Consider the following 55,927-nt stretch of genomic DNA (forward strand, 5'->3'; position numbering starts at 1 on the left):
GTGCAACTTAAGCGTAATGGCCAGGTTATTCGTAAACTTGATATGTACGACCTGTTACTTAAAGGTGATGCGCGTAACGACATTCGTTTATTACCAGGAGACGTGGTCTTCATCGGTGCATTGGGTAACACAATTTCGATTGATGGTGAAGTAAACCGCCCGGCAATCTATGAAATCAAACCAGGCGAAACCTATAAACAAGCCATTCGAATGGCGGGTGGCTTTACGGCTAACGCATATAGCGATCAAATCGAAGTGAAGCGTTACGCTGCAAAAGGTGCTCGAGATGCATTAACGCTGAACTTTAGCCAGTCACATGACCAACAAACTAAAGTCAAAGATGGTGATGCGGTTAATGTGCTTAAGAAAAATGAAGAACTGACTCGTTACGTACAAATTGAAGGCGATGTACGCCATCCGGGCTTTATTGAGTGGAAAAGCGGTCTACGTATTGCAGATTTATTCCAATCCGTTGATACCTCATTTAATTCTACTGCAGATGTAAGCTATGCCATTGTTGTGCGTGAGATTAATCCTCAACGCGATATCGAGGTTTACCAAGTTAACCTTGCTAATGCGATTCTTTCTCCAACGAGTAAAGATAACTTGAAGCTGAACTCTCGCGATCGAGTTTTGGTGTTTAACCGCTTCAATAATGAAGATTTAGATACATTAGCGGATCAAGAAACCGTTACCAAAGCGAAAACCTTAGAGCAAGCTCAACTTCAAGCACAGCAAGAGCAATTGAAAGAGCAAGAAGTCATGAGCTCATCAGTGGCGGTGTCTTCTGCGACGCCACTAGAAAAAGATTCAAAGCAACCAAAGATCGTGTTCCGTGGTAAAGAAATCACTAAAGACGATTTTGAAGCATTAAAGCAAAACACACGAAGAACCTTGCTAGCGCCTGTGTTGCTGCAACTTCAACAGCAGTCGCGTTTGGGTTTGGCTCCGCAAATTGCCGAAGTCTTCGGTGAGGTAAAACACCCTGGGCGTTACCCAATCACACCGCGTATGACGATTTCTACCTTAATCGAGGCTGCTGGTGGCTTAACTTATAACGCATTTACCATCAACGCCGAGTTAGCTCGTACGGTTATTAACAGTAAAGATGAGCGCGCTTCTATTGATGTTGAGCGTATTGATTTGCGCCAAGCCATCAAGGGCATTACCGCTGACGATGCCATTATTGTTGGCAGAGACCGCTTAAACATCCTCGAGAAGCCAAACGTCAAATTGCAAAGCACGGTAACGTTGCAAGGTGAAGTTCGCTTCCCTGGTACTTATACCGTTCGCCAAGGTGAGACCTTAGGTGAATTGTTAGAACGTGCTGGTGGTTTAACCGAATTCGCACATCCACAGGGGGCTATCTTCACTCGTGAGGCTTTGCGCCTTCAAGAGCAAAAGCTATTAAACGAATATGCTGCAGATATGCGAGCAGAAACGGCGAAGAAAACCTTCCGTGCTGATAGTAATATGGGCTCGGTGATCTCAGATCCAGATAAGACACTGAAGTTTGTTGAAGAGGCAAGTCGCAGCAAAGCCCTTGGTCGTATGGTGGTGCAGCTTAATCGCATTCTAAAAGACGAACGTTCGGCGGACTTTATGTTAGAAGATGGTGATTTCCTATTTGTACCGACCTTCCGCAATACGGTTTCGATCATGGGTGAAGTTCAAGTTCCAATTACATATCTGCTGGATAACAAACTAGATGTCGATGATTACTTGAACAAAGCCGGCGGTGCGAAAAAACAAGCAGATGAAGACCGTATCTTCGTTGTACGCGCAGATGGCTCAGTTTACAAACCAACGTCAGGTTACTGGTTTGGTAATAATCATGAAGAGCTAAAAGCGGGCGATACCATTGTTGTGCCAATCGATACTGACTACCGTGATGCATTAAGCACTTGGACAGCAGCAACGCAGATCCTCTATCAAACAGGTGTAGCAATTAATGCATTAAATTAAGAAAAACCCCAGGAATATTATCCTGGGGTTTAAAGTTTTAAGCACCTTAATTCAGCCTATTAGATGTATCTATTTCACGACAGAATATAAATCAACCAACTTCAGAGTTTAAGTGTTGAGCACTACCTCCTAGTTTAGGATCTAAAATCAATGGAACCAAAGAAAGAACTTTATCCAAATTACTTACCTATACCTCCTCAAACAGATTGCAATGAAAATGAAGTTGACATCAGAGAGTTGCTTAAAGCTATATGGAAGGGAAAGTGGGTAATTGTTGCAATTACTAGTGTATTCGCAATTTCTTCAGTGTTATATGCATTAAGTTTACCAAATATCTATAGAGCTGATGCTTTACTTGCTCCTGCCGAAAGTTCAAATGGAGGTGGGCTATCTAAAATGGCGGGTCAATTGGGAGGTTTAGCTGCATTAGCAGGCGTAAACATAGGAGGAGGTGAGTCATCTCAAACTGGTTTAGCTGTGCAAGTAATGAAGTCCCGCCAATTTTTAGAGGGATTTATAGACAAGCATGACTTATTAGTACCTTTAATGGCCGCAAAAGGTTGGGATCTTGCAAGCAATAAACTCATACTTAATGAAGAGCTTTATGATTCAGTTACTGGGAAGTGGTTAAGGGCTCCGCAAGGTCTACGTGGTTCAAAACCAAGTAATCTAGAAGCATTTGAAGTTTTTAATAATGAAGTCTTGGATATTCAACAAGATAAAGAAAGTGGTTTATATACGATTTCTATTAAACATTACTCTCCTTATGTGGCTCAGGAATGGGTTAACTGGATAATTGAAGACATCAATAAAGTTATGCGAGAACGAACGATCGCTGAAACGTCTCAAAACTTAAAGTACTTAAACGCGCAACTGCGTAATACTTCTGTGGCAGAGATGCAAAACACATTTTATAAGTTAATTGAAGAGCAAACTAAAAGTCTAATGCTAGCTGAAGTTCAAGAAGAGTTCGTGTTTAAAGTTATTGACCCTGCTGTTGTTCCAGAGATAAAAGATAGCCCGGCTAGAGCAATTCTTTGCGTATTTATTACCTTTTTGGGGTTTATGACTGCTATCGCTATTGTTTTAATAAGATTTGCCGTAAAAAGACAAAAATAAAAGTGCTGAGCAAAGCCTTCATATTGCTATTATTCTTATTGTGATTGAGTTAGAGAGCTCATTATGAAAAAAACAATAAAAGTATTACATGTTAATACATATGATTCTGGTGGTGGCGCTGCAAATGCGGCGGTTAGAATCGTTGAAAGTGTGAATTTAAGTAATATCCATGCAGAACTTTTAGTTCAAAGTGGTAAAAAAAACACAATTATTCTTTCAAAAAGTATTTTTCGAAAATTCCGCCCTTATTTAGATAAATTACCACTATTAATTTACCCAAATAGAAATGATGAGTTATTTTCCAGTGCAATTATTAAAAATAACAAATTAATCCAATACATAAATCATAGTGACTTTGATATCGTACATTTACATTGGATCAATGCTGGAATGATATCAATTGAAGAGATATGCAAAATTAAAAAGCCTATAGTTTGGACCTTGCATGATGCCTGGGCGTATACCGGAGGTTGCCATTTGGTTCCCGCAAGTTGTTCCTTATTTAAGGAGGAATTTGGTTGTCGTAACTGTGTGAAGCTAAGTTCATCGAACATTTTTAATTTCGATTTGGCAAAATTTAACTATAGAAGAAAACTGCACTCCTATCATACAAAAAATGATATTTATATTGTTGGGGTTAGTAATTGGATTACTAATGTTAGTAGAAAATCTAATTTGTTGTCTAAATATAAACACTTTACAGTTGGTAACCCCTTAGATACGAAAAAGTACCGAATTATCAAAGAAAAAGAAAAAGAAAAAGAAAAAAAAGTACTTCTCTTTATTGCGGTTGGTGGTAGCGATGACAGTAATAAAGGTTTTGATGACGTCTACTATATTGCCAATAACTATCCTCATTGTATTGAAATTAGAGTTCTTGGAGGAGCTCTTATGGAAGAAGAATTTATCGGCAATGTAAATATTAAACATGTAGGGTACGTTGACAGTCAAAATGAATTAATAAATGAATATAATAGCGCGGATTGTGTAATCGTTCCTTCTAGGCAGGAATCATTTGGTCAAGTTGCTTCAGAGTCTTTGAGTTGTGGAACTCCAGTAGTATGTTATGACTCCTCGGGTCTAAAAGATATTGTTATACATAAAGTAAACGGGTATCTTGCCAAAGCATTTGATCCCGACGATCTACTTTTAGGTGTTCTACAAGTTTTAAATGATAACATATATAGTAGAGAAGCTTGTCGAGCATCAATATGCAATAGGTTCTCTTACGAAAAAGTCTCTGAAATTTATCGAGAAATATACGAAAATGTCATCAGGTGCAATCAACCGAAGCTATATAAAAAATAACCACGCTATGAGTCATTTTTTTTTAGTTTTACTAATCATTCTATCATCAAAGTCTTTGTACTTTGAAATGTTTGGAACAAATATATTTACCATATTCACTTTTATAATTGTATTTTTTGTTTTCTTTAAAGAAAAAAAACCAATTAGAATAGATGTCTTGATTTTTGGATATTTATTTTTGTTAGTCTCGATAATTAGCTTAGATTTTGACATTAAAACATTTATTTTAATGTTAATAAAAACAATAACCGTAATAATGCTAATCTCCATAATTAAATTTGAAGTATTTTCATTACATTATAGTAAGATTATCAAGTTTATAGCTTTTGTTTCAATACTGACATATCCAATTATCTTTTTTAAGCTCTCTAGCCCTTTATTCAACTTCATCTCTATTGATGAAAGAATTCATGAAAACTTTATTTTATTTGGGGTGCTTGATAATCACATAGCTCATGGTGTATATCGAATTAATGGGTTGTGGTGGGAGCCAGGAGCATTTCACTTTTTCTTAACAATATCATTCCTTTTTGATTTCCTATACGAGAGACTAAATAAAAGAAGTACCATCTTTTATATAATAATGTCACTACTAATTGGCTCTACCACTGGGTTGCTTTCGATAATATTGATTCTTTTGTCAAAGAACGTAAGTAGACTTAATCTTATTAAATCAATATACTTAGTGATTATTTTATTTTTTATATTCTTATTATTCAAATATACAAACATCTCAAACAAGTTTGACTTAGATAGTTCTATGTCCTTGCTTTCGCGTTATTACGATTTTTTAATAAGCTATAATATGTTTTTAGAAAATCCATTAGTTGGTTATGGACTGGGTAATCAGATTGAAAAAGCTATTCCTTTTGGCATTGATTTACTCGGATACAACACTTACTTCTCATTGGCAAAACCTACAGGGTCAGATGGTATCACTATGTTTATATCACAAGTCGGCTTGTTGGGGTTTATATTTGCTTTCTTTCTTTTGTTTCCTAATTATGGTTCGGTTAAGATAAGTACTTTGGGTAGATGTTTCATTGCACTCGCTCTGCTTATTACGTTTAACACGCAGAATTTTATATTTTTGATTATATTTAATGTGCTAGTGTTATATTCTTTTTCTTCATGGCGAGGTTTAGTTTATCATGATAAATCGTGATTTTGAAAAATATTATATATTTATTGTTTGGAGTAAAGCAAGTCACATTAAAGATCTTGCAAAGAAAGAAATCATAAAAAAATTTGATTTGCTTAGTTGTGGTGAAACAAAATGGAGTAAAAAATTTATTCATCAGAACTTCTTACGCTTTTATAGTGAACTAGCTCTAGGGACATCAGACAAAGTCAAAGAGGTTGGTCAAGATTCATTTCATTTCTTTATAGTTAAAGACATCAATCCAAAGTTTGAATATCGGAGTGATGCGTCAGGGCGCGTTAAAAAGGTTAATAGCAGTATTATTGATTTGAAATCCAAACTGAGAAAAAAAACTGATGTGGCTTTTGGGGTGCATTGTTCTGATTCAAAGCATGAGTTTGTTCAAAACTGTGCAATGATATTTGGGAGTAAATATGAAGCAACTTTATCTTCTATTATCGATAATAAGCCTTTCTTTGTAGATGAAACATCTAAAGCCATTGCAGAGAGTGGTTGGGATTCTTTTGAGCAGCTTTTCAGTTATCTAAATAAAACAACTCAATATGTAGTGTTACGAAATCCTAGAGAGTTAATTGACGGGTTTGAGCATGGAAAAGGAGATGTCGATATATTATGTAACGATAGGAAAAAATTTATGTCGTTAGCTAATGGCATCCCTATTTGGGAAAGCAAAAACTTCTTCCATGTAAAGGTGGGAGGTGAAATGGTTTTATTTGATGTAAGGGAGAAAGGTGAAAGTTATTTAGATGAACGTTGGATAGAACATTTGCTAAATAATGGCTCTGTGAGTGAGTTTCAATATTTGAGAACTTTGAGTAAGGATGATTATTTCTTTTCTCATTTATATTATGCTTTGGTAAATAAAAGAAGCATACCTGATAAATATAACTCAAGATTATCTAATTTAGCTAAAGAAATTGGGAGTTATGATTTGGTCTTTAAGAACGGAATTATAGATAAAGATTTGGCTATATTTACATTGAAAGGTTATATGTTGAATAATAACTTTACCTTTTTGCTCCCTTCAGATCCTAGTGTCTATATAAATACTTATAGCGTAAATAAAATCTTTCCATCGGCACATGTATATTGGTATCAGATTTTAAGTCGTAAAATAGATACAAAAGTTTTGTATTATTTTAATAGATTAAAACGAAAATTAAAATCATCTTCTGTATTTTACAGCACATATAATTCAATTAGAGGAATGATTAGTTGAAGTTCATAAGATTTTTTTTTGATAAGTTAGGTCTATTAATTGAAAAGAAAAAGTATAGTGCTTCTTTAGAGAAAGGAATAATACACCCTAAAGAGCTCTTATACAGAAGTACGTTTAAGAGAAAGATTGTTTTAGAAGCGGACATGAATGATGGTTGGGCTTTAGAGAGATTCAGTTTATCCGAAGATACCTTACACCCATTTGTTCTGGCTCTACAGGCATATGAAAGAAATAAAAATAAACAAGATGCTTTGGACTTGATGAGAAAATATTATAGTCAGGTACAGCCTAGAAATTTGAGTGAATGGTTTGGGATTAAAGGTAATGTCAATACTAATAAAACACACCCTTCAATTGGTATATTTCCTTGGGATGATTTAGATGTAGAACAAAAAGCTGTTCATGTAAGAGAGTGTGCTATCCATGATAGTGTGACAAATTCAAAGAAAAAAATTGACTTAAATCATGGTTGGCGAAACTTTGGTCCTATTAGTGAAGAGCTACTGCAATTAGAAGTAGAAAGATTAATTAAGGTTTATGAGTCAATTAAATATTATGGATATGTCCGAAACTTTGATAATGATGGTGATATAGGGGCTTTCGTCTTAATAAATGGAGATGAGTGGAAGTGGTGTGTTGATTGGGGAGGTCAACATAGAATTGCTGCGTTGAGAGCTTTAGGTTACCAGAAAGTTAAAATTAAAGTTTGGAAAATTATATACAAAGATGATTATAAATTCTGGCCTAATGTACTTAATGGTTTCTATAGTTACACTGATGCAAATTCTATTTTTGAAAACTACTTCTCTAATGGTTCTAAATTTAAAGAATGGTCGGAAGTTATAGAGAATGAAAAATAGAGCTATCAATATTCTCTGGATGTTAAGTGATAAGTTTGCCAAAGTGGGCTTGTCATTTTTAGTATCAATTTATGTTATAAAGTACTTTACTCCTAAAGAGTATGGTGAAATAGCATATTATCAAAGTATTATTTTTATCTTGGTCGCCTTTGTTTCCTTTGGTCTGGAGAATATAATTCTAAGAGAGATTTCCAGAGGAAAAGAGGAAATAGATAAAATTATTGTCAATGCGATCTTCCTCAGGCTATCTGTGTCGGTTTTGGTTTTTTTGATTAGTTTAATATTGATGATGTCTGGTTTCATGAGCGAAAGTTTCATATTGTTTGTAATTTTGACTTGCTCTCTCTTTGCTAATGGATTCAGTGCTGTTGAGTTATATAATATAGCTATAGAAAAAGGAAAAAGAATTAGCTTAACGAGCACTGTAATCGCTATTTGTTTTTCTGTTATTAAATTAGTCCTCATATATTACGGGATTTTAGATCAAATCCTATTCTGTGTTGTCTTTGTATTTGAACTGATAATTTATTTTCTAATACTCTCAGTGATGTTTTTAGTCGATGGACGAAGGTTTGATTTATCACTGGTATCTTTAAAGTACATAAAATGGATGTTGAAAGAATCAATACCTCTTTTAGTGGCCAATGTTGTATTTGGTCTTTATGTGAAAATAGATTCTTTGATGATATCGCATATGAATGGGATGGAGTATGTTGGCTACTATAGCGCAGGGCTAAAGTTCTCTGAGGTATTGTTTATAATACCTATGGTTGTTTGTAATGCTCTCTTTCCTTACTTCGATTCTTTGTATAAGGAATCGAAGATAGAATATAATAAAATTCTATCTATAATTGGATCTGTAGGATTTTATTCCTTATTAATCGTTAGTGTTACTTTATATTTTTTAGGTGGATATATCATTGTAAGTATTATCGGAGAAAAGTATGCTATTTCTTCACAAGTTTTTAGTATTCATGTATTGTCTTTACCAATAGTGTTTATTGGTGTACTTAGTAGTAAGATGTTGGTTATTGAAGGGATGCAGTCCCTGTCTATGTACAGAAATTTTTTTGGTTTAATAATTAATGTTATCTTAAACTCAATATTGATAAGTACTCATGGTATTGTCGGAGCAGCACTTGCTTCATTAATTTCTTATTTTTGTGCTTATGTTTTTTTCGATTTTTTGTCGCCAAGCTTATCAACGCACTTCAAGCTAAAAATGTCCATGTTTCTTTTTCGATGGAGCTCATATGTCAAATGATAATGTGATTAATATAATTTGTGCTACTTATAACGCTGGCATAGATCTAAATAAAACTCTTAATTCAATTAGGGATATTAACTATAATAATATCAGAGTAATAATTATTGATGGCGGAAGTGTGGATGATACAAAACATATCGTTGAAAAAAATAAAGACTTAATCGATATATTTATATCAGAAAAGGATAATGGAATATCTGATGCTTTTAACAAAGGTTTAAGACAAACTATCCCTGGGTATGTGTATTTTATTGGAGCAGGAGATACTTTTGTAGACTGTGATGCATTTTCAGTGCTAACTGATTCTACATGTTATAAAAAAGATTTACTTTTGTGTGGAAAAGTTAATGTTGTATGTGTAGACACGAATAAAACGCTTTCTGTTGCTCCACTTAATTTAAAGTTTGAGAAAAAAAGTTTGTTGAAAATGATGTCTCTACCTCACCAAGGTCTACTGATGTCAACCTTATACTTTGAGAAGTATGGTAATTTCAAAGAAACTTGCAAATATGCCATGGACTATGAGCTATTGCTGAGGTCATATCACGATTTTCCAAATGTTATTACTAAAGATGTTGTTGTCGCAAATTGGATGTCAGGTGGTATTGGTGCTAATAATACTCCAGGGGTTTTATCCGAATATTGTCGCATAAAGATGGAAAATAAAGTTGCTACTAAAACCTATATCTGGCTCATTTATGTTAAAAATTTAATGGTTTACTATGCGAGGAAGTATGGAAAGATCATCATCGATAGACGTGCTTAAAGTAATTCTTTTTCTTTCAGTAGTATTAGGTCATATTAATACTCCATTTCATAACTATATTTATGCGTTCCATATACCAGCATTCTTTTTTTTGTCTGGTTTTCTTATGAAAAGAAAAACATTAAGCGATGTAAAACTTGACTTTGTAAAGTTAATCATTCCATTTGTAGCTTTTTCTATCTTTGGACTAATTGTTGAATTTTTAAAACGTTTGATGCTAAGGCGGGATTTTCCTGAATTATCATCAATGCTTTACGATATTTATATTAATTTTGACTCAACAGTTCCTTATTACGGTTTTGTGCTTTGGTTTTTACCTATATTATTCTTGTCAAAATTAATTTCTCGCTGCTTGCTGATTAGAATTGACAGTATTTTAATGTTGTCTTTAATTTCTTTTATAATGTTGTTCTTTTATGTAGATTATAAATATTATTTGCCTTCTTTATTTGGGATTGACAAGGTTTTAGTTGCAGTACCGTTCGTATTATTCGGCTTTGTATATAGAGAGCTACGTTTAAATAAATCTTGGCTCTCTTTCTCTATATCGATTTCTTTTGTTGGTCTGTGTGTTTTATACTCTTCTATCCCTTACTTTGATATAGGAAGTTCAACAGTGGTATATGCCGGAGTATCTATCTTATTCCCAATTTTTTTGGTTACTGCACTCTTGTCAATATTTGAAATTTTAGAGGGAAAGTTTTCACTTCCTAGTCAATTTTTAGCGCTTTGTGGTAGTTTTTCTATGTTGTTTTTTGTTTTTCATCCTTACACTAACAATATCGCATATTTAGTCGCAAACTTTTGGGGAGCCAATTATTGGTTATTTAAGTTTATTTTAAGTGTTTTGTTTCTTTCACTTTTTTGTGTGATTAAAGTAAGAAAAAGAAATTTGGTGGTTTTTAAATATGTATGATTACTTGTTCTTAACACATCTTCCTTCATTTTATAAAGTTAATCTTTATAATGAGTTGTCGAAAGAGGGATTTAAAGTTAAAGCTTTGTTCATTTCTGATGGTTCAGTGATTAGGCAAGGTGATTTTACAGGAGCATTAGATGATGTTCTTTTCGATTATGAGATTCTCAACAAGGAAAGCTCTTACGAAAGGAGAAACAAACTATTTTCGGCATTAAATCTACTACGTGCAATTCAACGCACCAAGGCTAGAGTAATTTTAGTCGGTGGTTGGGATTATGTTGAGTTTTGGCTTGCATTGTTAAATCGGAAATTCAAGAATAGAATGGTTGTTGTCGAGTCATCTATATATGAGTACGATGAAAGGTGTACATTTAAAAACAGTTTAAAAAAGCTTTTTCTTAGTCTTACTACCGGAGCTATCGTAAGTGGTTTACCTCACAAGAAGCTGATCACAAAATTAGGTTATCAGAAAAGAGTTATAATATCCGGAGGCGTAGGTGTTATTAATAAACCATCTACTTTCAAAGATATTACTGACGCTAAAGGTAGTCATTTTAAACTGGTTTATGTTGGTCGCTTATCGGAAGAAAAGAATATTAAATTTCTTTTAAAGGGGTTAAGGGGTATCAATGATATCGAAATTCATATTGTTGGTGATGGACCGCAAAGAGCTCATTTAGAAGAAATATCTTCGGAAAATGTTATATTTCATGGCTACTTATCGAACGAGAGAGCCCAAGGTATCATGGCATCTAGTGACGTACTCGTCTTACCTTCACTGTCTGAGCCTTGGGGGCTTGTCGTTGATGAATCTGTGGCAATTGGTACTCCTGTTCTTGTCTCTAATAAAGTAGGTTGTTCAGAGGATCTTGTCAGAAAGTTTGAAGTCGGTGAAGTGTTTTGTTGTGGAGATCTGAATGACTTTAGGAGTAAACTCGATATTTTACTTCTTAACTGCTCATCATATAAATCTGCATGTGAACGTCTACCTTATAATAAGTTGGTTCGCCAACAAGTAGAGTCCTATGAGAAAATATTCGATTGATTTTTTCGGCTTCTCTACAAGCAAAGGGGGAGCTGCAATCGCAGCAACAAGAATATTCAAAGCAATTAAAAAATTAACTTATGCTAGGTTTTTTTGTATGGACATAAGTTCTAATGCTTGTGAAGATATTTATAACCCACCTAAAGTTTCTTGGGTGATTAATTTTTCTTTTCGTCTGATTGAGTTCTTTTTATTAAAAATTATTTATCCTCGTAGCCCGGTTAAAGTGTCATTAAATATATTTGGTTCGCCATGGATAAAAAGAAAATTGATTGAATCTGATAGTGATTTTGTTTATATTCAATGGATTAATAATAATACAATTTCATTGGGTGGTCTAAAAAGAATCATTCAAGGTGATAAGCGAACAATTATCCATCTTCATGATGAATGGATGTTGAATGGCGTTTTCCATATTTCTCCTAACATATTAAATTATACGCCTTCGTTTATCGGTGAGTATATTGACGGCTTTTTTCTTGCTAAGAAAAGAAAGATGCTAAAAACGGCGATCAATACTTCATTTATAGTTCCGTCTAATTTCCTTAAAGAAAGGCTTATTGAAAAACTAGACATTAAAAGAGAAAATATTTATGTTGTTCCAAATCCATTGCCAATTGATTTTTTCTCGCAAAAAGACACAATAGAAGAAAGTATTTCTGATGGTAATCTTAAAGTATTGCTACCTTCATTTTGTCCAAAGAAAAACCCAAACAAATCCACAGATAAGGCAATTGCGTCAATTGAATTTTACGCTAAAGCTAACCTCCATCTAATGATTGAAGTAATTAGTTTTGGAGACTATGACCATGGCGAATTTTTAGCTCCAAATATAAGGCACACACACCTTGGGTATGTTGGACATCAGGAACTTATAGAAGCAATTGATGCAAGTCATATTACTCTCGTCTTGTCGAAGTTTGAAACTTTTGGTCAAGTAGCAGCAGAGTCAATGGCGAGAGGAACACCAGTTATTGCTCGTTCTGACACAGCAATCTCTGAACTAGTTACACATAAGAGCGATGGTTTTCTTATCGAAAAATCAGATGTCGAGGCTGTCGCAGCGGCCATTGATTGGTTCAAAACTAATAAGCACTATAAGGCTATTAGGTTCAAAAGTAGAGCTAATATGGAAGCGCGGTTAAATATGACAACCTTCGAAAGTCTTTATTGCAAATTACTAAATGAGTTTTATTATGAAAGATAAAAAAAATGCGTTAATTACTGGTATCACTGGTCAAGATGGCTCTTACTTAGCAGAGCTTCTAGTTGAAAAAGGTTATGAAGTTCATGGTCTTATTCGTCGAGCATCATCATACAATACAGAGCGTATTGATGCGCTGGTAAATGAAGGCGCCAATATTAAGTTACATTATGGCGACCTAACGGATTCTTCAAACTTGATTCGATTGGTTAAAGAAATTCAACCTGATGAAATCTATAATCTAGGGGCAATGTCGCACGTTGCGGTTTCTTTTGAGTCACCAGAGTATGTTGCTGATGTTGATGGCATGGGCACTCTGCGTCTTCTGGAAGCGATCCGTATTAACGGTCTTGAAAAGAAAACTCGCTTTTATCAAGCCTCAACTTCAGAATTGTATGGTGAAGTTCGTGAAATTCCTCAGCGCGAAACGACACCTTTTTATCCTCGCTCTCCATACGCTGTAGCTAAAATGTATGCATACTGGATTGTAGTCAACTATCGTGAGTCTTACGGTATGTACGCATGTAACGGTATTTTGTTTAACCACGAGTCGCCACGCCGTGGGGAAACCTTTGTAACTCGCAAGATCACTCGTGCTATTGCTAACATCTCGCAAGGTCTGGAATCTTGTCTCGAGCTTGGTAACATGGATGCGTTGCGTGACTGGGGACATGCTAAAGATTACGTTCGTATGCAATGGATGATGCTTCAACAAGAACTGGCCGAAGATTTTGTTATTGCTACTGGTAAGCAGATCTCTGTACGCGAGTTTGTTCGTTTGTCAGCTAAGGAAGCGGGTATCGAGCTTGAGTTTTCCGGCGAAGGTATTGATGAAATTGCTACTGTGGTTGCTATTGATAAAGAAAAGGCACCAAAAGTAAAAGTTGGTGATGTCATTGTAAAAGTAAACCCTCGATTCTTCCGTCCTGCAGAAGTAGAAACACTACTTGGTGACCCAAGTAAAGCGAAAGCCAAACTTGGCTGGACTCCAGAGATCACTGTAGAAGAAATGTGTGCAGAAATGGTTGCGTCTGATATCGATAAGGCAAAACAACACGCAGTTCTAAAAGAACACGGATTTGACGTTGCGATCTCACTAGAAAGCTAATTAATCAGTAATACTGATTCGTTTATATTGCAGAGTTCCTCATTTCGGGCTCTGCTTTTTCTATTTATATTATCGGAACTAGTATGAAAAGAGTATTTGTTGCTGGTCATAAAGGTATGGTTGGCTCAGCTATTGTTCGTCAACTATCTAAAGACAGCTCAGTAGAAGTTATAACTAAAGAGCGTAATGAGCTTAACCTATTAGATGCACTAGCCGTCGAGGCATTTTTTGCGACTCACCATATTGACCAAGTTTATCTTGCGGCTGCGAAAGTCGGCGGGATCGTTGCTAACAACACCTACCCTGCTGAGTTTATTTACCAAAATTTGACGATTCAAAACAATATTATCCACTCTGCGCATCTACATGGTGTTCAAGATTTACTATTCTTGGGGTCGTCTTGTATTTATCCAAAGTTTGCACAACAACCGATGCGTGAAGATTCTTTATTGACTGGGACTTTGGAAGAAACCAATGAGCCTTACGCAATTGCTAAGATTGCCGGTATCAAAATGTGCGAGTCCTATAATCGCCAATATGGTCGCAACTATCGATCGGTAATGCCAACTAATTTGTATGGTGAAAATGATAATTTTCATCCTCAAAACTCTCACGTTATTCCCGCATTGTTGCGTCGCTTCCACGAAGCAAAATTGAATGGCGACAGTAAAGTTGTTGCGTGGGGTAGCGGTAAACCTATGCGAGAGTTTTTGCATGTTGATGATATGGCTGCAGCCTCAATTTACGTAATGAATCTTGCTCAAGAGGTGTATCTAGAAAATACGCAAGAAATGCTTAGTCACATAAACGTAGGTACAGGTGTGGATTGTACTATCCGTGAACTTGTTGAAACTGTTGCAAAAGTGGTTGGTTTTGATGGCGAAATTGAATTTGACACTACGAAGCCAGACGGTACTCCTCGTAAGTTAATGGATGTTTCACGTTTAAAGAGTCTTGGCTGGGAAGCGAAGACGAGCCTAGAAGATGGCTTAACTATGACTTACCAGTGGTTCCTAGATAATCAAGAAAACTATCGCGGTTAAAGTACCTAGGGTAGAGCTAATATAAGGGGTTAAACAAAGCATATGTTTTTAAGCAAACAACGTTTTTCTCAAGTGATTGAAAGTACGCCATTAGTTTCAATTGACTTAGTTATTGAGGATGAAAGTGGTCAAGTTTTACTTGGAGAGCGTTTAAATCGACCAGCTCAAGGTTTCTGGTTCGTTCCTGGTGGTCGTATTCTTAAAGATGAAAAGCTTGAAGATGCCTTTGCTCGTTTAACTTTAGAGGAGCTTGGACATGAGTTTAAGCTCTCTCAGGCAACACTGTTGGGACCTTACACACACCTCTATGATGACAATGTATTTGGCAATGAGTTTACGACTCATTATGTCGCGATTGCCTACAAGCTCATTGTCATTCGCTCTGAATTGAACTTACCCATGGATGTACAGCATTCTCGTTACCGTTGGTGTAATCAAGATGAATTATTGACCAGTGATAAAGTACATATTCATACTAAATGGTATTTTCAAAAATAACTAAAACTATCACCTAATTAAAAACAACGAGTTGACTATGCTTATTCCTGTAATTATGGCCGGCGGCTCAGGCAGTCGTTTATGGCCTCTATCTCGTTCAAAATATCCTAAACAATTCCTTGCAGTAACTGGTGAACAAACCATGCTTCAACAAACGTTGAGCCGCATGGTTGGTCTAGAACACAATGCGCCGTTTGTGATCTGCAATGAAGAACATCGATTCCTAGTTGCTGAACAACTTCGCCGTATTAATGGCAATCATAGCGGAATACTGTTGGAACCAGTAGGGCGTAATACTGCTCCTGCTATCGCTCTAGCAGCAAAATTTGCCCTATCTGAAAATCAAACTTCAGGTGAAGATGCTTTGATGTTAGTTCTTGCAGCTGACCATGTGATTAAAGACACTCAATCTTTCCATCAATCGGTGCAAGCTGCTATTCCGTACGCACAACGTGGTGATATGGTCACTTTCGGTATCAAAGCGAATGCACCAGAAACAGGTTATGGGTACATTAAAACCGGTGCTACGGTTACTGTTGCGGATGAGAGTCGAGGCTTTAGTGTTGATAGCTTTGTTGAAAAGCCTGATCTCGAAACTGCAAAGCAATATCTAGAGGATGGTAGCTACTTGTGGAACAGTGGTATGTTTTTATTCAAAGCATCTACTTATCTTGAAGAGTTAGCAAAGTTCCGACCAGATATCTTGAAAGCATGTGAAAGTGCTTATGATAGTCATTTTGACGACCTAGACTTTATTCGCATGTCATCCGAACTGTTCTCACAAATCCCAGACGAATCAATAGATTTTGCCGTAATGGAAAAAACAGAAAAAGCTGTTGTTGTTCCAATGGACGCAAATTGGAGTGATGTTGGTTCTTGGTCGGCACTCTGGGACGTGAATGATAAAGATGAGCAGGGCAATGCAACTCGCGGTGATGTCTTAACTGAGCAAACTCGGAATAGTTATGTTTATTCACAAGATAAACTCGTTGCTACCGTTGGTATTGAAAATCTAATCGTTGTAGAGACGAAAGATGCAGTGCTAGTTGCGGATAAAGACAAGGTTCAAGATGTAAAGTCGATTGTTAATCAACTAAAACAACAAAACCGAGCAGAGTGTCAGCAGCATCAAGAGGTATATCGTCCGTGGGGTTCTCATGAGACGGTATCTGAAGGTGAGCGTTACCATGTGAAACAAGTGTTAGTTAAGCCAAAAGAGAAGACTGCTCTTCAGATGCACTACCATCGAGCTGAGCATTGGGTTGTCGTGTCAGGTACAGCTAAAGTGACAAAAGGTGATGAAACTTTCCTTCTTACTGAAAATCAGTCAACTTATATTCCAGTAGGGACTCCGCACTCTGTAGAAAACCCAGGACAAGTGCCTTTGGAGCTTATTGAAGTTCGTTCTGGATCGTACTTAGAAGAAGACGATATTGTTCGCTTTGATGAGCGAGCATCTAAGTTTGGCGGCGACTACTAACTACTTATTGAGATAGGAAATTATGGTAACAAAATTAATCAGTAGTGAAGTGCTTGGTGCTTCAGGCGTTCAGTTTGGTACTAGTGGCGCGCGAGGACTCGTTACTCAGTTTGCACCGGACGTCTGTGCTGCATTTACTCACGCATTTGTGGCATCAATGCGTCGCAATTTTACTTTCAATCAAATGGCTGTGGCTATTGACAACCGCCCTAGCAGCCCAGCAATGGCAAAAGCAGTTATTCAAGCGCTTACTGATTCAGGTATTGACGCAATTTATTATGGTGTTGTACCCACTCCCGCTCTAGCTTTTACCGCAATGCAAGACAATATGCCTTGTATCATGGTGACTGGGTCTCATATCCCATTTGACCGCAATGGAATTAAGTTCTATCGCCCAGATGGAGAGATTACTAAAGCAGATGAACAAGCAATCTTAACCGAGAAGGTAGACTTTAGTGCTATCAATGACCTGCCTGAGTTAACGGTTAATTTCCGAGCAGCTGAGCTTTACCGAACGCGTTATACTGATTTGTTTGATGCAGATTTACTAGCAGGAAAGCGTGTTGGTATCTATGAGCATTCAAGTGCCGGGAGAGATATTTACCAAGAGCTTTTTGAATCGCTTGGGGCTGAAGTCATATCATTGGAGCGTACTGACGAATTTGTTCCAATTGACACTGAGGCCGTTGCTGAATCTGATAAGGAAAAAGCCCGCAGTTGGTCGAAAAAATATAATTTGGATTTTATATTTTCGACTGATGGAGACGGTGATCGTCCTTTAGTTGCTGATGAGGATGGCGAATGGTTGAGAGGTGATATCCTAGGCTTACTTTGTTCGCAAGCGATTCCAGTCGATGCATTAGCAGTTCCTGTTAGTTGCAACACTATTATTGCTGAATCCCCTGAATTTAAAGCCGTATCTAAAACACGAATTGGCTCGCCTTATGTTATCGCTGAATTTTCCGAATTAGCAAAAACTTATAAAAGAATTGCAGGGTTTGAAGCTAACGGAGGATATTTGCTCGGGAGTAACGTTTTGGTGAATGGGAAATCTCTAAAAGCACTGCCAACCCGAGATGCTGTTTTACCTGCGCTTATGCTGCTCTCTTTAGCGAAAACATCATCAATCAAAAGCTTGGTAAGCAATCTCCCACAGCGCTTTACGCATAGTGACCGTATTCAAAACTTTGCAACTGAAAAAAGTTTATCGATATTGGAAAGTGGTCGTCAAAACACTAAACAGCTATTAGATTCCCTAGGGTTGTCAGAGGTTAATGCTGTTAGTATTGATAATACTGACGGATTAAGATTAGAGCTATCTAACTCTACAATCATCCATTTACGTCCGTCTGGTAATGCTCCTGAGCTTCGTTGTTATGCGGAAGCTGAACGAATGGAAGATGCTATTGCTTTGGTGGATAAAGTATTAGGAAATATCAGATTAATTTAGCTTTTGAGCACTGAATATTTATAGGTAACTAATAATGGAGCTATGCGCTAAAGCATAGCTCTATCTTTCTGAGCGTCAGTTTTATGATTTACACTTTAAATAACCCAATAAAGAACTTTCCTTGGGGAAGTCGTACTGCGATTCGAGACTACTTTGGTATCGATAATTCAAATTTAGAGCACCAAGCTGAAATATGGATGGGAGCTCATCCCTCCGCTAGCTCCAGTATTTCTCAAGCCGGTGTTGATATCTCTTTATGCGATGTTATTGCCAGTAACCCAGACTATTGGCTAGGGAAGGAAACCAAGAAGAATTTCTCATCGCTTCCTTTTCTTATGAAAGTTCTAGCCGCAGAAGAGCCGCTATCCATACAAGTTCATCCATCGAAAAAGGCTGCCGAATTAGGCTTTGCTAAAGAGAATGAGCAAGGGATACCTCTAGATGCAGCAAAGCGCAATTATAAGGATGCAAATCACAAGCCTGAGCTTGTGTATGCTCTCACTCCTTATTTAGCTATGAATGGTTTTCGAGAGTTTGAGTACATCGTTAGGTCCTTTGATTATCTGAATATTACTTCTATTGAGGACATCTTTACTCCTTTTAAGAACAAACCATGTTCAATGAGCCTCAAAGCCTTTTTCTCCGCATTACTTTCATTAACTGGTGAGAAAAAAGACAAAGCAATTTCAGAGTTAATTTCCTCATTAAAAATAAATGGTAGTGAGTGCCCTGAAGAGGTCGCGCTCGTTGAGCGTTTTCAAAAACTGTATCCACATGATATCGGGTTATTCTCGCCTTTATTTTTGAACGTAATTGAGCTCAAGCCTGGTGAAGCAATGTTTCTCTATGCTGAAACCCCTCATGCCTATATTCAGGGCTTAGGGATTGAGGTTATGGCCAACTCAGACAATGTTCTCAGAGCGGGTTTGACACCAAAACATATTGATGTGAAAGAGTTAGTAAAGAATACTAGGTTTGAGCCAACTCCTTTTCCTGAACTTACAATGAGGGCAGAAAGTCTAGAAGGGAGGGAGATTTACCCTATACCTGTTGAAGACTTTAAGTTTGATATCTTAACTCCGAATGAAGGTATTGATATATCGGTATCTTCTGCGGAAATATTATTTTGTGTATCAGGTAGTGTTACAGTGACCACTGACTTTGATAGTCGATTGATAATTAAGGGAGAGTCGGTGGTTCTTCCTGCGTCTATAGAAAAGTATTCAGTATTAGGTGAAGGTCAACTGGCCCGCGCTTACTATTAAGGTGTTTATGAAAGTATCTATTATTACGGTTTGCTACAATGCAGAAAAAACAATACGAGACACAATAGAGTCTGTAATCAGTCAATCGTACAGCGATATTGAGTACCTTGTTATTGATGGTGGTTCGTCAGATGGCACCATGGATATCGTAAATGAATATAGAGACGCTATCGGTGTTATTGTCTCTGAAAAAGATAATGGTCTTTATGATGCGATGAATAAAGGGATGTCCCTAGCAACTGGAGAGCTTATCGGTGTTTTGAATTCAGATGATGTGTTTTATAGCGCCTCTACGATTGAAGAGATTGCGGCCTTAGCTCAGGGTGCTGATGGAGTTTATGCTGATATTGGGTTCTACAATGAGGCGTTAAACAAAAAAACGCGACATTACTCTTCTAAAAGGTTTCATAAGGCTAAGTTTTCTCGTGGTTTTATGCCTGCTCACCCATCGTGCTATCTTAAGAGGGACGTTATTTCTAAGGTTGGAGATTATTCCTTAGATTATAAAATTGCAGCAGATTTTGACTATCTAGTACGAGTATTTTCCTTGCCTCATATCTCTTTGAATTATTTAGAAAAAGAGGTGGTTAAAATGCGCGAAGGAGGTGTGAGTACGTCAGGATTTTCCGCCAATATACTTCTAAATAAAGAAATTATTCATTCCTGCAAGAAAAATGGGGTGCCTTGTTCGTGGATATCTATCTTGAGCAAGTACCCAGAAAAATTACTAGGACTAGTGTTTAAATGATATTCATAACAGGCTCTAATGGCTTTTTGGGCAGTCATTTGGTTAAAAGACTTGGAGGCCAAACTCTTTCATTGCTTGATCGTGGGTCACCGAAAAATTCACCTAAGCATCGTTTTTTGCAGGCCGAAATTAACGGCATATCCGATTATACAACTGGCTTAAAGGGATGTAATACCGTCATTCATTGTGCGGCGAGAGTACACATCATGGATGATAGCGTCGACGAACCACTAGAAGCCTATCGTGAAGTTAACACTAGAGGTACATCGAATTTAGCGAAACAAGCAGCAGAGTTAGGCGTGAAACGGTTTATCTTTGTTAGCAGTATAAAGGTGAATGGTGAGAAAACGGAGTCAGGTAAACCATTTAATAATCTTGATAAGCATTTTCCAGAAGATGATTACGGCGTTTCTAAAGTTGAGGCAGAGCAACAACTGTTTGATATTGGAAAAGAAGCGGGGATGGAGATCGTCGTCATACGTCCAACTCTCGTTTATGGCCCAGGCGTTAAAGCTAACTTTGCCTCTCTCATGCGTCTGGTTGCCAAAGGTGTCCCTCTTCCTTTTGGGAGCATAAGCCACAACCAAAGAAGCTTAGTCTCGGTCGAAAACCTAGTCGATCTGATAGTGACCTGTATTGATCACCCTAAAGCGGCCAATGAAACGTTTTTAGTTTCCGATGATAATGACGTTTCAACATCTAAAATGGTGCGTCAAATGGCTATTGCTCTTGATAAACCAACATGGCAATTGCCAGTCCCTGTTTGGTGCTATCAATTAGCAGGTAAGTTGTTTGGTAAATCCGATGTTGTTGATAGATTGATCGGCTCTCTGCAAGTGGATATAACCCACACTAAAGAAACGCTCGATTGGACCCCACCTCAATCCCTAGAAGAGGGCTTTAGAGAAACCGCTCGAGCACTCTTAAACAGTAAGAAGTAATTTAAATGATTCGATTATTTGATTTTCTCGCCGCTTTTTTTGGTTTGCTTTTCCTATGGCCAATTCTGCTTATTGTGACCATTATTGGTCTCTTTGATACTGGCTCTCCTATTTTTGTTCAAGAGCGAGTGGGGCGCAACAAAAAGCCATTCAAACTCATTAAGTTTCGTACCATGTCGGTAGAAACGAAGTCCGTGGCTAGTCATTTAGCCAGTAATGCTTCGATTACTAAGTTAGGTACGTTTTTACGCAAGACTAAGATTGATGAATTGCCGCAACTTATCAATGTAGTCAAAGGTGAAATGAGCCTAGTTGGTCCACGCCCAAACCTATTTAACCAAGAAGAATTGATTACAGAGCGCGATGCGCTGGGGGTCTATGATGTATTACCAGGGATTACTGGCTTGGCACAAGTGCAAAATATCGATATGTCGACACCAGAACTGCTAGCTAAAACTGACAAGCAGATGATTGATACATTGACACTCAAAGATTACTTTAAGTACATCTTGATGACAGCAACAGGGAGTGGTTCTGGTGATGCGGTAAAGTAGGAAGCAGAAAAGTGCTTTGATGGAGCGGCGGCAGCCGTTTTTTTGCGTTTTATTGTATCTATCTCTTACTACTCGTGTTCGCCTTTATTCCGGTGAGAGTCCTGTTTTCGTGTTAAACTAATGCATGCTATCTCCGATAAAACCACACACAAGAATTATTATGCAACGTCTACAATTTATATGGCAACTTTCTCGAACTAACAAAAGAATTGTTAGTGTATTGATCGACATTATATTGATCTTTATGGCTTTTCATTTGGCAATCTTAGTTCGTTCCGGAGCAACCAATTATTTTACTTATCCTGCTGTCTGGGGGATTCAAATTGCAGTGACAATAGTCACCATTGCTGTATTTGCTCGATTAGGGCTCTATAGAGCCGTTCTTCGTTACCTCACCTTTCAAGCTTTATTTGTAGTGACAGCTGGTGCGGTCATTTCGGCTACACTCGTCGCTGCTCTTAGTTTCTACATGAGTGACCCGTTTCCGAGGACAGTTCCTATCATTTATGGTGCATTTCTTGCCCTTTTTTGTGGTGGTCCTCGTGTTATTGTCCGATCTTTGATTGCCCAAAGCTATTCAACGCAGAGTAAAGAAGTTCTAATTTATGGGGCGGGGTCGGGCGGTCGACAGTTAGCGATGGCATTAAGAAGTAGTGGAGACTACCGCGTAAGAGCATTTATTGATGGTGATTCTACGCTATGCAATACTATGATCTTAGGGTTGCCTGTTATTGCTATTGAAGACGCAATGCCCCTCATAAATAAATATGATGTTTCTCAAGTCTTACTCGCAGTGCCAAGTGCTAAGCGTTCACGCCGTAAGGTTATTCTGGACGAATTAGCTAAGTTACCTGTCGAAGTGCTTACGGTCCCAGATATGACAGATATTGTCTCCGGGAAAGCCAAAATTGATGAGCTTAAGGACGTCGCGATTGAGGATTTACTTGGGCGAGATCCAGTAGCTCCTCAACAAGTGTTGTTAGAAGCTAATATCAAAGACAAAGTGGTTATGGTGACAGGTGCTGGTGGTTCTATTGGCTCTGAATTGTGTCGTCAAATTGTGGAGCAGTCGCCTAAGTCTATTATTTTATTTGAGTTGTCTGAATTTGGTCTGTATCAGATTGATCGCGAACTAAATCAACTTAAAATTGAAAAAGGGCTAACTTGCGACATTATTCCTTTGTTGGGCTCTGTTCAGCGTCAACATCGTCTAGAAACGACAATGTCTTCTTTTAAAGTTCAAACGGTATATCACGCAGCAGCATATAAACACGTTCCATTGGTCGAATTTAACGTAATTGAGGGTGTGCGTAATAATATCTATGGGACTTATTATACTGCGTGCGCGGCGATTAAAGCTGGTGTTGAATCATTTGTATTAATCTCTACAGATAAAGCCGTTCGCCCTACTAACGTAATGGGTACAACCAAACGAATGGCGGAGCTTGGTCTGCAGGCTCTTGCTGATCAAGAAAATGCAAAACCAAATGGCACTCGATTTTGTATGGTACGATTTGGTAATGTTCTCGGTTCTTCAGGCTCCGTGATTCCTGTGTTTAAAAAGCAAATTGCATCAGGCGGACCAGTAACCGTGACTCACCCAGAGATCACTCGTTTCTTCATGACCATTCCTGAAGCTGCACAGCTAGTTATTCAAGCTGGAGCAATGGGCAAAGGAGGCGATGTATTTGTCTTAGACATGGGTGAGTCAGTAAAAATTACAGACTTAGCATGTAATCTCATTCAACTATCCGGTCTTGAAGTTAAATCCGAAGCTAATCCTCATGGTGATATTGAGATTCAATTTTCTGGACTTCGACCTGGTGAGAAACTGTATGAAGAGTTGCTTATTGGCGACAATGTCAAACAAACAGCGCATGAGCGAATAATGACCGCACATGAGGTTCATTTACCTTTAAAAGAGTACGAACTACTGTTGAACGATCTCGATTTCGCCTGTCATAGTATGGATCACGAAAACATCCGCACATTATTATTAAATGCTCCTACAGGATTTAATCCTACGGACGGTATTGGTGACTTAGTCTGGAGTCACAATCAATTGGAGTTAAATCTGGTTGATACAGAGCTGGTTGTAAACGAATAGATTTAAATGGACACTTAGTGTCCATTTCTTTTTATTATGTTGAGTGATTTGATATCGCTCAACTCCAAACAACAAACATCTATAGATTGTTTAAGAGCTGTGTTGTTTAATTCTAATCTTTTTCAGAAGTGTAACTCTTAGAGTTAGTTAGGGTAAAATTATGAAAATTGCTGTCGCTGGTACCGGCTATGTTGGGCTTTCTAATGCTATGTTGTTAGCTCAAAACCATGAAGTGGTTGCACTAGATATTGTTCCTGAAAAAGTTGAACTGCTAAACAAAAAACAATCTCCAATTGTTGATGCTGAGATTGAACATTTCCTTGAAAACAGGGAGCTTAACTTCATCGCAACAACCGATAAGCAGAAAGCTTATAAAGGCGCAGAATATGTTGTGATCGCAACACCAACGGATTATGACTCAGTCACGCATTACTTTAATACTTCTTCAGTTGAAGCTGTGATCAAAGATGTTATGTCTATCAATCCTGATGCAGTAATGGTGATTAAGTCTACTGTTCCTGTTGGTTATACTGCCCGAATTAAAGAGGAATTGGGGTGTGAGAATGTCATCTTCTCCCCAGAGTTCTTGCGAGAGGGCAAAGCGCTTTATGATAACCTTCACCCATCACGTATCATCGTTGGTGAACGCAGTGAACGTGCCGAAGTATTTGCTAGCTTGCTGGTGGAAGGGGCAGTAAAAGACGATATTCAAGTTCTTTTTACTGATTCGACAGAAGCTGAAGCAGTAAAACTTTTCTCCAACACCTACCTTGCTATGCGTGTAGCATACTTTAATGAGCTGGATTCTTACGCAGAAGCGCATGGCTTGGACGCTCGTCAGATCATTGAAGGTGTTGGCTTAGATCCTCGTATCGGTAATCATTACAACAACCCATCATTTGGTTACGGTGGTTACTGCTTACCAAAAGACACTAAACAGCTTTTAGCCAATTACCAAGATGTACCAAACAACATCATTGGTGCGATTGTTGATGCTAACCGTACTCGTAAAGACTTTGTGGCTGAAGCTATTCTTAAGCGCGAACCAAAAGTTGTGGGTATCTACCGCCTTATCATGAAGGCGGGATCGGATAACTTCCGTGCTTCTTCTATTCAAGGCATCATGAAGCGTATCAAGGCGAAAGGTGTTGAGGTCGTAGTTTACGAACCAGTGCTCAAAGAAGAAGATTTCTTTAACTCTCGAGTGATTAAAGACCTGAATGAGTTCAAACAAAGTGCGGATGTGATTGTTTCTAACCGCATGGTGGAAGAGTTAGCCGATGTAGCGGATAAAGTTTACACGCGTGACTTGTTTGGTAGTGACTGATCAATTTCCGGTAAGGTCCTAGTTTGCTAGGACCTTCTTTGCTTTTACTAAAGTATTCACTTCGCTCTAATCAATAAACCACCTCAATTCCCTCTGCTTCCAACTTCTCTCCTAACTCTTTTTTTGCTTCTTTCTCTCCATGTATCAAATGCACGGCTTTTGGTTGCTTTGGAACTCCAGTTACAAACTTCAATAAATCGCTTTGGTCTGCGTGTGCAGAATATCCAGAGATGGTATGGATCTGTGCGTTGGCTTCGATTGGTTGGTTATCGATATCCACCGTGTGGCTGCCTGATTGGATTTCTCGCCCTAAGGTTCCTTGCGCTTGATAGCCCGCAAACAGCACATCATTTTTTTCGTCTGGTAAGAGTGCTTTTAAGTAATTGACGATTCTTCCTCCTTCGCACATACCGGATGCCGCGACGACAATTGCAGGCTCGTCGGTGGAGGCTAGTCGATTTACTAATGCTTGATGTTCTCGATGGTTTTCTACAGTAATGCATTGTTCAAAGGCGAGGGGATGACGATGATTGTTGAGCTTTTGCTTTGCTTCTTTTCCCCACAGTTTTTTGAAACGGCGGTAGGTCTTCGTGACTCTTTTCGCAAGCGGTGAGTCTAGGATAATTGGCAAAGAAGACGACAAGTCGCGTTGGTGAATCAGCTGTTCAATATCGAATAATAGTTCCTGCGTACGTCCTACGCTGAAAGCTGGGATCAGAATTACACCACCGTCTTGCAGTGCGTGATCGATAATGGTGTTCAAGCGCTCAGTTCGAGTGGCAATGTCTTCATGCTCTTTGTTGCCGTATGTGGACTCGATGAACAAATAGTCGGCACGCTTTGGCGGCTTCGGATCGGGTAAGAGCGGGGTATTGGACGGACCTAGATCGCCGGAAAACACGATGATTTCATGATTGGGGAGTTTGAATTCCACGTAAGCGGAACCAAGAATGTGCCCTGCTGGTTGAAAGCGCAGGTAACATTGTTTGCCAAGTGGCAGCCATTGTTGGTAGTCATGGGGTCTTAGCTGTTTTTTAATAACGTTGAGGACTTGTTGACGCTGGTGGTAGTTCAAACCCAGTTGCAGCTTTAATCCATCTTCTAGCATGAGCGGTACTAGCTCGGCGGTTGCTTTGGCGCAGTAAATGGGACCTTTAAATCCAGCAGCCAGTAACCAAGGTAGGCGTCCGATATGGTCGATATGAGCATGAGTCAGGACTAATGCTTTGATGTGTTTAACCGGAAACTCAATATCCAATGATGCCCTGCGGTTGCCAAAATGGATGTCTTTGCCTTGGAAGAGTCCACAATCGATCAAGATGCTGCTGTGTGGCAGTTTCAATTCATGACAAGAGCCTGTGACGGTATGTTTCCCACTATGGTGAACCACACTGGCGATGTCTGATATTGGTGTTGTCATGTCGATTGTTCCTCCTTGAGCAAGCATAGGTCAATACTAAATCTTGAGGGTAAGGTAAGTGAATAGAGTTCGTTGGTTGGATGGAATTGAGTGGGAATAACTGGAAGTGCGATTAGGTTCTTTGTTTTGATGTCAGGTGTTTTTCGTTACTTAACTTTGGGTTTGACACATGCGGTTAGTAGATTCCTGATGTCGCTTAGGCTCTTCGGAATGACGGGATTCTTATAGGTTATGTTTGTTGTTTTGCTGGTTTGATTTGGTCGCGTGTGATAAGTAGATTCCTGATGTCGCTTAGGCTCCTTGGAATGACGGGATTCTTGTGGACATGTCTGCCGTTTGACGGGGTAAAGTTTGGCACTAGTAATAGGCAGATTCCTGATGTCGCTTAGACTCCTCGGAATGACAAAACTCATTAGATCGTAGGCAAACAAAAAGGGATGCGTGATGCATCCCTTTGTTACTTCTGCTTAATAAAAGCGAAATTAAGCTTTAGCTGCTGCCGCTGCTTTAGCGATAGCTACGAAGCTCTTAGCGTCTAGAGAAGCGCCACCAACTAGAGCACCGTCGATGTCTGGTTGTGAGAAGTAAGCTTCAGCGTTTTCTGGCTTAACAGAACCGCCGTATTGGATGATTACTTGTGCTGCAACTGCTTCGTTTTTCGCTGCGATTAGTGCGCGGATAGAAGCGTGGATGCGTTGTGCATCTTCAGCTGTTGCTGCTTTACCAGTACCGATAGCCCAGATTGGTTCGTAAGCGATGATCGCGCCGTTTAGAGCTTCAACACCGTAAGTGTCGATAACTGCGTTGATTTGACGTGCACATACTGCTTCAGTTTCGCCAGCTTCGTTTTGAGCTTCAGATTCACCGATACAGAAAACAGGCGTTAGACCGTTTTCTTTTAGGAAGTTGAATTTCTTAGCGATGAACTCATCAGATTCGTTGTGGTATTCACGACGCTCTGAGTGACCGATGATGATGTGAGAAGCACCGAAGTCTTTCAGCATTTCTGGAGACATGTCGCCAGTGAAAGCACCGCTGTTGTTTAGGTCAGTGTTTTGTGCACCTAGGATTACTTTGTTACCGCCTTCAGCGATTACGCGCTCAGCTAGATCGATGTAAAGAGCTGGTGGAGCTACTGCTACGTCAACACCTTCAACGCCTTCAAGTTCAGCGTTAATACCAGTTAGCAGCTCAGTTACCATTGCTTTGCTACCGTTTAGTTTCCAGTTACCCATCACTACAGGACGACGCATAGGAATATCTCCCTTATCTTTAATGTAAATAGTCTATTAATGTAAAAAATCTACGTAGGAATATAACAGAATAATGTGAACAGATCATGATTGGCGTCATGTCTTATTCGGCTTTCTTCATCTGGTCGGCGCTGCATTAGTTCTGTTATTTTTGTCAAAAGCAATCGATTGGTGATCGCGTAGACAGAATGATAGTCCATTCCTCGGAAAATGCGCCTTAGATTGGTATTACTGTGGGTTAAAAGTTCGCCGTAATAAGAAAGGAATCAAAATGCCAAACTTAGTTTTAGAATATTCCAACTCAGTCGATGAGCGTGTGAATGTTCAGGGATTACTAGAAGATCTACACAAAGTCACCTTGGAGAGTGGTTTGTTCGAGCTTGCGTCCGTCAAATCACGTGCGCTTCGTTGCCACAATTGGTTGGTGGGAGAAGAGGGCGATAGTGTTGATTTCATTCACATCAACTTTGATTTGCTGGCAGGTAGAAGTGCAGAACAAAAACGCGAGTTATCAAGAGCACTGATGCTTGTTTTACAGGAACAAGCGAGTCATGTTCGTAGCTTAACGGTGAATGTGCGCGATATGGATATTGATTGCTTCCAGAAGGTGGTGAACTAGCTCTGTTGCTCGGGTTAAAGTCCAAACTGCCTCATTTAGACATTTAGAGTCGACAAGCTGAAGGCTCTAAATGTGCAGACCTACAGTTTGAAATCTGGTGATGTTTCCCTCTGGGGGGATGAACTTTTCAAACCATGCTGACTCGGCTAATCTATAGCCTTTCAAAATTAGGGTAAAAGTCGATGTCGATTAAAGAGTTATTGTTTTCTTTCCAAGGGCGTATAGGTCGTAAAACTTACTGGATGTGGAACATCATCTACTACATCCTAATCTTAGGTTTTGGTGCGGGCATCAGTAAGTTGTTCCCAGCATTTTCTTATATTCTTCTGCCTATCTTCTTATTGATTCTTCTGCTCCCAGATTTAGCGATAACCACTAAGCGTTGGCATGACCGTAATAAGTCGATTTACTGGCTGGCGTTGAACATCCCATTGATCATTGGTCGAGTTGCCACACCAATGACTAACCCTGCTGCGCAGGACCCATCTACACCGCAAATGCTGATTGCTTCGGTCTCTCTGCTATGTGGTCTATGGATTCTTGTCGAGTGTGGTTTCTTAAAAGGTTCTGTCGGTCAGAACAAATACGGCCCTGAGCCGGAGTAAGGTCTTTAGGTATCGAATTTGCTGGCAGTAGATTCTTAGTCTCGCTGAGGCTCGCTAGAATGACGGATTCCTTTTATTTAAGAGTGACTTAAAGTAACTATGAGAGGGTGTTCTTTCTAAGGTCTCGTACTTGCTGAAAGTAGATTCTTAGTTTCGCTGAGGCTCGCTAGAATGACGGGCTTCTTTTATTTAAGAGTGACTTAAAGTAACTGTGAGAGGGTGTTTTTTCTAAGGTGTTGTACTTGCTGAAAGTAGATTCTTAGTTTCGCTGAGGCTCGCTAGAATGACGGATTTCTTTTATTTAATAGCAAGTTAAATTAACTGTCATTCTGAACAGCGAGGGACGAGCGTGATTCAGAATCTACTCACCGAGTGCTCCGAGTTTGCAGTAAACGACCGAGCTAGTGAATTACAATGGAAAAGCAACCACAGATCATTAAGGAGAATGAACCATCGACAAGGTACCTTGCGTTTACATCCTAACTTCAAAAAATAACTCAGTTCTCTACATTGGTGTTACCAGCCAACTAGCCCAAAGAATATGGCAGCATAAAAACGGAGTCGTTGAGGGTTTTACCAAGAAATATCACGTTCACAAGCTCGTTTACTTTGAGCTGTTTGAAGATATGGCAACTGCCATAAACCGAGAAAAGCAGTTGAAACAATGGAAGCGAGAGTGGAAGTTAGATTTAGTGAGAAAAACGAATCCTGACTTTCTCGATTTATCCAACGAGTTTTAGTAAAAATCATCCCTATCTTTAAACGTTTTCAACTCAACCACATCGGCTTTTTTAGTTGGGGCGGTTTCCCCTTGTAATGCATCTCTGAATTTCACGACCTGTTTCTGCAATTCATTCATTAATACGACATTTGTGTGGTTGGGATTTTTGCAGTTATGAATGACTCTATCGATGTGACTTTGCTGCGCCCACAGTCGAGGTTGCATCTGCTCTGAAGCACCTTCAATCATCTCTTTCGCCATATCGTGACGAAATTGCTCAAAGGCTTCGGGGTCTTGTTCTGCCATTTTTACCATTTCATCGAATGAGGGCAAAACTTGAGGTGTATAACTGTTCGGCATAGCCGCTCCAAATCCATTGGATGTTGCTCCTAGTTACTAAAAGCTTAATCTACATGGAGGATGAGAGCGGATGAATTGTGTCATAGTCTCATTTATAAGAGAGTATGTTCATAATAACGGTTGGTTTGATCGAAGATTTATTGCTGGATTCGGTACACGCAGCGACGTTGACCACTGATGATGTGCTCATCTCGTTCGATTTTGGTTTCGCTACCTAAAAGTGATTGGAAGACATTGAGTTCAGATTGGCACAAACTTGGGCAGCGAGTGGCTGCTTTGCAAATAGGGCAGTGATTTTCGATGAGAATAAACCCATGTTCATCTTTCTCTAGTTCTGCCATGTAGCCTTCTTGCTCACGCAGAGTAACAAGTGTCTGTAACTTGCTTTCCAGAGAGTCGCACTGCTCAAGGTGTTGCTGGTAGTTTTGTAGGGTGAGTTTCTCGCGCTCAGATGTGACTTTCTCCAATCCGTCTTTACCGAAGATGTGCTCTACCGCTTCAATAAACTGAATGGTCAGTTCGCCGTGGCGATCAGCAAATTGCTCATGACCTTTTTGCGTAAGGGACCAATGACGAGTTGGGCGCCCAACTTTGACTTTCACATCATGGATCGACAGGATGCCGTCATCTTCTAAACCTTGTAGATGCTGACGCGCACCCATGGTTGTCATTCCCAGTTCAGAAGAGAGTTGTTTCGCAGTGACAGAGCCATCACGCTTAACGATTTGCAAAATCCTATCTACGGTCTTCATATACCCACCATCTATACATCAGTACATATTATGCTCGATAGGGTTAGTAAAGAAAAGTGTTGACTTAATTTGTGTGTGGATTTGTTGGGTATATGTCGTCATTCTGAACATCGAGGAACGGGCATGATGCAGAATCTATCATCCGTTTGTGCTGTGATTTAAGGTGAATGAGGAGGAGTTTGGGGGCACTGTTATTAGATCCTTAGTCTCGCTTGAGCTCGCTAGGATGACGAACTCTTTTAGTTTATAGCTTGTTAAAGTAATCGTCATTCTGAACATCGAGGAACGAGTGTTATTCAGAATCTATTATCCGTTTGTGCTGTGATTTGAGGTGAGTGAGGAAGAGCTTGGGGGCGCTGTTACTAGATCCTTAGTCTCGCTGAGCTCGCAAGGATGACGAACTCTTTTGGTTTATAGCTTGTTTAAGTAATCGTCATTCTGAACATCGAGGAACGAGTGTGATGCAGAATCTATTATCCATTTGTGCTGCGATTTAAGGTGAATGAAGAAGAGTTTGGGGGCGCTGTTACTAGCTCCTTAGTCTCGCTTGAGCTTGCTAGGATGACGAACTCTTTTGGTTTATAGCTTGTTAAAGTAATTATCATTCTGAACATCGAGGAACGGGCATGACGCAGAATCTATTGTCCGTTTGTGCTGTGATTTAAGGTGGATGAGGAAGAGCTTGGGGGCGCTGTTACTAGATCCTTAGTCTCGCTTGAGCTCGCTAGGATGACGAACTCTTTTGGTTTGTAGCTTGTTAAAGTAATCGTCATTCTGAACAACGAGGAACGAGTGTGATTCAGAATCTATTGTCCGTTTGTGCTGTGATTTAAGGTGAATGAGGAAGAGTTTGGGGGCGCTGCTACTAGATCCTTAGTCTCGCTTGAGCTTGCTAGGATGACGAACTCTTTTGGTTTATAGCTTGTTAAAGTAGTCGTCATTCTGAACAACGAGGAACGAGTGTGATTCAGAATCTATTATCCGTTTGTGCTGTGATTTAGGGTGAATGAAGAAGAGTTTGGGGGCACTGTTATTAGATCCTTAGTCTCGCTTGGACTCGCTAGGATGACGAACTCTTTTGGTTTATAGCTTGTTAAAGTAATCGTCATTCTGAACATCGAGGAACGAGTGTGATTCAGAATCTATTATCCGTTTGTGCTGTGATTTAAGGTGAATGAAGAAGAGTTTGGGGGCGCTGTTATTAGCTCCTTAATCTCGCTTGGACTCGCTAGGATGACGAACTCCTTTGGTTTATAGCTTGTTAAAGTAATCGTCATTCTGAACAACGAGAAACGAGTGTGATGCAGAATCTATCATCCTTTGATTCTGTGGTCTGGAGGAGGAATAAAGCTTAAGAGCTTGCTGGAATTAGATTCTCAGTCTCGCGATTAAAAACGAAGTTTAAATGACTTACCAGAAAAGAAAGGCTCCAATTCAGAGTGAGTGGGAGCCTCGAATACTGCTTAAAGAATGATATCGCGCACTTCTGGATCTTTACGCTCTAGGTAGTGCGTAGACTTGATGCGGCGAATAGTACGACAGCGACCGCGAATCAATAGGGTTTCTGTTGTTGCGATGTTACCTTGACGAGAGATACCTTCCAGTAGGTCACCCTTGGTAATACCCGTTGCAGAGAATACTACGTTGTCGCTGCGTGCCATGTCTTCCATCTTTAGAACCACGTTCGCTTGAACGCCCATCTCTTCACAGCGTTGAAGTTCAGCAGCGCCGTAGATGCGGTTTTCTTCAGTATCGCCTTTTACCTCGTGACGAGGAAGAAGACGACCATGCATGTCACCGTCTAGTGCGCGAATCACTGCTGCCGATACTACGCCTTCTGGAGCGCCACCGATGCAATACATCACGTCTACTTCGCTATCTGGCATACAAGTTAGGATTGAAGCGGCTACATCACCGTCTGGCACTGCGAACACACGAACGCCCATTGCTTGCATCTCTGCGATCACTTCATCGTGACGTGGCTTAGCAAGCGTAATCACAACAAGTGTATCAAGAGTCTTGTTCAGTGCTTTAGCAACGTTTTCTAGGTTTTCTTTTAGAGGTTTACCTAAGTCGATAACGCCTTTTGCACCAGGACCAACAACCAATTTTTCCATGTACATGTCCGGCGCTTTAAGGAAGCTGCCTTTCTCACCGGCTGCTAGCACTGCTAATGCGTTAGATTGACCCATTGCCGTCATGCGTGTGCCTTCAATCGGGTCAACGGCGATATCTACTTCATCGCCACCGATGCCCACTTGCTCACCAATGTATAGCATTGGCGCATCATCGATTTCGCCTTCACCAATAACGATTTCACCACTGATGTCTGTTTTGTTCAGCAAGGTGCGCATAACTTCAACAGCAGCACCGTCCGCTGCGTTTTTGTCGCCACGACCAAGCCATTTATAGCCAGCCAGAGCGGCACCTTCAGTAACACGGGAAAATGCCATTGCTAAATCGCGTTTCATGATGTCTCCAAGTAACAAGAGGGAAGAAGAATTTGCGCGGCGATTCTATCACATCGTAAGTTAAACGTTTGCCTTTTTGCTGAGCTTTTACTTTAACTAAGTTGAATTTGATCAATACTTGGGTGAGTTTTTGGCGTCGTGAGAGCAAATTGCATTGTTCAAAAATGCCTCTAGGATAAGAAAAGTCAGCGTTTAGTGAGATTGCGCTGATTTTTTAACCGAATGATGCGAAATATCGAATATAGTGAGTGTTTCTCGTCGCTACGCTGAGTAGAATGAACCTTATCGGTAAGGTGCAAGCGAACGCTCGCGCATCGTCCCAACGGAATAACAATAGGTAGGCCAAGATGTCTTTTGAAGTACTAGAACAACTAGAAGCGAAAATTCAAACTGCAGTTGACACAATCACTCTTCTTCAGATGGAAGTCGAAGAGCTGAAAGAAGATAAAGTAAAACTTGAAACAGAAGCTAACGAGCTTCGTTCTCAACGTGAAGAGCTAGAGCAAAAATCTCAGCAAGCTCAACAAGAGCACGCACAATGGCAAGAGCGCATTCGTGCACTACTTGGCAAGATGGACGAAGTGGAATAATCCACCTAAGTATCCAGAATCAAAAACACCCGCTTCGGCGGGTGTTTGCGTATTTGGCGATGTTTTTTTAGCGATGCGGCTAGTTGCTAATAAAAGATTAATTTAACTCTGCTTCATCTTCGTCTTCTTCATCGAGCTCTAAGTCTACATTGAGTGGCTCAGGTGAAAGAATGATGCCTGTGCTATCGGCATAGATGTAATCTTCAGGTAGGAAGCTAACACCACCAAAGTTCACTGGTACGTCTATTTCACCAATGCCTTGATTTGCTGCCCCAACAGGAATTGAAGCGAGAGCCTGAATGCCAAGGTTCATGTCTTCCAGTTCGTCCACTTCGCGAACACAACCGTAAACCACAATCCCTTCCCATTCGTTTTCTTCTGCTAGTGTTGCGATTTCTGCATCGATTAAGGCTCTGCGTAAGGAACCGCCACCATCAATCAGCAATACTCGCCCGATACCATCTTGTTCTAACGTTTCACGGATCAGTGCGTTGTCTTCAAAACACTTAATCGTCGTCACTTGCCCGGCAAACGACGCTCGACCGCCAAAGTTACTGAACATCGGTTCAACTACATCTACCTGATCAAGATAGATATCACAGAGTGCTGAGGTATTGTATTCCATAGCGTACCTTTCTAAACAGAAACTGTTGTCTTTGAGTATATCTAGGCATTAAGTCAATGCAATGACAATCCTTTTTTAACTCATCAGAGTTTGAGCTACCACAATTGTTGCAAATAAAACGTTAGTCACCAGTGAGCACTTCACGACAACTGGCATCATAGGTGCAATTTGTGCTGGTTTCTCAGTATCCCAAACGGCTTTTCCGTGGTGGGCTACTACGTAGATGCTGAGCAAGAAGGGTAAGCTGATCCATACCGGCTTGTCTTGAATGAGCAGGTAAGCGGCAAAAGCCAGTAGCGCACCACCAAGCAAAACAAAGTGATACTGCTTGGCTTTACGTTGTCCTAGTCGAACTGCCATGGTGCGTTTGCCACATTCGCTATCATTTTCGATATCACGCATATTATTGATGTTCAGGACTGCTACCGCCAATAAACCACAGCCTAGCGCTGGTAAGAATAACGTCGCATCAACATGACCCGTGTGCAGGAAGTAAGTGCCAGATACACCAAGTAAGCCAAAGAAAAGGAATACTGACAAGTCACCTAGACCAACATAGCCGTAAGGCTTACTGCCCATGGTGTAAGCAATCGCCGCAAGGATGGCAAGAATGCCTAAGCCAATAAAGGTAATGATGCTTTCAAACGAGCTCAGCGCGTAAAACACCAATGTCAGACCGGCAATGGCAGTCAGAATGATGTTGAAGATGATCGCTTTTTTCATTTGATCCGCTGTGACTGCGCCAGACTGCATCGCCCGCTGAGGACCTAAGCGATTGTCGTTATCTGTGCCTTTCACTGCATCGCCGTAATCGTTCGCAAGGTTAGATAGAATCTGCAGCAGTGTTGCTGTGACAAATGCCATCACTGCGATGGTCAGCGAGAAGTGACCTGCAGAGTATGCAAGTACGCTACCGGTCAAAATAGACACTAGTGCGAGAGGTAAAGTTTTTGGGCGAGCGGCTTCAAGCCAGATCTGCAATGATTGTTTCATGGATATTTCGTGCTAGTAACCAATGTGCCCAGTATAAGCACAAAGCGCTCGATGCGCTATTGACTTGAAACAACTCAATTAAGACTCAAGGACTTATAGAGAAGGAACACAGTTTCCATATTTGAGGCAATAAAACAGCGCTCTTTCATGAAGAGAAGAGGGCGATGCACGCGATGATTAGAACCATAGCCACGCCTGAATTCGCTAGGATGATGAACTCTTTTGGTCTAGAGCTTGTTAAAGCTACCATCATTCTAAACGAAAAAGCCCAGAAACAAGGTTCTGGGCTTTGGCATGATAGATTACAATTAAAGAATAAAGCGACTTAGATCTTCATCTTCAATCGTATCGCCTAGACGATCTTTCACGTAAGCCGCGTTAATCACGAACTTCGCACCTGATTGCTCTGCTGCGTCGTAAGAAATCTCATCCATCAAACGCTCCATCACAGTATGCAGACGACGTGCACCGATGTTTTCAGTGGTTTCGTTTACTGTCCATGCTGCTTCTGCGATTTGCGTGATGCCATCTTCCGTGAATTCTACATCCACGTTTTCAGTTTTCATCAGCGCAACGTACTGTTCTGTCAGAGATGCTTTTGGCTCAGTTAGGATACGTTTGAAGTCGTTGCTGGTCAGCGCTTCAAGCTCAACACGAATTGGTAGACGACCTTGCAATTCTGGGATCAGGTCAGAAGGTTTCGCTACTTGGAATGCGCCAGAAGCGACGAATAGGATGTGGTCTGTTTTCACCATACCGTGCTTCGTTGATACCGTGCTACCTTCAATAAGAGGCAATAGGTCACGCTGAACACCTTCGCGAGAAACGTCAGGGCCTGAGCTTTCACCGCGCTTACAAATCTTATCGATCTCATCGATGAATACGATTCCGTTGTTCTCTACGTTGAAGATGGCAGACTCTTTCAGCTCTTCTTGGTTCACCAGTTTCGCTGCTTCTTCTTCCGCCAATGCTTTCATCGCGTCTTTGATTTTCAGCTTGCGTTTTTTCTTGGTATCGCCAGCGAGGTTTTGGAACATACCTTGTAGCTGGTTGGTCATTTCTTCCATACCAGGAGGCGCCATGATCTCGACACCCATTTGCGGTGCAGCTACATCGATTTCGATTTCTTTGTCGTCTAGCTGACCTTCGCGCAGTTTCTTGCGGAAGACTTGGCGAGTGTTCGATGTATCTTCTTTCTGCTCTGTTTGACCCCAAGCATCACGTGCTGGTGGTAGTAGGGCATCAAGAATACGCTCTTCGGCTTGCTCTTCAGCGCGGAATTTTACTTTTTCCATCGCTTGTTGGTGAGTCATCTTCACAGCAACATCGGTCAGATCGCGGATGATGGTTTCCACTTCTTTACCTACATAGCCCACTTCGGTGAACTTTGTTGCTTCGACTTTGATGAAAGGTGCGTTTGCCAGCTTAGCAAGACGACGAGCGATCTCTGTCTTACCAACGCCAGTTGGACCAATCATAAGGATATTCTTTGGCGTTACTTCGACACGCAAGCTTTCTTCAAGCTGCATACGACGCCAGCGGTTACGTAGTGCAATCGCAACCGAACGTTTTGCTTTGTCTTGACCAATAATGTGGCGGTTCAGTTCATGAACGATTTCGCGAGGAGTCATTTCAGACATATTCTTTCCTTACTTCGTTACGATTACGCTTAAGCCGTTGGCTTAGGAAGCTCTGCTGTAGATTCTAGCTCTTCTACAGTGTGATGATGGTTGGTGAATACACAGATGTCGCCAGCAATGTTCAGTGCTTTTTCTGCGATTTCTCGCGCGTCTAGATCTGTGTTTTCTAATAATGCGGTTGCTGCTGCTTGCGCGTATGCGCCGCCAGAGCCAATGGCGATAAGATCGTTTTCTGGCTGAACGACATCACCGTTACCAGTGATGATCAGTGAAGCAGTTTCATCCGCAACGGCCAGTAGTGCTTCTAGTTTGCGAAGTGCGCGGTCGCTACGCCAATCTTTTGCTAACTCAACGGCAGCCTTAGTAAGGTGACCTTGGTGCATTTGCAGCTTGCTTTCAAAGCGCTCGAATAGGGTAAAGGCATCCGCAGTACCGCCAGCAAAACCAGCAAGAACTTGGTTGTTGTATAGGCGGCGAACTTTACGTGCGTTGCCTTTCATTACGGTATTGCCTAGCGACACTTGGCCATCACCCGCGATGACGACTTTATTGTTTCGACGTACAGATACAATGGTAGTCACAGTCGACCTCTTAATTATTTCTCTTTGGATTTAATTAAGTATATGGGGTAAGGGATTCGGGGATTCAAGGGGAAGGTGTTTTTCGATTGCAGACATTACGTTTTGTCATTTTGGACAAGGAAGAGAGCAGGGTGTTTGGCGAGGGGCTGGTGTATACGAACGAGTTGGGTATATAGCCTATATAGTGAAACTGAACTGGATTCGTGGTGATGAATGATCTTGAGTCATTCCCTAGCGTGAGAATGAGCAGCACTCTCCAATAAAAGAAAAGACCAACCGATCACTCGGTTGGTCTCTGCATTAATGTATCAATTAAAGATTCTCTTTCCAAATTGCACATGGCTCGATCTTCGCGCGTTGCAACTTGTGGCGATCTTTCTCTGCGTCTCGTTTGAACTTGTATGGACCAAGAACAACACGGTACCAAGAGCTTCCGTCTTTCTTAATGACACGGCTCGTAATACCTTGGAAAGCAATCGCTAGCTTACGTTCTTCAGCTTGGCTCTGTTTTTTGTAAGCGCCACATTGCATCACATAAGGGACTTTTGATACTTCAACTTCTTTGGCAACGACTTCCACTTCACGCTTCGGTAGAGATTCCACGTATTCCCACTTTTCTTCTGGTGGGGGCGGTAACTCTTTCTTCGGCTTTGGTTTGCTGGTGGTCACTGGTTCCTGTTTCGCAACGGGTTGTTTCGGTTCAGGATCATTGCTGAGTAGATATAAGCCGTAGCCAAAACCGCCCACAAGCAGGATTGCTAGCAGACCACTACGCCAAGGTTTCTTTCTGGAAGGTTGTTTTTTTGTCGACTTCTTCGGAGCGCCGCGTCCGCGTCTTACATAATCTCTATTTGCCACGGTTACTTCTGGTCATCAAGGATTCTGGCAAATATGTTAATCCAGAACGCGACGAGAAAACACCCTATTCACGTAATCTTGTTAGCTACGTACAGGATAGGCGTAAAAAAACGACGCTAGATGCGTCGCTTTCGTTTCTATTTATGTTGTAGATTCGCTTACTGATTAGCGCAAAGGTGGTGGCGCTGCACTACCACGCACAACTAATTTAGTTTCAAGTAAGCGAGAGCCTGAGTGCACGTCGTGACCTTTCAGTAGCTCTAGCATCATTAACATTGCTTGGCGACCAATCTCATAACGTGGTTGAGAGATGGTGGTTAACGGTGGATCGCAGTATTGCGCGAATTGAATATCATCAAAGCCGACAACCGATAAATCCTGCGGAATACGCAGACCAAGACGTTTCGCTTCTTGGATAGCACCAATCGCCATGGTGTCGCAGTGACAGAATAGAGCGGTTGGTGGTTCAGGCAATTCGAGAAGTTTGCGTACGGCTTGAACGCCACCTTCGAAAGAGAAGTCAGCCACAATGCTGTATTGCTCTTCTTTACTAATACCAGCACGGCGAAGTGCTTGTTGGTAACCTTGTTGGCGGAACTGGCACAGCACCGCAGTATCTGGACCGGAGATCTGAGCAATACGCTTGTGACCAAGTTGCGTCAGGTAGTTCACGGCTTCAAATGCAGAGGTCAAGTTATCGATATGCACCGTTGGTAGTTCCAGCTCAGGAGCGAATTCGCACGCCATGACCATTGGTGGTAGGTTTTTCTGCTCTGGCTTGCTGACATCGAATGGTAAGTCGGTACCCAGTAGTAACATGCCATCAGCTTGCTTGGTGAATACTAAGTTTACGAATGAGCTTTCGCGCTTTTTCTGCTGACCGCTATCGCCAAGAAGAACTAGGTAACCGTGTTCCATTGCTGCATCTTCGATACCGCGAATGATTTCAGAGAAATACGGATCGCATATGTCCGGTACGATAGTGACAATGGTCTTTGATTCATTTCTACGTAAATTACGAGCTAATGAATTCGGTGAATAACCAGCTTCAAGTACGGCATCTTCCACTCTCTTTCTTGTTGATGAAGAGACTTTTTCTGGATTCATTAATGCTCGCGATACCGTAGCAGTAGATACCCCTGCAAGCTGGGCAACATCCTTCATTGTCGCCATAGTTTTTACCCTCTTAAAATATTCGCCAAGATGACGTGAGTCATTGTTCTAATTGAAGCCTATGTGACTGATCCACTTTAGACTTTACTAATTTGAATAGTCTATTCATTTCTAAAGGGAAAGTTACGGTCTGTTTAACAAAAATTGCAATCCTAATGTGATTTGACTCACATTAGAAGGTAATTCATTACATAGTTAAACGTTTGCTAGCTGAGATCCTGTGGTTCTATGTCTAAATTCCAGCGAACTTTCTTGGCATTTGGCAACAACTCAATAGCAGGTTTTGCACTGGTTAATAACTTTTGCATCAATGAGCGATGCTGAGTTTGCAGTAACAACTGCCAACGATATTTCCCGGCACGCTTAGCTAATGGTGATGGAGTCGGCCCCAAAACCATGCAGGAACCATCAAATAATGGGTGTGACTCAAGAGTGAAGCGAACCTGACGCAAAAAGTCTTCGACCAACTCGCTTTGGTTAGCTTCCGCTTTAAATAGGGTTAAGAAGCTGTAAGGTGGAAGCTGAGCCAACTTACGTTCCTCTAGTGCTGTCATGGCAAAGTCACGATAGTCTTTCTGTAATAGAGACTGAAGCAAGCTGTGCTCAGGGTGGTGAGTCTGTAAAATCACTTCGCCAGGTTTGCTTGCACGACCAGCACGCCCCGCAACTTGAATGAACAATTGCGCCAGCCTTTCCGAAGCCCGAAAGTCACTACTATATAGAGAGCCGTCCACGTCCAGCAGCGCCACGAGCGTCACGTTCGGGAAGTGGTGACCTTTCGCCAGCATTTGCGTACCGATCAGGATTTGATATTCGCCTTTACGAATCGACTCGAGAGCATCTTCCAAGCTGCCTTTACGTCGAGTACTGTCTCTATCAATACGAATCGCTTTGTATTCAGGAAAGAGCTTGGCAAGTTGCAGCTCCAGTTGCTCTGTCCCAACTCCAACGGTTACTAGTTGAGTGGAGCCACAACCTTGGCATTGATGAATCACGGGTTGTTGAGACCCGCAATGGTGGCATCGGATCTCATTGCTGTACTGGTGAAAGGTATAGTAGGCATCACAGCGCTTACACTCTGCTGTCCAGCCACACTCATGACACATCAACGCAGGAGAAAAACCACGGCGGTTTAGGAACAGCATGACTTGGTTGCCAGAATCGAGGTGCTTACGCATTTCAGCGATCAGAGGGGCAGATAAGCCACTGTCTAGGTAAAGCCCTTTAACATCCAGTACTTTATTCGTTGTTGGTACCGCAGAGCCTGCTCGTTGGGTCAGCGTTAAGTGGTGATATTTACCAGAAAGTGCGTTGTGCAGTGTTTCTAAAGCAGGTGTCGCAGAACCAAGTACGATGGGTACTTGTTCTTTATGTGCTCGCATTACAGCGACATCGCGAGCGTGGTAGCGCAGGCTGTCTTGCTGTTTGTATGAAGAGTCATGCTCCTCATCGACAATAATAATGCCAAGGTCAGCAAAAGGGGTAAGCAGAGCAGAGCGTGTTCCGATGATGATGCCAGCTGCTTTGTCTCGCGCTGAAAGCCAAGCATTGAGTCGCTCAGTATCATTCAAACCAGAATGAATCACGTCCACAGGAACATTGAAGCGATGCTTAAAGCGATTGATGGTTTGCGGTGTTAAGCCGATCTCCGGCACTAAAACCAACGCTTGTTTGCCTTTCTCAAGCACTGGCTTGATCAGGTTTAAGTAGACTTCGGTTTTCCCCGAACCGGTAACGCCCTCTAATAAATAGCAGGCAAATCCGGTTTGGCTATTAACACTGGCGATTGCCAGAGCTTGTTCATGGTTAAGCTTGGGCTTCTCAACTTCACGCTCAACTTGCTCTCCCCACTTGGTGATCTCTGGTTTCTTTTCAATACGTTCAATCCAGCCTTTTTCCTCTAAAGACTTGAGCACTGAAGATGGTATTTCTTGATCACTAAACTCTTGATGTGGAATGGGACCGTCAATCAACATCTGCAGAGCACGCTGCTGTTTAACCGCGCGACCAAGCCCCTGCATAAGTTTATCTTTGCCTGAAGTGGTAATTTGCCACTCGTATAAGGTTGAGAAGTCAGCAGGTTTGCCTTTTCTTAGGGCGGCAGGCATAGCATTGTGTAAGGTATCGCCAAGAGGATACTGATAAAACTGACTACACCAAGTAAGCAAAGAATAGAGCTTCTCTGACCAAACGGGTTGGGTGTCTAATACAGCTTTAAGTGGCTTAAGTTGCTCTTTAGGAAAGTCAGAGTGATTAACCATCGCGGTGACAATTCCAACTAAAGTTTGACGCCCAAAAGGTACAGAAACTCGCCCACCAATGATCGGAAACAGATGCCCGGGAATGGCATAATCAAACTGTTTGTCGAGAGGGACTGGCAGTGCCACTCTGGCTATGGATGGACGCATAGAATCTTTACTATATAAAAGAGGGAAGAGGGCTATAGTCTATTAAAACGCACTAAGAAATTCGAGTGATCGGTATTTAATGAGGGTAGATTCCTCTCAGTACTAAAGTACTGGTGAAAAAAGTGGCGAAAAAATTGCCAAATGTGTTGATCCTAACTTAGTGATTCATTACTATACTGCGCCTTGAGATATGGCTTCGGCGATTGGTCGATGCGGTATCGCACTTTTTATTATTAATTACGTGTGGTGTGCGGCTTAGACTCGTATAGCGACACGGCCTACAATTGAGGTTATCCCATGAAAGCTGGTATCCACCCAGAATACAAAGCAATCACTGCTACTTGTTCTTGCGGCAACTCTTTCGAGTTCAAATCTACTCTAGCGAAGGAATCTATCCACCTAGACGTATGTGACAAGTGTCACCCATTCTACACAGGTAAGCAACGTATCGTTGATACAGGCGGCCGTGTTGATCGCTTCAACAAGCGTTTCGGTGCACTATCAAGCGGTAAGAAATAATAGCAGACGCTATTACGATTACAGTTTAAAAAAGGACGCTTCGGCGTCCTTTTTGTTTATTGGCTAGCGCAAAAGTAGGGGAGAATCGAGCGGCTAAAATTTGTTCGATTATTTTTCACTCGGCTATTGCATCCTAAAGTGTGATCTGTATAATGCAGCGCACTGGTTAAGCCAGTTGTGAACCAATGAGCAATGAGGAGCGAGTAAATCTTCGGATTTACGAGGTAATGTAGACTCAGCTTATGTTCGCGGTTAATACAATTAGCTATCTTTTCTTCGGAAAAACTATCCCCAGAGGTGACTCTGGTATGTAGGGGTAGTTAATCGAAAATTAACTGACAATGCGTCCTAATCTTGGATGCTACGGTTTCACATAAATCAATCGGCATTCTCTCGTCTTTACGAGTCTGAGTGGCGATATTGTTTGTGTAATTTTTAATATTGGAGCTCTGTCTCATGCAGAACCAACGTATCCGTATCCGCCTAAAAGCATTCGATTACAAACTAATCGACGCTTCTACAGCGGAAATCGTTGAAACAGCTAAGCGCACTGGCGCACAGGTTCGTGGTCCAATCCCACTACCAACTCGTAAAGAGCGTTTCACAGTTCTTATCTCTCCACACGTTAACAAGAAAGCACGTGACCAGTACGAAATCCGTACTCACAAGCGTCTAATCGACATCGTTGAGCCAACAGACAAAACTGTTGATGCTCTAATGCGTCTAGACCTTGCTGCGGGCGTTGACGTTCAAATTAGCCTAGGTTAAGGGAGATTAGAAGAATGATTGGTCTAATCGGTCGTAAAGTGGGCATGACCCGCGTATTTACTGAAGACGGCGTTTCTATCCCAGTAACAGTTGTTGAAGTTGAAGCAAACCGTGTTTCTCAAGTTAAAACTCTTGAGACAGATGGCTACGCTGCAATCCAGGTAACTGCTGGTTCTAAGAAAGCTAACCGCGTAAACAAAGCTGAAGCAGGTCACTTTGCTAAAGCTGGCGTTGAAGCTGGTCGTGGTCTTTGGGAATTCCGTTTGGAAAACGGTGAAGAGTTCGCAGTTGGCGCTGAGCTAACAGTTGAACTATTCAACGAAACTAAGAAAGTAGACGTTACTGGTACATCTAAGGGTAAAGGTTTCCAAGGCGCTGTTAAGCGTTGGAACTTCCGTACTCAAGATATGACTCACGGTAACTCATTGTCTCACCGTGCACCGGGTTCAATTGGCCAATGTCAAACTCCAGGTCGCGTATTTAAAGGCAAGAAAATGGCAGGTCACATGGGTGCTGAGCGTGTAACGACTCAAAACCTAGAGATCGTACGTGTTGACGCTGAGCGCAATCTGCTTCTTATCAAAGGTGCAGTACCAGGCTCAACAGGTGGCAACGTGATCGTTAAACCAGCTGTTAAAGCATAACGTCTCAGGAGTAAGTAATGGAACTAATGGTTAAAGGTGCTGATGCACTAACTGTTTCCGAAACTACTTTCGGACGTGAGTTTAACGAAGCTCTTGTACACCAAGTAGTTGTTGCGTTTGCAGCAGGTGCTCGTCAAGGTACACGTGCTCAAAAAACACGTTCAGAAGTTTCTGGCGGTGGCGCTAAGCCATGGCGTCAAAAAGGTACTGGCCGTGCGCGTGCTGGTACAATCCGTAGCCCAATCTGGCGTACAGGTGGTGTTACTTTTGCTGCGAAACCACAAGATCACAGCCAAAAAGTAAACAAAAAAATGTACCGCGGTGCTATGAAGAGCATTCTTTCTGAGCTAGTTCGTCAAGAGCGTCTAATCGTTGTTGATAACTTCTCAGTTGAAGCGCCAAAGACTAAAGAGCTAGTTGCTAAGCTTAAAGAGCTTGAGCTAACTGACGCTCTAATCGTGACTAGCGAAGTAGATGAGAATCTATTCCTAGCTGCTCGTAACCTATACAAAGTTGACGCACGTGACGTTGCTGGTATCGACCCAGTTTCACTAATCGCGTTCGACAAAGTTGTAATGACTGCTGAAGCAGTTAAGCAAGTTGAGGAGATGCTAGCATGATCACTGAAGAGCGTATCCTAAAAGTTCTACGTGCTCCGCACATCTCTGAAAAAGCAACTATGGCAGCTGAGAAAGCGAACACTATCGTTTTCAAAGTAGCTAAAGATGCAACTAAAAAAGAGATCAAAGCAGCTGTAGAAAAGCTTTTTGAAGTTGAAGTTAAGTCTGTAAATACTCTTATCACTAAGGGTAAGACCAAACGTCAAGGTCTACGCCAAGGTCGCCGCAGCGACGTTAAGAAAGCGTACGTTACTTTGAAAGAAGGTCAAGATCTTGACTTTGTTGGCGGCGCGGAATAACAGGAGTAGTTAAGAATGGCTATTGTTAAATGTAAGCCGACTTCCCCTGGTCGTCGTCACGTTGTTAAAGTTGTTAACGCTGACCTACACAAGGGCAAGCCATACGCACCACTTCTAGAGAAAAACTCTAAGAACGGTGGTCGTAACAACAACGGTCGTATCACAGTACGTCACATCGGCGGTGGTCACAAGCACCACTACCGTGTAGTTGACTTCAAACGTACTAAAGACGGTATCCCAGCGACAGTTGAGCGTCTAGAATACGATCCAAACCGTAGCGCAAACATTGCTCTAGTTCTTTACAAAGACGGTGAGCGTCGCTACATCCTAGCACCTAAAGGTGTTCAAGCTGGTGATGTTATCCAATCTGGTGTTGATGCACCGATTAAAGCTGGTAACACTCTACCAATGCGTAACATCCCAGTAGGTTCAACTGTACACAACGTTGAACTAAAACCTGGTAAAGGTGGTCAGCTAGCTCGTTCGGCTGGTGCTTACGCTCAAATCGTTGCTCGCGACGGTGCGTACGTAACTATCCGTCTACGTTCTGGCGAAATGCGCAAAGTTCTTTCTGAAGGCCGTGCAACAATCGGTGAAGTTGGTAACTCTGAGCACATGCTACGTGAACTTGGTAAAGCTGGTGCTTCACGCTGGCGCGGCGTACGTCCAACCGTACGTGGTGTAGTAATGAACCCGGTTGATCACCCACACGGTGGTGGTGAAGGTCGTACTTCTGGTGGCCGTCATCCAGTATCTCCTTGGGGTATGCCAACTAAAGGCTTCAAGACTCGTAAGAACAAACGCACTGACAAGTACATCGTACGTCGTCGTAACAAGTAATCTATATAAAGAGGAATCGCCATGCCACGTTCTCTCAAGAAAGGTCCATTTATTGACCTACACTTGCTGAAGAAGGTAGAGAAAGCGGTGGAAAGCGGAGACAAAAAGCCACTTAAGACTTGGTCCCGTCGTTCAATGATCATCCCATCGATGATCGGTTTGACCATCGCTGTCCATAATGGTCGTCAGCACGTACCTGTTTTCGTAACCGAAGAAATGATCGGTCACAAACTAGGTGAATTCGCACCAACACGTACTTACCGCGGTCACGCTGCGGATAAGAAAGCTAAGAAGCGTTAAGGAGTAAATAATGGAAGCTATTGCTAAACATAACTTTGCTCGCATTTCGCCTCAGAAAGCTCGCTTAGTTGCGGATCTAATTCGTGGTAAATCTGTTGACCAAGCTCTAGAAATTCTAACGTTCAGCAACAAAAAAGCTGCTGCTCTAGTTAAGAAAGTTCTAGAGTCTGCTATCGCTAACGCGGAGCACAACGAAGGTGCAGATATTGACGATCTGAATGTCGCAAAAATCTTTGTAGATGAAGGCCCAACCATGAAGCGTATTATGCCTCGTGCTAAAGGTCGTGCGGATCGTATCTTGAAGCGTTCAAGCCACATCACTGTTGTTGTAGCAGATCGCTAGAGACTAGGAGAGTAAGCAATGGGTCAAAAAGTACATCCTAATGGTATTCGTCTTGGCATCGTTAAGCCTTGGAATGCTACATGGTTTGCTAACACCAAAGATTTCGCTGACAACCTAGACGGCGACTTCAAGGTACGTCAGTTCCTAACTAAGGAACTACAAAAAGCGTCTCTTTCACGCATCGTTATCGAGCGTCCTGCTAAGAGCATCCGTGTGACTATTCACACTGCTCGTCCAGGCGTTGTAATCGGTAAGAAAGGTGAAGACGTTGAGAAACTACGCGCAGCTGTAGCAAAAATTGCAGGTGTACCAGCGCAAATTAACATCGCTGAAGTACGTAAGCCTGAACTTGATGCACAACTTGTTGGTGACAGCATCGCGTCTCAACTAGAGCGTCGTGTTATGTTCCGTCGTGCTATGAAGCGCGCGGTACAAAACGCAATGCGTCTAGGTGCTAAAGGCATCAAAGTAGAAGTAAGCGGTCGTCTAGGCGGCGCTGAAATCGCACGTTCTGAGTGGTACCGTGAAGGTCGTGTACCTCTACACACTCTACGTGCAGACATTGATTACGCAACTTCTTCGGCTCACACTCAATACGGTGTGATCGGCATTAAAACTTGGATCTTCAAAGGTGAGATCCTAGGTGGTATGCCAGCAGCTAACGCTGTAGAGCCTAAAGGCGACAAGCCTAAGAAGCAGCGTAAAGGCCGTAAGTAAGGAGTCGACAGATGCTACAACCTAAACGTACTAAGTTCCGTAAGGTTCAGACAGGTCGTAACCGTGGTCTAGCTAAAGGTACTGATGTAAGCTTCGGCGAATTCGGTCTTAAAGCTGTTGGCCGTGGTCGTCTAACTGCTCGTCAAATTGAAGCGGCACGTCGTGCAATGACACGTCACGTTAAGCGTCAAGGTAAAATCTGGATCCGTGTGTTCCCAGACAAACCAATCACAGAAAAACCACTTGAAGTTCGTCAAGGTAAGGGTAAAGGTAACGTTGAGTACTGGGTAGCCCAAATCCAACCTGGTAAGGTTATGTACGAAATGGGTGGTGTACCTGAAGAATTGGCTCGTGAAGCGTTCCGCCTAGCGGCTCGTAAACTGCCATTCAAAACTACATTTGTAACTAAGCAGGTGATGTGATGAAAGCACAAGATCTACGCGAGAAAAGCGTTGAAGAGCTTAACGCTGAGCTATTGAATTTGCTACGTGAACAGTTCAACTTGCGCATGCAAGCTGCAACTGGTCAGCTACAGCAAACTCATACTCTGAAAGCTGTACGCCGTGATATCGCACGTGTGAAAACTGTTTTGACTGAGAAGGCAGGCGCATAATGAGCGAAGTAAAACGTACTCAACAAGGTCGTGTTGTTAGCGACAAGATGGACAAGTCTATCGTAGTTGCTATCGAGCGCATGGTTAAACACCCAATTTACGGTAAATTCGTAAAGCGCACGACTAAAGTACACGCACACGACGAGAACAACGAATGTGGCCTAGGCGACAAAGTTGAAATCGCAGAGTGTCGTCCACTGTCTAAGACTAAGTCTTGGACTTTGGTTAAAGTTGTAGAAAAGGCGAAGATGTAATCTTCCCCAATCTATGATTGACAAACGGCTCCAAAAATTATTTTTGGAGCCGTTTATTTTTTGACTACCCAATCACAAAAAAGGGTGGTACAATTCGCGTCCCTTTTAAAGAGGCAGCCCGACCCGAGAGGGTCTAGTTTTTTTATTATTTAGCGGAGCACTAACATGATCCAAATGCAAAGTATGCTGGACGCAGCTGATAACTCAGGCGCACGCAGCGTAATGTGTATTAAGGTTCTGGGTGGCTCTCACCGCCGTTATGCACATATCGGTGACGTTATCAAAGTTACTGTTAAGGAAGCAATTCCTCGCGGTAAAGTTAAAAAAGGTGACGTTCTGAAGGCGGTGGTAGTGCGCACCCGTAAAGGCGTACGTCGTCCTGACGGTTCTGTCATTCGCTTCGACCGAAATGCTTGTGTATTGTTGAACGACAACACTGAGCAACCAATCGGTACACGTATCTTTGGTCCTGTGACACGCGAACTTCGTGGCGATAAGTTCATGAAGATCGTTTCACTGGCTCCAGAAGTTCTGTAAGGAGCACGTAGAAATGGCAGCTAAAATCCGTCGTAATGACGAAGTAATCGTTCTTGCTGGTAAAGACAAAGGCAAGAAAGGTAAAGTAACTAAGGTCCTAGCAACTGGTAAAGTTATCGTTGAAGGTATCAACCTTGTTAAGAAACACCAGAAACCTGTTCCTGCACTAGGTATCCAAGGCGGTATCGTAGAGCAAGAAGCAGCAATCGACGTTTCTAACGTGGCGATCTTTAACGCAGCTACTGGTAAAGCTGACCGTATCGGTTTCCGTTTTGAAGATGGTAAGAAAGTTCGTTTCTTTAAGTCTAACAACGAAATCGTTTCTAACTAATAGAAGTAATTTGGAGTTCTACTATGGCGAAACTGCATGATTACTACAAGTCGTCTGTAGTCGCTGAACTGACCAAACAGTTTAGCTACACAAGCGTCATGCAAGTCCCTAGAATCGAGAAAATCACCCTAAACATGGGTGTTGGTGAAGCAATCAACGATAAGAAACTGCTAGAAAACGCAGCTGCTGATATGGCAACGATCTCTGGTCAAAAGCCACTTATCACTAAAGCTCGTAAATCTGTTGCAGGTTTCAAAATCCGTGAAGGCTACCCTATCGGTTGTAAAGTAACCTTGCGTGGCGAACGTATGTGGGATTTTCTTGAGCGTCTAATTTCGATCGCTCTTCCACGAGTACGTGACTTCCGTGGTGTTAGCGCTAAGTCTTTTGACGGTCGCGGTAACTACAGCATGGGCGTTCGCGAGCAAATCATCTTCCCGGAAATCGACTTTGATAAAGTTGATCGAGTACGCGGTCTAGACATCACTATTACGACGTCTGCTGGTACTGATGAGGAAGGCCGTGCTCTGCTGGCTGCCTTTAACTTCCCATTCCGTAAGTAAGGTGAAGGGTTACTGTTATGGCTAAAAATTCAATGAAAGCACGTGAAGCAAAACGTGCGAAGCTAGTAGCTAAGTTCGCTGAAAAGCGTGCAGCGCTAAAAGCTATCATCAGCGATGTAAACGCATCTGAAGAAGATCGTTGGAATGCGGTTCTTACACTGCAATCTCTTCCACGTGATTCAAGTGCATCACGTCAGCGCAACCGTTGTAACCAAACTGGTCGTCCACACGGTTACCTACGTAAGTTCGGTCTAAGCCGTATTAAGGTTCGTGAAGCTTGCATGAAAGGCGAGATTCCGGGTCTTCGTAAGGCTAGCTGGTAATTGCCACTTAATCATTTGGAGTAAATCATATGAGCATGCAAGATCCGATTTCGGATATGCTGACCCGTGTTCGTAACGGTCAGGCAGCAAACAAAGTTGCTGTTAAAATGCCTTCTTCAAAGCTTAAAGTTGCAATCGCTGCACTACTAAAAGCTGAAGGTTACATCGTTGACTTCGCTGTTGAAGGCGAAGCAAAACCTGAGCTAGAAGTTACTCTTAAGTACTTCCAAGCTAAACCAGTAATCGAGCAACTTAAACGTGTTTCTCGTCCAGGTCTACGTGTTTACAAGAAGAAAGATCAACTTCCTTCTGTAATGGGTGGTCTTGGTATTGCTATCGTTTCTACTTCCAAGGGTCTTATGTCAGACCGCGCTGCACGTAAAGCAGGTCTTGGTGGTGAAATCATCTGCTACGTAGCTTAATAGGAGTAGAATATGTCTCGTGTTGCTAAAGCACCTGTCGCTATTCCAGCTGGCGTAGAGGTGAAACTAAACGGCCAAGAAATCACTGTAAAAGGTGCTAAGGGCGAACTATCTCGCGTTCTTAACAACGCTGTAGTAATCGCTCAGGAAGAAAACAACCTAACTTTCGGTCCTAAAGAAGGTGTTGCTAACGCATGGGCACAAGCTGGTACAGCTCGCGCTCTAGTTAACAACATGGTTGTTGGTGTTACTGAAGGCTTTACTAAGAAGCTAACTCTTAAAGGTGTTGGTTACCGTGCTGCTATCAAAGGCAACGCTGTAGGTCTAACACTAGGCTTCTCTCACCCAGTTGAGCACGAGTTGCCAGCGGGTATTAAAGCTGAATGTCCAAGCCAAACTGAAATCATCATCACTGGTTGTGATAAGCAACTAGTTGGTCAAGTTGCGGCTGACATTCGTTCTTACCGTCAACCTGAGCCTTACAAAGGTAAAGGTGTTCGTTACGCAGATGAAAATGTGCGTACTAAAGAAGCTAAGAAGAAGTAAGGTAACACTATGGATAAGAAAGCATCTCGCATCCGTCGTGCTACACGTGCACGTCGTAAGATTGCAGAACTGGGTGCGACTCGCCTAGTTGTACACCGTACTCCTCGTCACGTGTACGCACAGGTTATCGCGGCTAATGGCTCTGAGGTTATCGCAGCAGCTTCTACTGTAGAAAAAGCGATCCGTGAGCAAGTGAAATACACTGGTAACGTTGATGCAGCTAAAGCAGTAGGTAAAGCTGTTGCTGAGCGCGCTCTTGAAAAAGGCGTAACTGCAGTTGCATTTGATCGTTCTGGTTTCCAATACCACGGTCGAGTAGCGGCGCTAGCAGAATCTGCTCGCGAAGCTGGTCTGAAATTCTAAGGTAGGGTTGGAAGATGGCTAAAGAACAACAAGTTCAAGCGAATGATTTGCAAGAAAAGCTAATCGCAGTTAACCGTGTTTCTAAAACGGTTAAAGGCGGTCGAATCATGAGCTTCACTGCACTAACAGTAGTTGGTGACGGTAACGGTCGTGTAGGTTTCGGTTACGGCAAAGCTCGTGAAGTACCTGCAGCGATTCAAAAAGCAATGGAAAAAGCGCGTCGTAACATGACTACTATCGCGCTAAACGAAGGCACTCTTCACCACCCAGTGAAAGGTCGCCATTCGGGCTCTAAAGTTTACATGCAGCCTGCTGCAGAAGGTACTGGTGTTATCGCAGGTGGTGCGATGCGTGCAGTACTAGAAGTTGCTGGCGTACACAACGTACTATCTAAAGCATACGGTTCTACGAACCCTATCAACATCGTTCGTGCAACGATCGATGCACTAGGTAGCATGAAGTCGCCAGAAATGGTTGCTGCTAAACGTGGTCTAACTGTTGAAGCTATTTCGGAGTAAGAACACCATGGCAACTATTAAAGTAACTCAAACTAAAAGCTCAATTGGCCGCCTACCAAAGCACAAAGCTACTTTGCGTGGTCTAGGTCTTCGTAAAATCAACCATACAGTAGAACTTGAAGATACTCCGTGTGTACGCGGTATGATCAACAAGGTTTTCTACATGGTTAAAGTTGAGGAGTAATCAGAATGCGTTTGAATACTCTTGCACCGGCTGCTGGCTCTAAGCACGCTCCTAAGCGTGTAGGTCGTGGTATCGGTTCTGGCCTAGGTAAAACTGGTGGCCGTGGTCACAAAGGTCAAAAATCACGTTCTGGCGGTAAAGTTCGTCCAGGTTTCGAAGGCGGTCAAATGCCTCTGAAACAACGTCTACCAAAATTCGGTTTCACTTCTCGTAAGAGCCTAGTGTCTGCTGAAGTTCGTCTAGCTGAGCTAGCGAAAGTTTCTGGTGACGTGGTTGATCTAAACAGCCTTAAAGCTGCTAACATCATCACTAAGAACATCGAATTTGTAAAAGTTGTTCTTTCTGGTGAGATTAACAAAGCAGTGACTGTTAAAGGTCTACGTGTGACTAAAGGCGCTAAAGCTGCAATCGAAGCTGCAGGCGGTAAAATCGAGGAATAATCTCGAGGAACGAGGTACAGATGGCTAAGAAACCAGGACAAGATTTTCGTAGTGCTCAGAGCGGCTTAAGTGAACTAAAGTCGCGCTTGTTATTCGTAATTGGTGCACTTTTAGTATTCCGAGCCGGCTCTTTTGTGCCGATTCCTGGTATTGACGCTGCTGTACTTGCCGATTTGTTCGAACAGCAAAAAGGTACCATCGTTGAAATGTTTAACATGTTCTCCGGTGGTGCTCTTGAGCGTGCATCTATATTAGCGTTGGGCATCATGCCGTATATTTCGGCTTCTATTGTTGTCCAATTGCTAACTGTAGTTCATCCAGCGTTAGCGGAACTCAAAAAAGAGGGTGAAGCAGGCCGTCGTAAGATCAGCCAATATACACGCTACGGCACGCTTGTACTTGCAACATTCCAAGCTATTGGTATTGCAACAGGCTTACCAAACATGGTCGATAATCTGGTTGTTATGAACCAAACCATGTTTACGCTAATTGCTACCGTAAGTTTAGTAACTGGTACCATGTTCCTAATGTGGTTAGGTGAACAAATTACAGAGCGAGGAATCGGTAATGGTATTTCCATTCTGATTTTTGCAGGTATTGTTGCTGGATTGCCTTCTGCAATCGGTCAAACAATCGAGCAAGCGCGTCAAGGTGAATTGCATGTACTTCTTCTGTTGCTAATCGCGGTATTAGCTTTTGCAGTAATTTACTTCGTTGTTTTCATGGAACGTGGTCAACGCCGAATCGTCGTTAACTACGCTAAGCGTCAACAAGGTCGTAAAGTATTTGCTGCGCAAAGCTCGCACTTGCCACTTAAAATTAATATGGCGGGTGTTATTCCAGCGATTTTTGCATCAAGTATTATCCTGTTCCCAGGAACACTGGCTCAGTGGTTTGGTCAGAACGGTGAGAGCAGCGCGTTCGGTTGGTTAACTGACGTGTCTTTGGCTCTTAGCCCAGGTCAACCGCTGTATGTAATGCTTTATGCAGCAGCGATTATTTTCTTCTGTTTCTTCTACACGGCGTTGGTATTCAACCCGCGTGAAACAGCAGATAACTTGAAGAAGTCCGGTGCATTCGTACCCGGTATCCGCCCAGGTGAGCAGACAGCTAAGTACATTGATAAAGTGATGACACGTTTAACCCTAGCGGGTGCACTGTACATTACCTTTATCTGTCTGATTCCCGAGTTCATGATGGTCGCGTGGAACGTACGTTTCTACTTCGGCGGTACATCACTACTTATCGTAGTAGTTGTTATCATGGACTTTATGGCACAGGTACAGACTCATCTGATGTCTCAACAGTATGATTCTGTGTTGAAGAAAGCGAATCTGAAAGGCTACGGTCGTTAATTCGACGGTAGACTCAGTTTCAATTACGGAGTTTAGCAATGAAAGTTCGTGCTTCCGTTAAAAAAATCTGCCGTAACTGTAAAGTAATCAAGCGCAACGGTGTTGTTCGCGTGATTTGCAGTGAGCCAAAGCACAAACAGCGCCAAGGCTAATTAGCAGAAATTTTTACTTGAAAATGAAGGTTAGGTCGAGTATATTCCTCGGCCTACCTTTTGCGTGCAAAAGAAGTAGTACTCCGCAGCGTATCCATAACGGGCTTTGCTGCGGCTAATTCTTTTATAGAAACACTTAGGAGTGAATAATGGCCCGTATAGCAGGCATTAACATTCCTGATCAGAAACACGCTGTAATCGCTCTAACGGCGATCTACGGCATCGGTAAAACTCGCTCTCAAGCTATCCTAGCTGAAGTGGGTATTGCTGAAGATGTTAAGATCAGTGAACTAACTGAAGAGCAGATCGATCAACTGCGTGATGGTGTAGCTAAGTACACTGTAGAAGGTGATCTACGTCGTGAAGTATCTATGAACATCAAGCGTCTTATGGACCTTGGCTGTTACCGTGGTCTTCGTCATCGTCGCAGTCTACCACTACGTGGACAGCGTACTAAAACCAACGCTCGCACCCGTAAGGGTCCGCGTAAGCCGATCAAGAAATAATCGGGAAGGTAGAGTACAATGGCTAAACAACCAACTCGCGCTCGTAAGCGCGTACGCAAGCAAGTTGCAGATGGCGTTGCGCACATCCATGCTTCTTTCAATAACACAATCGTAACCATTACTGACCGTCAAGGTAACGCTCTAGCTTGGGCTACTGCAGGTGGTTCTGGTTTCCGTGGTTCTCGTAAGTCTACTCCGTTCGCTGCACAGGTTGCTGCTGAGCGTTGTGCTGAAATGGCTAAAGAATACGGTCTAAAGAACTTGGAAGTTATGGTTAAGGGTCCTGGTCCAGGTCGTGAATCTACTGTTCGCGCTCTGAACGCTGCTGGTTTCCGCATCACAAACATCGTTGATGCTACACCAATCCCTCATAACGGTTGTCGTCCACCTAAGAAACGTCGCGTATAACGTTTTTTAGATTACTGGAGAAAGATCATGGCAAGATATTTGGGTCCTAAGCTGAAGCTTAGCCGTCGTGAAGGCACTGACTTATTCCTTAAGTCTGGTGTTCGCGCGATCGATACCAAGTGTAAAATTGATAACGCACCAGGTGTACACGGCGCTCGTCGCGGTCGTCTATCTGAGTATGGCGTTCAGCTTCGTGAGAAGCAAAAAGTTCGTCGTATGTACGGCGTTCTAGAAAAACAATTCCGTAACTACTACAAAGAAGCTGCGCGTCTTAAAGGCAACACAGGTGAAAACCTACTTCAGCTTCTTGAAGGTCGTCTTGATAACGTAGTTTACCGCATGGGCTTTGGCGCAACTCGCGCAGAAGCACGTCAGCTAGTTAGCCACAAAGCTATCCTAGTTAACGGTAAAGTTGTAAACGTTCCTTCTTTCAAAGTAGCGGCTAATGACGTTGTTTCTATCCGCGAGAAAGCTAAACAGCAAGCTCGTATCAAAGCAGCTCTAGAAGTTGCTGAACAACGTGAAAAACCAACTTGGATTGAAGTAGATGGTGGCAAGATGGAAGGTACATTCAAGCGTATGCCTGAGCGTTCTGATCTATCAGCTGACATCAACGAACAATTGATCGTCGAGCTTTACTCTAAGTAAGGTTTAAACTAAAGAGAGGACACAATGCAGGGTTCTGTAACAGAATTTCTTAAGCCACGTCTAGTTGACATCGAACAAATCAGCTCGACTCACGCAAAAGTAACTCTTGAGCCATTAGAGCGTGGCTTTGGTCATACTCTAGGTAATGCACTTCGCCGCATTCTTCTATCTTCTATGCCTGGTTGTGCAGTGACAGAAGTAGAAATCGAAGGCGTACTTCATGAGTACAGCACTAAAGAAGGTGTACAAGAAGATATTCTTGAAATCCTTCTAAACCTTAAAGGTTTGGC

Annotated in this window: 65 protein-coding genes and 1 pseudogene (2 of these 66 cut by a window edge); 54 read left to right on the top strand and 12 right to left on the bottom strand. The window is 41.9% G+C overall.

The annotated features are described in order from the left end of the window. From J4N44_RS01055 to J4N44_RS01160, 22 genes are all read left to right on the top strand, one after another. On the top strand, positions 1-1,965 hold the 3' portion of the coding sequence (locus tag J4N44_RS01055) for an SLBB domain-containing protein (protein WP_074051010.1). The gene continues 708 nt to the left of window position 1, outside the view; only the last 1,965 of its 2,673 coding nucleotides appear in the window; the start codon falls outside the window, past its left edge; the stop codon is at positions 1,963-1,965. Between the two features lie 150 nt (positions 1,966-2,115). Beyond that, positions 2,116-3,084, top strand: coding sequence for a Wzz/FepE/Etk N-terminal domain-containing protein (locus J4N44_RS01060; RefSeq protein ID WP_074051011.1), 969 nt, complete (start codon positions 2,116-2,118; stop codon positions 3,082-3,084). 63 nt (positions 3,085-3,147) lie between these two features. Next, positions 3,148-4,392: a glycosyltransferase gene (locus J4N44_RS01065; RefSeq protein ID WP_074051012.1), complete on the top strand. Its 1,245-nt coding sequence runs from the start codon at positions 3,148-3,150 to the stop codon at positions 4,390-4,392. An 805-nt stretch (positions 4,393-5,197) separates the two neighbouring features. Then, positions 5,198-5,557 (top strand): hypothetical protein, encoded by a 360-nt coding sequence (locus J4N44_RS01070; RefSeq protein ID WP_155771785.1) that lies wholly within the window; start codon positions 5,198-5,200, stop codon positions 5,555-5,557. Beyond that, positions 5,544-6,773, top strand: a complete 1,230-nt coding sequence (locus J4N44_RS01075; RefSeq protein ID WP_252044766.1) for a hypothetical protein — start codon at positions 5,544-5,546, stop codon at positions 6,771-6,773. Before J4N44_RS01070 ends, J4N44_RS01075 begins: the two co-directional genes overlap by 14 nt. Then, positions 6,770-7,633 (top strand): hypothetical protein, encoded by an 864-nt coding sequence (locus J4N44_RS01080; protein WP_074051016.1) that lies wholly within the window; start codon positions 6,770-6,772, stop codon positions 7,631-7,633. Before J4N44_RS01075 ends, J4N44_RS01080 begins: the two co-directional genes overlap by 4 nt. After that, positions 7,623-8,897 (top strand): flippase, encoded by a 1,275-nt coding sequence (locus J4N44_RS01085; protein WP_074051017.1) that lies wholly within the window; start codon positions 7,623-7,625, stop codon positions 8,895-8,897. Before J4N44_RS01080 ends, J4N44_RS01085 begins: the two co-directional genes overlap by 11 nt. Further along, a complete protein-coding gene (locus J4N44_RS01090) occupies positions 8,887-9,666 on the top strand; it encodes a glycosyltransferase (RefSeq protein ID WP_074051018.1) in 780 nt (259 codons plus the stop codon). The genes J4N44_RS01085 and J4N44_RS01090 overlap by 11 nt, the downstream gene beginning before the upstream one ends. Continuing rightward, positions 9,635-10,582 carry an acyltransferase family protein gene (locus tag J4N44_RS01095; RefSeq protein WP_074051019.1) on the top strand — a complete coding sequence of 316 codons (948 nt, stop codon included), beginning with the start codon at positions 9,635-9,637 and terminating at the stop codon, positions 10,580-10,582. The genes J4N44_RS01090 and J4N44_RS01095 overlap by 32 nt, the downstream gene beginning before the upstream one ends. Further along, positions 10,575-11,630, top strand: coding sequence for a glycosyltransferase (locus J4N44_RS01100; protein ID WP_074051020.1), 1,056 nt, complete (start codon positions 10,575-10,577; stop codon positions 11,628-11,630). The genes J4N44_RS01095 and J4N44_RS01100 overlap by 8 nt, the downstream gene beginning before the upstream one ends. After that, positions 11,611-12,837 carry a glycosyltransferase family 4 protein gene (locus J4N44_RS01105; protein ID WP_252044768.1) on the top strand — a complete coding sequence of 409 codons (1,227 nt, stop codon included), beginning with the start codon at positions 11,611-11,613 and terminating at the stop codon, positions 12,835-12,837. Before J4N44_RS01100 ends, J4N44_RS01105 begins: the two co-directional genes overlap by 20 nt. After that, complete coding sequence (gene gmd, locus J4N44_RS01110; RefSeq protein WP_074051022.1) at positions 12,827-13,942, top strand: GDP-mannose 4,6-dehydratase; 1,116 nt, start codon at positions 12,827-12,829, stop codon at positions 13,940-13,942. The genes J4N44_RS01105 and gmd overlap by 11 nt, the downstream gene beginning before the upstream one ends. 83 nt (positions 13,943-14,025) lie before the next feature. Continuing rightward, complete coding sequence (gene fcl / locus J4N44_RS01115) at positions 14,026-14,985, top strand: GDP-L-fucose synthase (protein ID WP_074051023.1); 960 nt, start codon at positions 14,026-14,028, stop codon at positions 14,983-14,985. A 42-nt stretch (positions 14,986-15,027) separates the two neighbouring features. Continuing rightward, positions 15,028-15,483, top strand: a complete 456-nt coding sequence (locus tag J4N44_RS01120; protein WP_025508054.1) for a GDP-mannose mannosyl hydrolase — start codon at positions 15,028-15,030, stop codon at positions 15,481-15,483. Between the two features lie 37 nt (positions 15,484-15,520). After that, on the top strand, positions 15,521-16,963 hold the full coding sequence (locus J4N44_RS01125; protein WP_252044770.1) for a mannose-1-phosphate guanylyltransferase/mannose-6-phosphate isomerase: 1,443 nt from the start codon (positions 15,521-15,523) through the stop codon (positions 16,961-16,963). A 22-nt stretch (positions 16,964-16,985) separates the two neighbouring features. Then, positions 16,986-18,413: a phosphomannomutase gene (locus J4N44_RS01130; RefSeq protein WP_252044771.1), complete on the top strand. Its 1,428-nt coding sequence runs from the start codon at positions 16,986-16,988 to the stop codon at positions 18,411-18,413. A gap of 83 nt (positions 18,414-18,496) precedes the next feature. Next, positions 18,497-19,678: a mannose-6-phosphate isomerase, class I gene (gene manA, locus J4N44_RS01135; protein WP_252044772.1), complete on the top strand. Its 1,182-nt coding sequence runs from the start codon at positions 18,497-18,499 to the stop codon at positions 19,676-19,678. Between the two features lie 7 nt (positions 19,679-19,685). Further along, entirely contained in the window at positions 19,686-20,426 is a 741-nt protein-coding gene (locus J4N44_RS01140; RefSeq protein WP_074051027.1) for a glycosyltransferase family 2 protein, read from the top strand. After that, on the top strand, positions 20,423-21,367 hold the full coding sequence (locus tag J4N44_RS01145; protein ID WP_050933007.1) for a UDP-glucose 4-epimerase family protein: 945 nt from the start codon (positions 20,423-20,425) through the stop codon (positions 21,365-21,367). Before J4N44_RS01140 ends, J4N44_RS01145 begins: the two co-directional genes overlap by 4 nt. Positions 21,368-21,372: 5 nt before the next feature. Beyond that, on the top strand, positions 21,373-21,921 hold the full coding sequence (locus J4N44_RS01150) for a sugar transferase (RefSeq protein ID WP_050933006.1): 549 nt from the start codon (positions 21,373-21,375) through the stop codon (positions 21,919-21,921). A gap of 160 nt (positions 21,922-22,081) precedes the next feature. Then, entirely contained in the window at positions 22,082-24,028 is a 1,947-nt protein-coding gene (locus J4N44_RS01155) for a polysaccharide biosynthesis protein (RefSeq protein ID WP_053049751.1), read from the top strand. Between the two features lie 160 nt (positions 24,029-24,188). Next, positions 24,189-25,355 carry a nucleotide sugar dehydrogenase gene (locus J4N44_RS01160; RefSeq protein WP_252044773.1) on the top strand — a complete coding sequence of 389 codons (1,167 nt, stop codon included), beginning with the start codon at positions 24,189-24,191 and terminating at the stop codon, positions 25,353-25,355. Positions 25,356-25,425: 70 nt separating this feature from the next. Here J4N44_RS01160 and J4N44_RS01165 read toward each other — a convergent pair whose 3' ends face one another. After that, the gene (locus J4N44_RS01165) at positions 25,426-26,775 is read right to left on the bottom strand and encodes an MBL fold metallo-hydrolase RNA specificity domain-containing protein (RefSeq protein WP_252044774.1); all 1,350 of its coding nucleotides are present in this window, start codon (positions 26,773-26,775) and stop codon (positions 25,426-25,428) included. A 482-nt stretch (positions 26,776-27,257) separates the two neighbouring features. Next, positions 27,258-28,028, bottom strand: coding sequence for a triose-phosphate isomerase (gene tpiA, locus J4N44_RS01170; RefSeq protein WP_252044775.1), 771 nt, complete (start codon positions 28,026-28,028; stop codon positions 27,258-27,260). 271 nt (positions 28,029-28,299) lie between these two features. On the opposite strand from tpiA, the gene J4N44_RS01175 reads away from it, so the two are divergent. The 3 genes from J4N44_RS01175 to J4N44_RS01185 all read left to right on the top strand — a co-directional run bounded on the left by J4N44_RS01175 (position 28,300) and on the right by J4N44_RS01185 (position 29,992). Further along, on the top strand, positions 28,300-28,647 hold the full coding sequence (locus J4N44_RS01175) for a 5-carboxymethyl-2-hydroxymuconate Delta-isomerase (RefSeq protein ID WP_203342937.1): 348 nt from the start codon (positions 28,300-28,302) through the stop codon (positions 28,645-28,647). Positions 28,648-28,829: 182 nt separating this feature from the next. Continuing rightward, positions 28,830-29,252, top strand: a complete 423-nt coding sequence (locus J4N44_RS01180; RefSeq protein WP_252044776.1) for a DUF805 domain-containing protein — start codon at positions 28,830-28,832, stop codon at positions 29,250-29,252. A gap of 476 nt (positions 29,253-29,728) precedes the next feature. Beyond that, positions 29,729-29,992, top strand: coding sequence for a GIY-YIG nuclease family protein (locus tag J4N44_RS01185; RefSeq protein ID WP_331443313.1), 264 nt, complete (start codon positions 29,729-29,731; stop codon positions 29,990-29,992). Here J4N44_RS01185 and J4N44_RS01190 read toward each other — a convergent pair. From J4N44_RS01190 to glpX, 3 genes are all read right to left on the bottom strand, one after another. Further along, a complete protein-coding gene (locus J4N44_RS01190) occupies positions 29,989-30,333 on the bottom strand; it encodes a DUF3135 domain-containing protein (protein WP_252044777.1) in 345 nt (114 codons plus the stop codon). The genes J4N44_RS01185 and J4N44_RS01190 overlap by 4 nt on opposite strands. 137 nt (positions 30,334-30,470) lie before the next feature. Next, positions 30,471-31,085 carry a helix-turn-helix transcriptional regulator gene (locus J4N44_RS01195; protein ID WP_005446749.1) on the bottom strand — a complete coding sequence of 205 codons (615 nt, stop codon included), beginning with the start codon at positions 31,083-31,085 and terminating at the stop codon, positions 30,471-30,473. A 1,463-nt stretch (positions 31,086-32,548) separates the two neighbouring features. Next, positions 32,549-33,556 (bottom strand): class II fructose-bisphosphatase, encoded by a 1,008-nt coding sequence (gene glpX, locus J4N44_RS01200; RefSeq protein ID WP_005450587.1) that lies wholly within the window; start codon positions 33,554-33,556, stop codon positions 32,549-32,551. Positions 33,557-33,903: 347 nt separating this feature from the next. Here glpX and zapB point away from each other — a divergent pair, with 347 nt between their 5' ends. Further along, positions 33,904-34,146, top strand: coding sequence for a cell division protein ZapB (gene zapB, locus J4N44_RS01205; RefSeq protein WP_005450586.1), 243 nt, complete (start codon positions 33,904-33,906; stop codon positions 34,144-34,146). Positions 34,147-34,243: 97 nt separating this feature from the next. Here zapB and rraA read toward each other — a convergent pair whose 3' ends face one another. From rraA to priA, 7 genes and pseudogenes are all read right to left on the bottom strand, one after another. Next, positions 34,244-34,771 carry a ribonuclease E activity regulator RraA gene (gene rraA / locus J4N44_RS01210; protein WP_005450585.1) on the bottom strand — a complete coding sequence of 176 codons (528 nt, stop codon included), beginning with the start codon at positions 34,769-34,771 and terminating at the stop codon, positions 34,244-34,246. Positions 34,772-34,846: 75 nt separating this feature from the next. Next, positions 34,847-35,764, bottom strand: a complete 918-nt coding sequence (locus J4N44_RS01215; protein ID WP_252044778.1) for a 1,4-dihydroxy-2-naphthoate polyprenyltransferase — start codon at positions 35,762-35,764, stop codon at positions 34,847-34,849. A gap of 308 nt (positions 35,765-36,072) precedes the next feature. Beyond that, positions 36,073-37,404, bottom strand: coding sequence for an ATP-dependent protease ATPase subunit HslU (gene hslU, locus J4N44_RS01220; protein WP_009698879.1), 1,332 nt, complete (start codon positions 37,402-37,404; stop codon positions 36,073-36,075). 29 nt (positions 37,405-37,433) lie between these two features. Then, positions 37,434-37,985, bottom strand: coding sequence for an ATP-dependent protease subunit HslV (hslV, locus tag J4N44_RS01225; RefSeq protein WP_009698878.1), 552 nt, complete (start codon positions 37,983-37,985; stop codon positions 37,434-37,436). 312 nt (positions 37,986-38,297) lie between these two features. Next, positions 38,298-38,843: an SPOR domain-containing protein gene (locus tag J4N44_RS01230; RefSeq protein WP_005450581.1), complete on the bottom strand. Its 546-nt coding sequence runs from the start codon at positions 38,841-38,843 to the stop codon at positions 38,298-38,300. A 165-nt stretch (positions 38,844-39,008) separates the two neighbouring features. Further along, positions 39,009-40,019, bottom strand: a pseudogene (gene cytR, locus J4N44_RS01235) (DNA-binding transcriptional regulator CytR); the annotation flags it as partial. A 203-nt stretch (positions 40,020-40,222) separates the two neighbouring features. Next, complete coding sequence (gene priA, locus J4N44_RS01240; RefSeq protein WP_252044779.1) at positions 40,223-42,424, bottom strand: primosomal protein N'; 2,202 nt, start codon at positions 42,422-42,424, stop codon at positions 40,223-40,225. A gap of 297 nt (positions 42,425-42,721) precedes the next feature. Here priA and rpmE point away from each other — a divergent pair, with 297 nt between their 5' ends. The 28 genes from rpmE to J4N44_RS01380 form a co-directional block, all read left to right on the top strand. Then, complete coding sequence (rpmE, locus tag J4N44_RS01245; RefSeq protein ID WP_005450576.1) at positions 42,722-42,943, top strand: 50S ribosomal protein L31; 222 nt, start codon at positions 42,722-42,724, stop codon at positions 42,941-42,943. A 456-nt stretch (positions 42,944-43,399) separates the two neighbouring features. Beyond that, positions 43,400-43,711 (top strand): 30S ribosomal protein S10, encoded by a 312-nt coding sequence (gene rpsJ, locus J4N44_RS01250; RefSeq protein WP_004410492.1) that lies wholly within the window; start codon positions 43,400-43,402, stop codon positions 43,709-43,711. Positions 43,712-43,725: 14 nt separating this feature from the next. After that, the gene (gene rplC / locus J4N44_RS01255) at positions 43,726-44,355 is read left to right on the top strand and encodes a 50S ribosomal protein L3 (protein WP_005435072.1); all 630 of its coding nucleotides are present in this window, start codon (positions 43,726-43,728) and stop codon (positions 44,353-44,355) included. A gap of 17 nt (positions 44,356-44,372) precedes the next feature. Then, on the top strand, positions 44,373-44,975 hold the full coding sequence (gene rplD, locus J4N44_RS01260; RefSeq protein ID WP_005435074.1) for a 50S ribosomal protein L4: 603 nt from the start codon (positions 44,373-44,375) through the stop codon (positions 44,973-44,975). Then, a complete protein-coding gene (gene rplW, locus J4N44_RS01265; RefSeq protein ID WP_004398471.1) occupies positions 44,972-45,274 on the top strand; it encodes a 50S ribosomal protein L23 in 303 nt (100 codons plus the stop codon). Before rplD ends, rplW begins: the two co-directional genes overlap by 4 nt. A 15-nt stretch (positions 45,275-45,289) precedes the next feature. Next, entirely contained in the window at positions 45,290-46,114 is an 825-nt protein-coding gene (gene rplB, locus J4N44_RS01270) for a 50S ribosomal protein L2 (RefSeq protein WP_005450574.1), read from the top strand. 21 nt (positions 46,115-46,135) lie between these two features. Continuing rightward, positions 46,136-46,414, top strand: coding sequence for a 30S ribosomal protein S19 (gene rpsS, locus J4N44_RS01275; RefSeq protein ID WP_005431614.1), 279 nt, complete (start codon positions 46,136-46,138; stop codon positions 46,412-46,414). Between the two features lie 10 nt (positions 46,415-46,424). Further along, a complete protein-coding gene (rplV, locus tag J4N44_RS01280) occupies positions 46,425-46,757 on the top strand; it encodes a 50S ribosomal protein L22 (protein WP_005383164.1) in 333 nt (110 codons plus the stop codon). Positions 46,758-46,775: 18 nt separating this feature from the next. Beyond that, on the top strand, positions 46,776-47,474 hold the full coding sequence (rpsC, locus tag J4N44_RS01285) for a 30S ribosomal protein S3 (RefSeq protein ID WP_005435080.1): 699 nt from the start codon (positions 46,776-46,778) through the stop codon (positions 47,472-47,474). Positions 47,475-47,485: 11 nt separating this feature from the next. Next, the gene (gene rplP, locus J4N44_RS01290; RefSeq protein WP_005379577.1) at positions 47,486-47,896 is read left to right on the top strand and encodes a 50S ribosomal protein L16; all 411 of its coding nucleotides are present in this window, start codon (positions 47,486-47,488) and stop codon (positions 47,894-47,896) included. Beyond that, on the top strand, positions 47,896-48,087 hold the full coding sequence (rpmC, locus tag J4N44_RS01295; protein WP_004410456.1) for a 50S ribosomal protein L29: 192 nt from the start codon (positions 47,896-47,898) through the stop codon (positions 48,085-48,087). The genes rplP and rpmC overlap by 1 nt, the downstream gene beginning before the upstream one ends. Next, positions 48,087-48,341: a 30S ribosomal protein S17 gene (rpsQ, locus tag J4N44_RS01300; protein ID WP_005450571.1), complete on the top strand. Its 255-nt coding sequence runs from the start codon at positions 48,087-48,089 to the stop codon at positions 48,339-48,341. Before rpmC ends, rpsQ begins: the two co-directional genes overlap by 1 nt. Positions 48,342-48,506: 165 nt before the next feature. Further along, positions 48,507-48,878 (top strand): 50S ribosomal protein L14, encoded by a 372-nt coding sequence (gene rplN / locus J4N44_RS01305; protein WP_004410450.1) that lies wholly within the window; start codon positions 48,507-48,509, stop codon positions 48,876-48,878. Positions 48,879-48,891: 13 nt separating this feature from the next. Continuing rightward, positions 48,892-49,209, top strand: a complete 318-nt coding sequence (gene rplX / locus J4N44_RS01310) for a 50S ribosomal protein L24 (RefSeq protein WP_005435084.1) — start codon at positions 48,892-48,894, stop codon at positions 49,207-49,209. Positions 49,210-49,232: 23 nt separating this feature from the next. Then, positions 49,233-49,772, top strand: coding sequence for a 50S ribosomal protein L5 (gene rplE, locus J4N44_RS01315; RefSeq protein WP_005450569.1), 540 nt, complete (start codon positions 49,233-49,235; stop codon positions 49,770-49,772). A 17-nt stretch (positions 49,773-49,789) separates the two neighbouring features. Further along, positions 49,790-50,095 (top strand): 30S ribosomal protein S14, encoded by a 306-nt coding sequence (gene rpsN, locus J4N44_RS01320; protein WP_004410442.1) that lies wholly within the window; start codon positions 49,790-49,792, stop codon positions 50,093-50,095. A 29-nt stretch (positions 50,096-50,124) separates the two neighbouring features. Then, positions 50,125-50,517 (top strand): 30S ribosomal protein S8, encoded by a 393-nt coding sequence (gene rpsH / locus J4N44_RS01325; RefSeq protein WP_005450567.1) that lies wholly within the window; start codon positions 50,125-50,127, stop codon positions 50,515-50,517. A gap of 12 nt (positions 50,518-50,529) precedes the next feature. Continuing rightward, on the top strand, positions 50,530-51,063 hold the full coding sequence (rplF, locus tag J4N44_RS01330; RefSeq protein WP_005450565.1) for a 50S ribosomal protein L6: 534 nt from the start codon (positions 50,530-50,532) through the stop codon (positions 51,061-51,063). Between the two features lie 9 nt (positions 51,064-51,072). Then, on the top strand, positions 51,073-51,426 hold the full coding sequence (gene rplR, locus J4N44_RS01335) for a 50S ribosomal protein L18 (RefSeq protein ID WP_005435088.1): 354 nt from the start codon (positions 51,073-51,075) through the stop codon (positions 51,424-51,426). A 14-nt stretch (positions 51,427-51,440) separates the two neighbouring features. Next, positions 51,441-51,944, top strand: a complete 504-nt coding sequence (rpsE, locus tag J4N44_RS01340) for a 30S ribosomal protein S5 (protein ID WP_005435090.1) — start codon at positions 51,441-51,443, stop codon at positions 51,942-51,944. Positions 51,945-51,951: 7 nt separating this feature from the next. After that, entirely contained in the window at positions 51,952-52,128 is a 177-nt protein-coding gene (rpmD, locus tag J4N44_RS01345) for a 50S ribosomal protein L30 (RefSeq protein WP_005450564.1), read from the top strand. Between the two features lie 5 nt (positions 52,129-52,133). Beyond that, positions 52,134-52,568 carry a 50S ribosomal protein L15 gene (gene rplO, locus J4N44_RS01350; RefSeq protein ID WP_005450562.1) on the top strand — a complete coding sequence of 145 codons (435 nt, stop codon included), beginning with the start codon at positions 52,134-52,136 and terminating at the stop codon, positions 52,566-52,568. A gap of 20 nt (positions 52,569-52,588) precedes the next feature. Next, a complete protein-coding gene (gene secY, locus J4N44_RS01355; RefSeq protein WP_005435093.1) occupies positions 52,589-53,923 on the top strand; it encodes a preprotein translocase subunit SecY in 1,335 nt (444 codons plus the stop codon). Positions 53,924-53,961: 38 nt separating this feature from the next. Continuing rightward, the gene (rpmJ, locus tag J4N44_RS01360) at positions 53,962-54,075 is read left to right on the top strand and encodes a 50S ribosomal protein L36 (RefSeq protein WP_000868186.1); all 114 of its coding nucleotides are present in this window, start codon (positions 53,962-53,964) and stop codon (positions 54,073-54,075) included. Positions 54,076-54,224: 149 nt separating this feature from the next. Continuing rightward, positions 54,225-54,581: a 30S ribosomal protein S13 gene (rpsM, locus tag J4N44_RS01365; protein ID WP_005450559.1), complete on the top strand. Its 357-nt coding sequence runs from the start codon at positions 54,225-54,227 to the stop codon at positions 54,579-54,581. A gap of 18 nt (positions 54,582-54,599) precedes the next feature. Then, positions 54,600-54,989, top strand: coding sequence for a 30S ribosomal protein S11 (gene rpsK, locus J4N44_RS01370; RefSeq protein WP_001118870.1), 390 nt, complete (start codon positions 54,600-54,602; stop codon positions 54,987-54,989). Between the two features lie 27 nt (positions 54,990-55,016). After that, positions 55,017-55,637 (top strand): 30S ribosomal protein S4, encoded by a 621-nt coding sequence (gene rpsD / locus J4N44_RS01375; RefSeq protein WP_005383146.1) that lies wholly within the window; start codon positions 55,017-55,019, stop codon positions 55,635-55,637. Positions 55,638-55,661: 24 nt separating this feature from the next. Next, positions 55,662-55,927 carry the 5' portion of a DNA-directed RNA polymerase subunit alpha gene (locus J4N44_RS01380; RefSeq protein ID WP_005383143.1) on the top strand. It continues 727 nt past the right edge of the window, so only the first 266 of its 993 coding nucleotides appear in the window; it begins with the start codon at positions 55,662-55,664; its stop codon lies off the right edge, out of view.

This window comes from Vibrio sp. SCSIO 43155, assembly GCF_023716605.1.
GTDB classification, from domain to species: Bacteria; Pseudomonadota; Gammaproteobacteria; order Enterobacterales; family Vibrionaceae; genus Vibrio; species Vibrio harveyi.

Coding starts and splice junctions, on each gene's coding strand:
- J4N44_RS01060 (WP_074051011.1), top strand. CDS start 2,116: ATGGAACCAAAGAAAGAACTTTATCCAAATTACTTACCTATACCTCCT.
- J4N44_RS01065 (WP_074051012.1), top strand. CDS start 3,148: ATGAAAAAAACAATAAAAGTATTACATGTTAATACATATGATTCTGGT.
- J4N44_RS01070 (WP_155771785.1), top strand. CDS start 5,198: ATGTTTTTAGAAAATCCATTAGTTGGTTATGGACTGGGTAATCAGATT.
- J4N44_RS01075 (WP_252044766.1), top strand. CDS start 5,544: ATGATAAATCGTGATTTTGAAAAATATTATATATTTATTGTTTGGAGT.
- J4N44_RS01085 (WP_074051017.1), top strand. CDS start 7,623: ATGAAAAATAGAGCTATCAATATTCTCTGGATGTTAAGTGATAAGTTT.
- J4N44_RS01090 (WP_074051018.1), top strand. CDS start 8,887: ATGTCAAATGATAATGTGATTAATATAATTTGTGCTACTTATAACGCT.
- J4N44_RS01095 (WP_074051019.1), top strand. CDS start 9,635: ATGGAAAGATCATCATCGATAGACGTGCTTAAAGTAATTCTTTTTCTT.
- J4N44_RS01100 (WP_074051020.1), top strand. CDS start 10,575: ATGTATGATTACTTGTTCTTAACACATCTTCCTTCATTTTATAAAGTT.
- J4N44_RS01105 (WP_252044768.1), top strand. CDS start 11,611: ATGAGAAAATATTCGATTGATTTTTTCGGCTTCTCTACAAGCAAAGGG.
- gmd (WP_074051022.1), top strand. CDS start 12,827: ATGAAAGATAAAAAAAATGCGTTAATTACTGGTATCACTGGTCAAGAT.
- fcl (WP_074051023.1), top strand. CDS start 14,026: ATGAAAAGAGTATTTGTTGCTGGTCATAAAGGTATGGTTGGCTCAGCT.
- J4N44_RS01120 (WP_025508054.1), top strand. CDS start 15,028: ATGTTTTTAAGCAAACAACGTTTTTCTCAAGTGATTGAAAGTACGCCA.
- J4N44_RS01125 (WP_252044770.1), top strand. CDS start 15,521: ATGCTTATTCCTGTAATTATGGCCGGCGGCTCAGGCAGTCGTTTATGG.
- J4N44_RS01130 (WP_252044771.1), top strand. CDS start 16,986: ATGGTAACAAAATTAATCAGTAGTGAAGTGCTTGGTGCTTCAGGCGTT.
- manA (WP_252044772.1), top strand. CDS start 18,497: ATGATTTACACTTTAAATAACCCAATAAAGAACTTTCCTTGGGGAAGT.
- J4N44_RS01140 (WP_074051027.1), top strand. CDS start 19,686: ATGAAAGTATCTATTATTACGGTTTGCTACAATGCAGAAAAAACAATA.
- J4N44_RS01145 (WP_050933007.1), top strand. CDS start 20,423: ATGATATTCATAACAGGCTCTAATGGCTTTTTGGGCAGTCATTTGGTT.
- J4N44_RS01150 (WP_050933006.1), top strand. CDS start 21,373: ATGATTCGATTATTTGATTTTCTCGCCGCTTTTTTTGGTTTGCTTTTC.
- J4N44_RS01155 (WP_053049751.1), top strand. CDS start 22,082: ATGCAACGTCTACAATTTATATGGCAACTTTCTCGAACTAACAAAAGA.
- J4N44_RS01160 (WP_252044773.1), top strand. CDS start 24,189: ATGAAAATTGCTGTCGCTGGTACCGGCTATGTTGGGCTTTCTAATGCT.
- J4N44_RS01165 (WP_252044774.1), bottom strand. CDS start 26,775: ATGACAACACCAATATCAGACATCGCCAGTGTGGTTCACCATAGTGGG.
- tpiA (WP_252044775.1), bottom strand. CDS start 28,028: ATGCGTCGTCCTGTAGTGATGGGTAACTGGAAACTAAACGGTAGCAAA.
- J4N44_RS01175 (WP_203342937.1), top strand. CDS start 28,300: ATGCCAAACTTAGTTTTAGAATATTCCAACTCAGTCGATGAGCGTGTG.
- J4N44_RS01180 (WP_252044776.1), top strand. CDS start 28,830: ATGTCGATTAAAGAGTTATTGTTTTCTTTCCAAGGGCGTATAGGTCGT.
- J4N44_RS01190 (WP_252044777.1), bottom strand. CDS start 30,333: ATGCCGAACAGTTATACACCTCAAGTTTTGCCCTCATTCGATGAAATG.
- J4N44_RS01195 (WP_005446749.1), bottom strand. CDS start 31,085: ATGAAGACCGTAGATAGGATTTTGCAAATCGTTAAGCGTGATGGCTCT.
- glpX (WP_005450587.1), bottom strand. CDS start 33,556: ATGAAACGCGATTTAGCAATGGCATTTTCCCGTGTTACTGAAGGTGCC.
- zapB (WP_005450586.1), top strand. CDS start 33,904: ATGTCTTTTGAAGTACTAGAACAACTAGAAGCGAAAATTCAAACTGCA.
- rraA (WP_005450585.1), bottom strand. CDS start 34,771: ATGGAATACAATACCTCAGCACTCTGTGATATCTATCTTGATCAGGTA.
- J4N44_RS01215 (WP_252044778.1), bottom strand. CDS start 35,764: ATGAAACAATCATTGCAGATCTGGCTTGAAGCCGCTCGCCCAAAAACT.
- hslU (WP_009698879.1), bottom strand. CDS start 37,404: ATGTCTGAAATGACTCCTCGCGAAATCGTTCATGAACTGAACCGCCAC.
- priA (WP_252044779.1), bottom strand. CDS start 42,424: ATGCGTCCATCCATAGCCAGAGTGGCACTGCCAGTCCCTCTCGACAAA.
- rpmE (WP_005450576.1), top strand. CDS start 42,722: ATGAAAGCTGGTATCCACCCAGAATACAAAGCAATCACTGCTACTTGT.
- rpsJ (WP_004410492.1), top strand. CDS start 43,400: ATGCAGAACCAACGTATCCGTATCCGCCTAAAAGCATTCGATTACAAA.
- rplC (WP_005435072.1), top strand. CDS start 43,726: ATGATTGGTCTAATCGGTCGTAAAGTGGGCATGACCCGCGTATTTACT.
- rplD (WP_005435074.1), top strand. CDS start 44,373: ATGGAACTAATGGTTAAAGGTGCTGATGCACTAACTGTTTCCGAAACT.
- rplW (WP_004398471.1), top strand. CDS start 44,972: ATGATCACTGAAGAGCGTATCCTAAAAGTTCTACGTGCTCCGCACATC.
- rplB (WP_005450574.1), top strand. CDS start 45,290: ATGGCTATTGTTAAATGTAAGCCGACTTCCCCTGGTCGTCGTCACGTT.
- rpsS (WP_005431614.1), top strand. CDS start 46,136: ATGCCACGTTCTCTCAAGAAAGGTCCATTTATTGACCTACACTTGCTG.
- rplV (WP_005383164.1), top strand. CDS start 46,425: ATGGAAGCTATTGCTAAACATAACTTTGCTCGCATTTCGCCTCAGAAA.
- rpsC (WP_005435080.1), top strand. CDS start 46,776: ATGGGTCAAAAAGTACATCCTAATGGTATTCGTCTTGGCATCGTTAAG.
- rplP (WP_005379577.1), top strand. CDS start 47,486: ATGCTACAACCTAAACGTACTAAGTTCCGTAAGGTTCAGACAGGTCGT.
- rpmC (WP_004410456.1), top strand. CDS start 47,896: ATGAAAGCACAAGATCTACGCGAGAAAAGCGTTGAAGAGCTTAACGCT.
- rpsQ (WP_005450571.1), top strand. CDS start 48,087: ATGAGCGAAGTAAAACGTACTCAACAAGGTCGTGTTGTTAGCGACAAG.
- rplN (WP_004410450.1), top strand. CDS start 48,507: ATGATCCAAATGCAAAGTATGCTGGACGCAGCTGATAACTCAGGCGCA.
- rplX (WP_005435084.1), top strand. CDS start 48,892: ATGGCAGCTAAAATCCGTCGTAATGACGAAGTAATCGTTCTTGCTGGT.
- rplE (WP_005450569.1), top strand. CDS start 49,233: ATGGCGAAACTGCATGATTACTACAAGTCGTCTGTAGTCGCTGAACTG.
- rpsN (WP_004410442.1), top strand. CDS start 49,790: ATGGCTAAAAATTCAATGAAAGCACGTGAAGCAAAACGTGCGAAGCTA.
- rpsH (WP_005450567.1), top strand. CDS start 50,125: ATGAGCATGCAAGATCCGATTTCGGATATGCTGACCCGTGTTCGTAAC.
- rplF (WP_005450565.1), top strand. CDS start 50,530: ATGTCTCGTGTTGCTAAAGCACCTGTCGCTATTCCAGCTGGCGTAGAG.
- rplR (WP_005435088.1), top strand. CDS start 51,073: ATGGATAAGAAAGCATCTCGCATCCGTCGTGCTACACGTGCACGTCGT.
- rpsE (WP_005435090.1), top strand. CDS start 51,441: ATGGCTAAAGAACAACAAGTTCAAGCGAATGATTTGCAAGAAAAGCTA.
- rpmD (WP_005450564.1), top strand. CDS start 51,952: ATGGCAACTATTAAAGTAACTCAAACTAAAAGCTCAATTGGCCGCCTA.
- rplO (WP_005450562.1), top strand. CDS start 52,134: ATGCGTTTGAATACTCTTGCACCGGCTGCTGGCTCTAAGCACGCTCCT.
- secY (WP_005435093.1), top strand. CDS start 52,589: ATGGCTAAGAAACCAGGACAAGATTTTCGTAGTGCTCAGAGCGGCTTA.
- rpmJ (WP_000868186.1), top strand. CDS start 53,962: ATGAAAGTTCGTGCTTCCGTTAAAAAAATCTGCCGTAACTGTAAAGTA.
- rpsM (WP_005450559.1), top strand. CDS start 54,225: ATGGCCCGTATAGCAGGCATTAACATTCCTGATCAGAAACACGCTGTA.
- rpsK (WP_001118870.1), top strand. CDS start 54,600: ATGGCTAAACAACCAACTCGCGCTCGTAAGCGCGTACGCAAGCAAGTT.
- rpsD (WP_005383146.1), top strand. CDS start 55,017: ATGGCAAGATATTTGGGTCCTAAGCTGAAGCTTAGCCGTCGTGAAGGC.